Source organism: Xanthobacter versatilis (assembly GCF_043193975.1).
GTDB classification, from domain to species: Bacteria; Pseudomonadota; Alphaproteobacteria; order Rhizobiales; family Xanthobacteraceae; genus Xanthobacter; species Xanthobacter autotrophicus_E.
In genome coordinates, this window is sequence record NZ_JBAFVB010000002.1 from 511454 (window position 1) to 568180 (window position 56727).

51 protein-coding genes, 2 tRNA genes and 1 riboswitch (2 of these 54 only partly in view) are annotated in these 56727 nt (G+C 67.8%); of the genes, 35 read left to right on the forward strand and 18 right to left on the reverse strand.

The annotated features are described in order from the left end of the window. The 3 genes in view from V5F66_RS06005 to V5F66_RS06015 are tightly spaced (each overlapping or abutting the next) and all read left to right on the forward strand, a layout consistent with a single transcriptional unit that may run on beyond the window. Positions 1-1222: the 3' portion of a DUF6513 domain-containing protein gene (locus V5F66_RS06005; protein ID WP_394093459.1), read on the forward strand. 197 nt of this gene lie to the left of the window's left edge; only the last 1222 of its 1419 coding nucleotides appear in the window; its start codon lies beyond the left edge, outside the window; it ends in the stop codon at positions 1220-1222. After that, on the forward strand, positions 1219-1788 hold the full coding sequence (locus tag V5F66_RS06010; RefSeq protein WP_394002540.1) for a DUF447 domain-containing protein: 570 nt from the start codon (positions 1219-1221) through the stop codon (positions 1786-1788). The genes V5F66_RS06005 and V5F66_RS06010 overlap by 4 nt, the downstream gene beginning before the upstream one ends. After that, positions 1785-2525 carry a (5-formylfuran-3-yl)methyl phosphate synthase gene (locus V5F66_RS06015; RefSeq protein ID WP_394093460.1) on the forward strand — a complete coding sequence of 247 codons (741 nt, stop codon included), beginning with the start codon at positions 1785-1787 and terminating at the stop codon, positions 2523-2525. The genes V5F66_RS06010 and V5F66_RS06015 overlap by 4 nt, the downstream gene beginning before the upstream one ends. Before the next feature lie 219 nt (positions 2526-2744). Here the strand turns inward: V5F66_RS06015 and V5F66_RS06020 are convergent, their stop codons facing one another. Further along, complete coding sequence (locus tag V5F66_RS06020; protein ID WP_049776021.1) at positions 2745-3455, reverse strand: type 1 glutamine amidotransferase; 711 nt, start codon at positions 3453-3455, stop codon at positions 2745-2747. Between the two features lie 152 nt (positions 3456-3607). Beyond that, positions 3608-3703: riboswitch (yybP-ykoY riboswitch) on the forward strand. A gap of 77 nt (positions 3704-3780) precedes the next feature. Between V5F66_RS06020 and V5F66_RS06025 the strand changes: the two genes are divergently transcribed. Continuing rightward, positions 3781-4347, forward strand: a complete 567-nt coding sequence (locus tag V5F66_RS06025; RefSeq protein WP_012116064.1) for a manganese efflux pump MntP — start codon at positions 3781-3783, stop codon at positions 4345-4347. A 239-nt stretch (positions 4348-4586) separates the two neighbouring features. Next, the gene (gene rpsD, locus V5F66_RS06030) at positions 4587-5204 is read left to right on the forward strand and encodes a 30S ribosomal protein S4 (protein ID WP_012116063.1); all 618 of its coding nucleotides are present in this window, start codon (positions 4587-4589) and stop codon (positions 5202-5204) included. Between the two features lie 114 nt (positions 5205-5318). Here the strand turns inward: rpsD and V5F66_RS06035 are convergent, their stop codons facing one another. Then, positions 5319-5639 carry a DUF1476 domain-containing protein gene (locus tag V5F66_RS06035; protein ID WP_394093461.1) on the reverse strand — a complete coding sequence of 107 codons (321 nt, stop codon included), beginning with the start codon at positions 5637-5639 and terminating at the stop codon, positions 5319-5321. 357 nt (positions 5640-5996) lie between these two features. On the opposite strand from V5F66_RS06035, the gene purC reads away from it, so the two are divergent. The 7 genes from purC to V5F66_RS06070 all read left to right on the forward strand — a co-directional run bounded on the left by purC (position 5997) and on the right by V5F66_RS06070 (position 11336). Next, positions 5997-6791: a phosphoribosylaminoimidazolesuccinocarboxamide synthase gene (purC, locus tag V5F66_RS06040; RefSeq protein WP_012116061.1), complete on the forward strand. Its 795-nt coding sequence runs from the start codon at positions 5997-5999 to the stop codon at positions 6789-6791. Positions 6792-6954: 163 nt separating this feature from the next. Then, positions 6955-7197 carry a phosphoribosylformylglycinamidine synthase subunit PurS gene (purS, locus tag V5F66_RS06045; RefSeq protein WP_012116060.1) on the forward strand — a complete coding sequence of 81 codons (243 nt, stop codon included), beginning with the start codon at positions 6955-6957 and terminating at the stop codon, positions 7195-7197. Positions 7198-7310: 113 nt separating this feature from the next. Continuing rightward, positions 7311-8009, forward strand: coding sequence for a phosphoribosylformylglycinamidine synthase subunit PurQ (gene purQ, locus V5F66_RS06050; RefSeq protein ID WP_012116059.1), 699 nt, complete (start codon positions 7311-7313; stop codon positions 8007-8009). Next, positions 8006-10255 carry a phosphoribosylformylglycinamidine synthase subunit PurL gene (purL, locus tag V5F66_RS06055; RefSeq protein WP_394093462.1) on the forward strand — a complete coding sequence of 750 codons (2250 nt, stop codon included), beginning with the start codon at positions 8006-8008 and terminating at the stop codon, positions 10253-10255. Before purQ ends, purL begins: the two co-directional genes overlap by 4 nt. A 31-nt stretch (positions 10256-10286) precedes the next feature. Further along, positions 10287-10520, forward strand: coding sequence for a BolA family protein (locus V5F66_RS06060; protein WP_012116057.1), 234 nt, complete (start codon positions 10287-10289; stop codon positions 10518-10520). A 158-nt stretch (positions 10521-10678) separates the two neighbouring features. Continuing rightward, positions 10679-11017 (forward strand): Grx4 family monothiol glutaredoxin, encoded by a 339-nt coding sequence (gene grxD, locus V5F66_RS06065; RefSeq protein WP_041576024.1) that lies wholly within the window; start codon positions 10679-10681, stop codon positions 11015-11017. A gap of 13 nt (positions 11018-11030) precedes the next feature. Next, on the forward strand, positions 11031-11336 hold the full coding sequence (locus tag V5F66_RS06070; RefSeq protein WP_394005466.1) for a hypothetical protein: 306 nt from the start codon (positions 11031-11033) through the stop codon (positions 11334-11336). Between the two features lie 128 nt (positions 11337-11464). Here the strand turns inward: V5F66_RS06070 and folD are convergent, their stop codons facing one another. The 3 genes from folD to mgtE form a co-directional block, all read right to left on the reverse strand. Then, entirely contained in the window at positions 11465-12352 is an 888-nt protein-coding gene (gene folD, locus V5F66_RS06075; RefSeq protein WP_394005465.1) for a bifunctional methylenetetrahydrofolate dehydrogenase/methenyltetrahydrofolate cyclohydrolase FolD, read from the reverse strand. Between the two features lie 254 nt (positions 12353-12606). After that, complete coding sequence (locus V5F66_RS06080; RefSeq protein ID WP_394093463.1) at positions 12607-14739, reverse strand: putative bifunctional diguanylate cyclase/phosphodiesterase; 2133 nt, start codon at positions 14737-14739, stop codon at positions 12607-12609. A 282-nt stretch (positions 14740-15021) separates the two neighbouring features. Beyond that, positions 15022-16434, reverse strand: a complete 1413-nt coding sequence (gene mgtE, locus V5F66_RS06085) for a magnesium transporter (RefSeq protein ID WP_012116052.1) — start codon at positions 16432-16434, stop codon at positions 15022-15024. A gap of 394 nt (positions 16435-16828) precedes the next feature. On the opposite strand from mgtE, the gene V5F66_RS06090 reads away from it, so the two are divergent. Next, positions 16829-17641, forward strand: coding sequence for a polysaccharide deacetylase family protein (locus tag V5F66_RS06090; RefSeq protein WP_394051245.1), 813 nt, complete (start codon positions 16829-16831; stop codon positions 17639-17641). Between the two features lie 147 nt (positions 17642-17788). Here V5F66_RS06090 and V5F66_RS06095 read toward each other — a convergent pair. Then, positions 17789-17873: transfer RNA gene (locus V5F66_RS06095), tRNA-Leu, on the reverse strand. A 294-nt stretch (positions 17874-18167) separates the two neighbouring features. Between V5F66_RS06095 and lipB the strand changes: the two genes are divergently transcribed. Beyond that, a complete protein-coding gene (gene lipB / locus V5F66_RS06100) occupies positions 18168-18902 on the forward strand; it encodes a lipoyl(octanoyl) transferase LipB (protein WP_394051247.1) in 735 nt (244 codons plus the stop codon). A gap of 261 nt (positions 18903-19163) precedes the next feature. On the opposite strand, the gene alaS is transcribed toward lipB, so the two are convergent. Both alaS and recA read right to left on the reverse strand, forming a co-directional pair. Continuing rightward, positions 19164-21818: an alanine--tRNA ligase gene (gene alaS, locus V5F66_RS06105; RefSeq protein WP_394002560.1), complete on the reverse strand. Its 2655-nt coding sequence runs from the start codon at positions 21816-21818 to the stop codon at positions 19164-19166. 180 nt (positions 21819-21998) lie between these two features. Further along, positions 21999-23084 (reverse strand): recombinase RecA, encoded by a 1086-nt coding sequence (gene recA, locus V5F66_RS06110; protein WP_012116048.1) that lies wholly within the window; start codon positions 23082-23084, stop codon positions 21999-22001. A 271-nt stretch (positions 23085-23355) separates the two neighbouring features. Here recA and V5F66_RS06115 point away from each other — a divergent pair, with 271 nt between their 5' ends. From V5F66_RS06115 to V5F66_RS06185, 15 genes are all read left to right on the forward strand, one after another. Then, the gene (locus V5F66_RS06115; RefSeq protein WP_394093464.1) at positions 23356-24573 is read left to right on the forward strand and encodes an ABC transporter substrate-binding protein; all 1218 of its coding nucleotides are present in this window, start codon (positions 23356-23358) and stop codon (positions 24571-24573) included. A gap of 106 nt (positions 24574-24679) precedes the next feature. Continuing rightward, positions 24680-25756, forward strand: a complete 1077-nt coding sequence (locus tag V5F66_RS06120; RefSeq protein WP_394093465.1) for a phosphotransferase family protein — start codon at positions 24680-24682, stop codon at positions 25754-25756. 31 nt (positions 25757-25787) lie between these two features. After that, on the forward strand, positions 25788-27050 hold the full coding sequence (locus V5F66_RS06125; RefSeq protein ID WP_394005457.1) for an acyl-CoA dehydrogenase family protein: 1263 nt from the start codon (positions 25788-25790) through the stop codon (positions 27048-27050). A 19-nt stretch (positions 27051-27069) separates the two neighbouring features. After that, the gene (locus V5F66_RS06130; RefSeq protein ID WP_394093466.1) at positions 27070-28041 is read left to right on the forward strand and encodes an NADPH:quinone oxidoreductase family protein; all 972 of its coding nucleotides are present in this window, start codon (positions 27070-27072) and stop codon (positions 28039-28041) included. Between the two features lie 96 nt (positions 28042-28137). Beyond that, the gene (locus V5F66_RS06135) at positions 28138-29703 is read left to right on the forward strand and encodes a class I adenylate-forming enzyme family protein (RefSeq protein ID WP_394093467.1); all 1566 of its coding nucleotides are present in this window, start codon (positions 28138-28140) and stop codon (positions 29701-29703) included. Between the two features lie 135 nt (positions 29704-29838). Next, the gene (locus V5F66_RS06140) at positions 29839-30624 is read left to right on the forward strand and encodes a FadR/GntR family transcriptional regulator (RefSeq protein ID WP_394093468.1); all 786 of its coding nucleotides are present in this window, start codon (positions 29839-29841) and stop codon (positions 30622-30624) included. Between the two features lie 133 nt (positions 30625-30757). Beyond that, entirely contained in the window at positions 30758-31444 is a 687-nt protein-coding gene (locus tag V5F66_RS06145) for a TetR/AcrR family transcriptional regulator (protein WP_394093469.1), read from the forward strand. 26 nt (positions 31445-31470) lie between these two features. Beyond that, complete coding sequence (locus tag V5F66_RS06150) at positions 31471-32445, forward strand: NAD(P)H-dependent flavin oxidoreductase (RefSeq protein ID WP_394093470.1); 975 nt, start codon at positions 31471-31473, stop codon at positions 32443-32445. Between the two features lie 404 nt (positions 32446-32849). Beyond that, entirely contained in the window at positions 32850-34037 is a 1188-nt protein-coding gene (locus V5F66_RS06155) for a lipid-transfer protein (RefSeq protein ID WP_394093471.1), read from the forward strand. Further along, positions 34034-34477, forward strand: a complete 444-nt coding sequence (locus V5F66_RS06160; RefSeq protein ID WP_394005450.1) for a MaoC family dehydratase N-terminal domain-containing protein — start codon at positions 34034-34036, stop codon at positions 34475-34477. The genes V5F66_RS06155 and V5F66_RS06160 overlap by 4 nt, the downstream gene beginning before the upstream one ends. 12 nt (positions 34478-34489) lie before the next feature. Then, on the forward strand, positions 34490-34915 hold the full coding sequence (locus tag V5F66_RS06165; RefSeq protein WP_394005449.1) for a MaoC/PaaZ C-terminal domain-containing protein: 426 nt from the start codon (positions 34490-34492) through the stop codon (positions 34913-34915). Positions 34916-34926: 11 nt separating this feature from the next. Continuing rightward, on the forward strand, positions 34927-35751 hold the full coding sequence (locus tag V5F66_RS06170; protein ID WP_012116036.1) for an SDR family NAD(P)-dependent oxidoreductase: 825 nt from the start codon (positions 34927-34929) through the stop codon (positions 35749-35751). Between the two features lie 304 nt (positions 35752-36055). Continuing rightward, a complete protein-coding gene (locus tag V5F66_RS06175) occupies positions 36056-37015 on the forward strand; it encodes a PDR/VanB family oxidoreductase (RefSeq protein WP_394002585.1) in 960 nt (319 codons plus the stop codon). Positions 37016-37164: 149 nt separating this feature from the next. Beyond that, complete coding sequence (locus V5F66_RS06180) at positions 37165-37365, forward strand: hypothetical protein (RefSeq protein ID WP_012116034.1); 201 nt, start codon at positions 37165-37167, stop codon at positions 37363-37365. Between the two features lie 243 nt (positions 37366-37608). Then, positions 37609-37685 (forward strand) — tRNA-His (locus V5F66_RS06185). Between the two features lie 63 nt (positions 37686-37748). Here V5F66_RS06185 and V5F66_RS06190 read toward each other — a convergent pair. The 6 genes from V5F66_RS06190 to V5F66_RS06215 form a co-directional block, all read right to left on the reverse strand. Beyond that, complete coding sequence (locus tag V5F66_RS06190; RefSeq protein ID WP_394051269.1) at positions 37749-39155, reverse strand: amidase family protein; 1407 nt, start codon at positions 39153-39155, stop codon at positions 37749-37751. A 126-nt stretch (positions 39156-39281) separates the two neighbouring features. Continuing rightward, on the reverse strand, positions 39282-39977 hold the full coding sequence (locus V5F66_RS06195) for a cyclase family protein (RefSeq protein ID WP_012116032.1): 696 nt from the start codon (positions 39975-39977) through the stop codon (positions 39282-39284). A 40-nt stretch (positions 39978-40017) separates the two neighbouring features. After that, positions 40018-40788 carry an ABC transporter ATP-binding protein gene (locus V5F66_RS06200; RefSeq protein ID WP_394002587.1) on the reverse strand — a complete coding sequence of 257 codons (771 nt, stop codon included), beginning with the start codon at positions 40786-40788 and terminating at the stop codon, positions 40018-40020. Then, a complete protein-coding gene (locus V5F66_RS06205) occupies positions 40785-42593 on the reverse strand; it encodes a branched-chain amino acid ABC transporter ATP-binding protein/permease (RefSeq protein WP_394093472.1) in 1809 nt (602 codons plus the stop codon). Before V5F66_RS06205 ends, V5F66_RS06200 begins: the two co-directional genes overlap by 4 nt. Next, positions 42590-43465, reverse strand: a complete 876-nt coding sequence (locus V5F66_RS06210; RefSeq protein WP_012116029.1) for a branched-chain amino acid ABC transporter permease — start codon at positions 43463-43465, stop codon at positions 42590-42592. Before V5F66_RS06210 ends, V5F66_RS06205 begins: the two co-directional genes overlap by 4 nt. A 113-nt stretch (positions 43466-43578) precedes the next feature. Next, on the reverse strand, positions 43579-44781 hold the full coding sequence (locus V5F66_RS06215) for an ABC transporter substrate-binding protein (RefSeq protein WP_394093473.1): 1203 nt from the start codon (positions 44779-44781) through the stop codon (positions 43579-43581). A gap of 297 nt (positions 44782-45078) precedes the next feature. Between V5F66_RS06215 and V5F66_RS06220 the strand changes: the two genes are divergently transcribed. The 3 genes from V5F66_RS06220 to V5F66_RS06230 are packed head-to-tail and all read left to right on the forward strand — an operon-like array spanning position 45079 to position 48472. After that, positions 45079-46026: a LysR family transcriptional regulator gene (locus V5F66_RS06220; RefSeq protein WP_394093474.1), complete on the forward strand. Its 948-nt coding sequence runs from the start codon at positions 45079-45081 to the stop codon at positions 46024-46026. 26 nt (positions 46027-46052) lie between these two features. Continuing rightward, positions 46053-47294, forward strand: a complete 1242-nt coding sequence (locus tag V5F66_RS06225) for an amidohydrolase family protein (protein WP_394093475.1) — start codon at positions 46053-46055, stop codon at positions 47292-47294. Further along, on the forward strand, positions 47291-48472 hold the full coding sequence (locus V5F66_RS06230; RefSeq protein ID WP_394093476.1) for an amidase: 1182 nt from the start codon (positions 47291-47293) through the stop codon (positions 48470-48472). The genes V5F66_RS06225 and V5F66_RS06230 overlap by 4 nt, the downstream gene beginning before the upstream one ends. A 291-nt stretch (positions 48473-48763) precedes the next feature. Here V5F66_RS06230 and V5F66_RS06235 read toward each other — a convergent pair whose 3' ends face one another. The 4 genes from V5F66_RS06235 to V5F66_RS06250 all read right to left on the reverse strand — a co-directional run bounded on the left by V5F66_RS06235 (position 48764) and on the right by V5F66_RS06250 (position 53761). Further along, positions 48764-49486, reverse strand: a complete 723-nt coding sequence (locus tag V5F66_RS06235; protein WP_394093477.1) for an ABC transporter ATP-binding protein — start codon at positions 49484-49486, stop codon at positions 48764-48766. A gap of 9 nt (positions 49487-49495) precedes the next feature. After that, entirely contained in the window at positions 49496-51487 is a 1992-nt protein-coding gene (locus V5F66_RS06240) for a branched-chain amino acid ABC transporter ATP-binding protein/permease (RefSeq protein ID WP_012116023.1), read from the reverse strand. Positions 51488-51491: 4 nt separating this feature from the next. Then, positions 51492-52391, reverse strand: a complete 900-nt coding sequence (locus V5F66_RS06245; protein ID WP_012116022.1) for a branched-chain amino acid ABC transporter permease — start codon at positions 52389-52391, stop codon at positions 51492-51494. Positions 52392-52540: 149 nt separating this feature from the next. Beyond that, positions 52541-53761, reverse strand: coding sequence for an ABC transporter substrate-binding protein (locus V5F66_RS06250; protein ID WP_012116021.1), 1221 nt, complete (start codon positions 53759-53761; stop codon positions 52541-52543). 376 nt (positions 53762-54137) lie between these two features. Here V5F66_RS06250 and V5F66_RS06255 point away from each other — a divergent pair, with 376 nt between their 5' ends. The 3 genes in view from V5F66_RS06255 to V5F66_RS06265 are tightly spaced (at most 10 nt apart) and all read left to right on the forward strand, a layout consistent with a single transcriptional unit that may run on beyond the window. Continuing rightward, on the forward strand, positions 54138-55202 hold the full coding sequence (locus tag V5F66_RS06255; RefSeq protein WP_394032606.1) for an ABC transporter substrate-binding protein: 1065 nt from the start codon (positions 54138-54140) through the stop codon (positions 55200-55202). 10 nt (positions 55203-55212) lie between these two features. Then, positions 55213-56034: an ABC transporter permease gene (locus tag V5F66_RS06260; protein ID WP_012116019.1), complete on the forward strand. Its 822-nt coding sequence runs from the start codon at positions 55213-55215 to the stop codon at positions 56032-56034. Between the two features lie 8 nt (positions 56035-56042). Further along, a protein-coding gene (locus tag V5F66_RS06265) for an ABC transporter ATP-binding protein (protein ID WP_394093478.1) crosses the window boundary here: on the forward strand, positions 56043-56727 show its 5' portion. Its footprint extends 185 nt past the window's final position; only the first 685 of its 870 coding nucleotides appear in the window; the start codon lies at positions 56043-56045; the stop codon falls past the right edge of the window.

Here is a 56727-nt window from a genome sequence, read left to right on the forward strand (position 1 = left end):
CCGCTTTCGCGGCGATCTCGACCGCCTCGCCACCCGCTTCGGCCTGCCCTTCGCGCGCGGGCCGGAGGAGGCCGCAGACATTCCGGCCTATTTCGGCAAGGGTCGCGGCGGCGCCGTGAACCTCGACCGGCAGGACGTGCTGCTTTTCGCCGAGATCGTGGACGCCACCCGCCTCTCCATCGACGAGCTTCTCACCCGCGCCCGCGTCCTGCGCGGCGAGGGCGCGGACGTGATCGACCTCGGCGCCCTGCCCGACAACCCCTTCCCCCACCTGGAAGAAGCCATCGCCGCTCTGAAAGCGGACGGCTTCAGGGTCAGCGTGGACAGCTTCGACCCGCAGGAACTGGCGCGCGGCACCCGCGCCGGGGCCGATTATCTCCTCAGCCTCAACGAGCACACCCTCGTCATCGCCGAGGAAGGCCCGGCCGTTCCGGTGCTGGTGCCGGCGCAGGCGGGGGATCTGGCCTCCCTCATCCGCGCGGTGGAATTGTGCGAGGCCAGGGGCCGGCCGTTTCTGGCCGATCCCATCCTCGATCCCATCCATCTGGGCTTCACCGCGTCGCTGCTGCGCTACGCCGAGCTGCGGCGGCTGAAGCCGGACATTCCCATCCTCATGGGCATCGGCAATGTCACCGAGCTGACCGATGCCGACACCACGGGCATGAATGCCCTGCTCATGGGCATCATCTCCGAATTGAGGCTGAACGCGGTGCTGGCGGTGCAGGTGAGCCCCCATTGCCGCACCGCCATCCGCGAGTTCGACCGGGCGCGGCGGGAATTCTTCGCCGCGCGGGAGGCGGGCGCCCTGCCCCAGGGCTTCGGCGGCGGCCTGATGGCCCTGCGTGACCGTCGCCCCTTCACCACCACGCCCGAGGAGGTGGACCGCCTCGCCGGCACGGTGGCCGACCGCAACTTCCGCATCGAGGTGACGGACAGGGGCATCCACGCCTACAACCGCGACGGTCACCATGTGGCGCGCGACCCGTTCGACCTGTTCCCCCACCTCAAGGTGGAGGACGACGGCGCCCACGCCTTCTATCTCGGCGTGGAAACGGCGCGGGCGGAGATCGCCCTGAAGCTGGGCAAGCGCTACGCCCAGGACGAGCCGCTGAAATGGGGCGTGGTGGGCGAGACCTCGGCCAGCGCCGAGGACGCCCACCGGTTGACTTTCAAGGAAGCGGGCTCGACCCTTTCCGCAAAGAAGAAGGGCGACGCCACGTGATCCGGGAGACCATCGTCACCACCCAATCGACCGCGGGCGAGCCCCATGTGGCGCCCATGGGCGCGACCCTCGTGGAGGGTGGCTACCTGCTCCAGCCGTTCCGGCCGTCGCGGACCCTGGACAACATGGCGGCGCAGGGCGTGGCGGTGGTGAACTTCACCGACGATGCCCGCGTGTTCGCCGGCTGCATCACCGGCCGGCACCGCTCATGGCCGACCGTGCCCGCCACCCGGCTCGACGGCGCGGTGCGGCTCGACCTGTGCCTCGCCCATGACGAGGTGGAAGTGACGCGGATGGAGGACGACCCCACCCGCCCGCGCTTCTTCTGCCGCATCGTCCACCGCGAGCAGCATGCCCCCTTCCTCGGCCTCAACCGGGCGGTGGCGGCGGTGCTGGAAGGCGCCGTGCTGGTGTCGCGCCTGCACATGATGGACCCCGAGCGGGTGGACCGGGAGATGAACTATCTCTCCATCGCCATCGAGAAGACCGCCGGCCCCGCCGAGCGCGAGGCATGGGACTGGCTGTGCGAGACCATCGCCGACCACCGGGCGCGGGCGGCATCATGACCCTGCATGTGACCCTGCCCCCGGCATCGCGGCTGGGCCTGCTCGCCTCCGTGGCCGATCTTGCCGAGATGGAGGTGGCGCTCGGCGCCGGCGCCGACATCGTGGACCTGAAGAACCCGGCCGAGGGGGCGCTCGGCGCCTGGGCGGAGGCGCCGCTCAAGGCCGCCGTCGCCCGCTGGCGCGCGGCGGGCTGCGTCACCGGCCTCAGCGCCACCGTGGGCGACCAGCCCCTGGACGCCGCGACCATCCTTGCCGCCGCCCGGCGCACCGCCTCGACCGGCGTGCCGCTGGTGAAGATCGGCTTTCCCCTGCCCTTGGACGGTGCCGGGGCGGCGCTGGCCCCGGTCCTCGATGCCCTGCGGCCGCTGGCGCTGGGGACGCGGCTCATCGCGGTTCTGTTCGCCGACCAGGATCCGGACCTCTCCACCATCGCCCAATTCGCCGAAGCCGGCTTCCACGGGGTGATGCTGGATACGGCGGACAAGGCGGCCGGCGGCCTCCTCGCCCACCTCCCGGTGCCGCGCCTCGCCGGCTTTGTGGCAGAGGCCAGGGCGGCCGGCCTGCTCACCGGCCTTGCGGGCTCCCTGAAGCTTCAGGACATCGCGCCTCTGGCAACGCTCAAACCCCACTATCTCGGCTTCCGCGGCGCCCTGTGCGCGACCGGGCGCACCAGCGCCCTCGACCCGGCACGGCTCGCTCGGGTGCGGGAGGAACTGAAGGGGCGTGTGGCGGCCTGACGGGATGGGATGGCTCCGGCGCTGTCCGCTTTCGGGCAATCAAGGCGAGCCGACCCGCGATCACTCCATCATGCCCGGCCTTGTGCCGGGTATCCACGACGAGCCGCCAGGATTGACTTGCGAAAGCTCATCCCGGCCGCAGGGCGTTGATGGCCGGGACAAGCCCGGCCATGAGGGCGCGTTATGGGCGACGGCTGTCCTGATGGCTCAAATGCGCCTTCAGCCCCACGTCGCCCGGAAGTTCCGGTAAAGCTGCTCCGCCGCCTTGCGGAACACCGGCATCTTCTCTTCCACAGCCTTCACCAGCAAAGCGCCGCCGCCGGGGCCGGTGATGGCCTCCAGCGCGCAGCGATATTCGGTGATCTCGCCCCATTCGGGCACCGTGTCGTCGGTCAGCTCCACATGATACTGGATGCCGAAGGCCCGCGCCCCCACCTGCAGCGCCTGGATGGCGCAATGGTCGTTGTGGGCCAGCACCTTGGCGCCTTCCGGCTGCTTCAGCACGGCGGCGCCGTGCCATTGCAGGGTCGGGAAGGTCGGCGGCAGGCCGGTGAAGAACACGGAGGCCTGCCCGTCCGGCGTAAGGGACACGTCGGTCACCCCCACCTCGGGGCGCGGCATGAGGCCCACCTTGCCGCCCAGCGCATCGGCCAGCAGCTGGTGGCCGAGGCAGACGCCGAGATAGGGCTTGCCGGTGGCCACCCACGCCCGGATCGCCGCCTTCTCGGCCACGAGCCAGGGGTGCTCCTCCTCCTGCCACACATCCATGGGGCCGCCGAACACCATGAGGGCGTCATAACCCTCGAGCGCTGGAATGGCCTCGCCCTCGTCCAGCTCCACAGCGTCCCAGATCACGCCGTCGGCGCGCATGAAGTCGCGGAAGCTGCCGGGGTGCTCGGCGGCTACGTGCTGGAAAACGAGGACTTTCAAGGGATTCTCCCGGGGCGGGCGGAGCGGGGGCACCCCATACTGGCGCACCGTCCGCCAGGCCGGCAAGGGTGTCACCGGGACGCGGATGTCGCGAACCGGTATCATTATAAAGTGTGACGCGGGGTTTGACCCGCCCACCCCGGCCCGCTACTCCCCCTCTCATCGGGGAGTAGCCACCGCCCGCGGGCGGGGCCGTGCCAACAGGCTTGCGCAAGGCGCGCATGGCACGGCCAGCCGAATCATCGGCCCGGCGAGACCGTGCACCACCCGTCCCGCGCGGACGGACGGGTGAGGCCGGTCTCCCTGTGTCCGCCCGGAACATCAGATGTCGCCTGCCACGATTCTCGTGCTCGCCATGAGCATGTCCGTCGATGCCTTTGCCGTCAGCGTCGGCCGAGGCGCCGCCCTGGGCCGTCCCCGCCTGTCCGAGGCCCTGCGCACCGGCGCCGTCTTCGGCGCAGTGGAAGCGGCCACCCCGCTCATCGGCTGGGCCGCCGGCATGGTCGCCAGCAGCTATCTGGAGGCCATCGACCACTGGATCGCCTTCGGCCTGCTGGCGGGGGTGGGGCTGCACATGCTGGTCGCCGCCTTCTCCCGGCGGGATGAAGAGGCGGACGACACGCCGCGCGGGCGCTCCATCTGGGTGCTTCTCGCCACCGCTCTGGGCACCAGCATCGACGCCATGGCGGTGGGGGTGTCGCTCGCCTTCCTGAACGTCAACATCGTGGTGGTGGCGCTGGCCATCGGCGCCATGAGCTTCCTCATGTCGTCCGGCGGCATGCTGGTGGGGCGCATGGTGGGGCAGAAGTTCGGCCGCCTGGCCGAGGTGGTCGCAGGCGTGGCCCTGTGCGGCCTCGGCCTCGCCATCCTCATCGAGCACCTGAGCGCGTGAGGGCGCGCAAGGCCCTCCTCGTGCCGGCAAACATTGACTCGGGCACGGTTCGCGATTAAGAACCCGCCACCTTTCGGGCCTTCAGCGGCCCGTTTGGCGTTTCACGCACCCGTGGCATCGTTCGGCAGCGCGCTGGATGAGCCTGTCGGTGGAAGGGGTTCCGGCACTGTGCTGGAATCCAGTCCGCAGAGGAGGGGCGCGATCCCAATTCAACCAAGACCATCAAGGATCCGCGTTACATGAGCAAGCGCATTGCGGCCAAGCACAAGATCGATCGCCGTATGGGCGAGAACATCTGGGGCCGCTCCAAGAGCCCGGTGAATCGTCGTGAGTACGGTCCCGGCCAGCACGGCCAGCGCCGTAAGGGCAAGCTGTCCGACTTCGGCGTGCAGCTGCGCGCCAAGCAGAAGCTGAAGGGCTATTACGGCTCGATCGGCGAAAAGCAGTTCCACAAGGTGTATGTCGAGGCCTCGCGCCTCAAGGGCGACACGGGTGCCAACCTGATCGGCCTGCTGGAGCGCCGTCTCGACGCGGTGGTGTACCGCGCCAAGTTCGTGCCCACCATCTTCGCCGCCCGCCAGTTCGTCTCCCACGGTCACGTGAAGGTGAACGGCCAGCGCGTGAACATCCCGTCCTACCTGGTGAAGGTCGGTGACGTGGTTGAGGTGAAGGAAGCCTCCCGCCAGATGACCCTGGTGCTGGAAGCCCAGCAGCTCGGTGAGCGCGACGTGCCCGACTACATCGAGCTCGACGCCGGCAAGCTGGCGGCTCGCTTCGCCCGCATTCCGGAGCTGAACGAGGTGCCCTACCCGGTCCAGATGGAACCGAACCTCGTGGTCGAGTTCTATTCGCGCTGATCCATTCAGCGCCCGCCAAACGAAAAGGCCGCCCTCTCGGGCGGCCTTTTTGCTTTCGGGATCAAGGCAGCGGAGCCGGCCGCGATGCGGACGGCCACCTGCCGGGAGGGACGTTCAGCCCGCCTTCACCTCGGCCGCGGCCAGGGCGAGGAACTCGTCCATGTTGCGGCGGATCTGGTGGTCGGACACGTCCACGCTCTTGGCGTCGAAATCGCCCCGCAGCTTGCGGAACACGTCCTCGTCGCCGGCCTCCTGGAGATCGGCGACCACGACTTCCTTGGCATAGGCTTCAGCAGCCTCGCCGCTCAGGCCGAGGAGCTGGGCGGCCCACAGGCCGAGCTTCTTGTTGCGGCGGGCGACCGCCTTGAAGCGGGATTCCTCGTCGAGTGCGAAGCGCTTCTCGAACCCTTCCTCGCGCTTGTCGAACGTGGTCATGGCACCCCTCTTCCTGACGATTTGGCGGCACTGCCGGCCGGGATAGGATTGGCGGTCACACGACCGCGCGCGTGCCTTGAATATCTCTCACGTCACCCTAGATCAACGGCAGTGAAGCGCTGCCCCATGTCGCGTCCCGCCGCAGGCGGCGAAAACCGGTCCTGGCCGAGGGTGTGCAGGTGTTGGAAACACGAGCGGCGCGCACAAACCAGAGAGCAGGCATGCACAGGCGAACGTGGACGCGCGTTGTGTCGCGCCGCCTGATCGGCTAGTGTCCGAACGGGCTTGGTGTGAACTGGCAACATTCACCCCCGGTCCCGCCGAGGAGCGTCACCAGAACGGAGCCTTGGCAAACCCATGGATTTCCTCAATCAGCGGTATATTCCCATGAGCCGCCGCCGCCGAATCTACGAAGGCAAGGCGAAAGTCCTCTATGAAGGACCCGAGCCCGGCACACTCATCCAGCACTTCAAAGACGATGCCACCGCCTTCAATGCGAAGAAGCACGATGTCATCGACGGCAAAGGTGTGCTGAACAACCGGATCTCCGAGTACATCTTCTCGCGGCTGAACGACATCGGCGTGCCGACTCACTTCATCCGCCGGCTGAACATGCGCGAGCAGCTCATCCGCGAAGTGGAGATCATTCCGCTCGAGATCGTGGTGCGCAACGTCGCCGCCGGCTCCATCTCGACCCGTCTCGGGATCGAGGAAGGCACGCCGCTGCCGCGCTCCATCATCGAGTTCTATTACAAGAACGACGCGCTCAACGACCCAATGGTGTCGGAAGAGCACATCACCGCCTTCGGCTGGGCCACCACCCAGGAAATCGACGACATCATCGCGCTCGCGATCCGCGTCAACGACTTCCTGTCGGGCCTCTTCCTCGGCGCCGGCATTCGTCTTGTGGATTTCAAGATGGAATGCGGTCGCCTGTGGGAAAACGACATGATGCGGATCGTCGTGGCCGACGAGATCAGCCCCGATTCGTGCCGGCTGTGGGATATCAAGTCCAACGACAAGATGGACAAGGACCGCTTCCGCCGCGACATGGGCGGCCTCGTCGAGGCCTACAGCGAAGTGGCGCGCCGGCTCGGAATCCTCATGGAGAATGATCCGACCCAGGGCAAGGGCCCGGTTCTGGTCAAGTGAGCCAGGTGAAGTGAGGCGTTGAGCCTTGCTACCGAAAAATGCTAGGCGGGGGCCGGATAGGCCCCCGTTTGCATTACAGCACGGCCCCGCCGCCCTGCGTCGCGGGCCGATGACAGAACAACAGGTGCCATGAAGGCGAAGGTGTCATGAAGGCAAAGGTGTCATGAAGGCCCGCGTGATCGTCACCCTGAAGTCGGCGGTGCTGGATCCGCAGGGCAAGGCCATCGAGGGCGCGCTGCGCTCGCTCGGCGTCGCGGGCGTGCAGAGCGTGCGGCAGGGCAAGGTGTTCGACGTGGAGCTGGCCGGCAACGACCGGGCTTCCGCCGAGGGCGCCCTGAAGGATGCCTGCGACAAGCTCCTCGCCAATACCGTGATCGAGACCTACAAGGTCGAGTTCGCGGAGTGATGCGCCATGGGCGATGTGCTAGCATTTCGAATGCCGCATCGCCTGATCGAACGCCGGCTCGCCCTTGCCTGTGCCTTTGGCCGGTGCCACTGGCCTGCGCCCATTGAGAGATCATGAAACCAGCCGTCATCCTCTTCCCCGGCTCCAACCGTGAGCAGGACGCCGTGCGCGCGCTGCGCCTCGTCGCGGGCGCGAAGCCGCAGGTGGTCTGGCACGCCGAGCATGAGCTGCCTCCCGGCACCGACCTCGTCGTGCTGCCCGGCGGCTTCTCCTATGGCGATTATCTGAGGTGCGGCGCCATCGCGGCCCGCGCCAACATCATGGAGGCCGTGCGCGCCCATGCGGCCCGCGGTGGCCTGGTGCTGGGCATCTGCAACGGCTTCCAGATCCTGTGCGAGGCCGGCCTCTTGCCCGGCGTGCTGGTGCGCAACGCCCGCCTGCGCTTCGTCTGCCGCGAGGTGCTGCTGCGGGTGGAGCGGGCTGATACCGCCTTCACCAAGGCCTATCGCAAGAGCGACCTCATCCGCATTCCCGTCGCCCATGGCGAGGGCAACTACACGGCGGACGAGACCACCATCGCCCGGCTGGAGCACGACGGGCGCATCGCCTTCCGCTACGCCCGCCGCGACGGCCAGATCGACCAGACCGATGGTCCCAACGGTGCCATCAACGGCATCGCCGGCATCTATTCCGAGAAGTTCAACGTGCTTGGAATGATGCCGCATCCCGAAAATTACATCGAACCGGAAATCGGCCCCACCGACGGCCGCGGCCTGTTCGAAAGCCTCGCCGGAGCCCTGAAGGCGGCGTGACCACGCCCCTCAATTCGGATCGAACCGCTGTGAATTCCATTCCCAACACGTCCCGCATCACCCCGGAGCTGGTGGCCGAGCATGGCCTGAAGCCCGAGGAATACGAGCACTTCGTGAAGCTGATCGGCCGCGAGCCGTCGATCACGGAGCTTGGCATCGTCTCGGCCATGTGGAACGAGCACTGCTCCTACAAGTCGTCCAAGGTCTGGCTGCGCACCCTGCCCACCAAAAGCCCGCGGGTGATCCAGGGGCCGGGCGAGAATGCGGGCGTGGTGGACATCGGCAACGGCCTGGCGGTCGTCTTCAAGATGGAAAGCCACAACCACCCCTCCTTCATCGAGCCCTACCAGGGTGCGGGGACGGGCGTGGGCGGCATCCTGCGCGACGTGTTCACCATGGGCGCGCGGCCCATCGCAGCGCTCAATTTTCTGCGCTTCGGCGACTGCCACAATGTGAAGACCCGCCGGCTGTTGGCGGGCGTGGTGGCCGGCATCGGCGGCTATGGCAATTCCTTCGGCGTGCCCACGGTGGGTGGCTCGGTGGGCTTCCACAAGCGCTACAACGGCAACATCCTGGTCAATGCCATGGCAGTGGGCCTCGCCCGGGCGGACGAGATCTTCTACGCCGCCGCCACCGGTGTGGGCCGCGCCATCGTCTATCTGGGCTCCAAGACCGGCCGCGACGGCATCCACGGCGCCACCATGGCCTCGGCCGAGTTCGGCGCCGATGCCGAGGAGAAGCGCCCGACCGTGCAGGTGGGCGATCCCTTTGCCGAGAAGCTGCTGCTGGAAGCCTGCCTCGAAATCATGAAGGCGGGCTGCGTGGTGGCGATCCAGGACATGGGCGCCGCCGGCCTCACCAGCTCGGCTGTGGAGATGGGCGCCAAGGGCGGCCTCGGCGTGGAACTGAACCTCGACGCCGTGCCCTGCCGCGAAACCGGCATGACTGCCTACGAGATGATGCTGTCCGAGAGCCAGGAGCGCATGCTCATGGTGATCGCCGACGGCAAGGAAGACGAGGCCGAGGCCATCTTCCGCAAGTGGGGGCTGGACTTCGCCATCGTCGGCCGCACCACCGACACCCTGCGCTTCGTGGTGAAGCACAATGGCGTGGTGGAAGCCGACCTGCCCATCAAGGAACTGGGCGACCAGGCCCCCGAATACCGCCGCCCCTATGAGGAGCCGCTGCCGCGTCCGGTGGTGGCGCCCGAGGACGTGCGCACCAACGCCTCCGTGGCCGATGCCCTGGAGCGGCTCATCGCCTCGCCGGACCTGTGCTCCAAGCGCTGGGTGTGGGAGCAGTACGACCACCTCATCGGCGGCAATACCGTGCAGCGGCCGGGCGGCGACGCCGCCGTGGTGCGCATCGAGGACGGCCCCAAGGCCCTGGCCCTGACCACCGACGTGACGCCCCGCTATTGCGAGGCCGATCCCTTCGAGGGCGGCAAGCAGGCGGTGGCCGAAGCCTGGCGCAACCTGACCGCCGTGGGGGCGACCCCCATCGCCGTCACCGACAACCTCAATTTCGGCAATCCCGAGAAGCCGGAGATCATGGGCCAGTTCGTGGCCTGTGTGAAAGGCATCGGGGCGGCCTGCGAGGCGCTGGACTTCCCGGTCGTGTCCGGCAACGTCAGCCTCTACAACGAGACCAACGGCAAGGGCATCCTGCCGACCCCCGCCATCGGCGGCGTCGGCCTGATCGAGGACCTGCACAAGTCCATGACGCTCGCCTTCAAGGCCGCCGGCGAGCCGGTGCTGCTGGTGGGCAAGACCACGGGCTGGCTCGGGGCCTCCGCGTTCCTCAACACCGTGTGCGAGCGCGAGGACGGGGCGCCGCCCCCGGTGGACCTCATCGCCGAGAAGCGCAACGGCGACTTCGTGCGCGGCCTGATCCGCGACGGCATCGCCACCGCCGTGCATGATGTCTCCGACGGCGGACTGCTCATCGCCATCGCCGAGATGGCCATGGCCGGGCGCGTGGGCACCTCGCTCGAAGCCCCGCCGGCCGGCATGGACCCCTATGCCTGGTGGTTCGGCGAGGACCAGGCCCGCTACGTGATCACCGTCCCCTCGGGACAGGGCGCCGAAGTGATCCACAAAGCGGAAATGGCCGGCGTGCCCATGGTCAAGATCGGCAAGACCGGCGGCGACCGCTTGATCCTCCCCGACGACCGCTCGATAGTCGTGGAATCGCTGCGCGACCGGCACGAGACGTGGCTGCCCATCTATATGGGTGCCTCGTCCTGATCCTGTCCGCTGTTTTGAGGACCATGCGACCATGCCCATGAATGCCCGCGAGATCGAGCAGCTCATCAAGGATGCGCTGCCCGACGCGACGGTGGTGATCGAGGATCTGGCCGGCGACGGCGACCACTATGCCGCCCGCATCGTGTCCGCGGCGTTCCGCGGCAAGAGCCGGGTGCAGCAGCACCAGATGGTCTATGCCGCTCTCAAGGGGAACATGGGGGGCGTGCTCCACGCCCTCGCCCTCCAGACAGCCGCGCCGGACTGATCCGGGAACCGGACGGGCCCTCACCGGGCGTCGGTGTTCACGCGGCAGTGCACAACGCCACGGGCGGCGCCCCGTCGAACCCCTTGCGCTTTGCCGCCTGAGGGCCGATCTTGAAGCATGCTGGCCCTCATTCGGCCGATCAGAATGGATTTGAGACCATGGGTATTCGTGAAGACATCGACGCCATCGTGAAGTCTGGTGACGTGGTCCTGTTCATGAAGGGCACGCCCCAGTTTCCGCAGTGCGGCTTTTCCGGGCAGGTGGTGCAGATCCTCGATCACGTGGGCGTCCCGTTCAAGGGCGTGAACGTGCTTGAAAACGACGCCGTCCGGCAGGGTATCAAGGACTACGCCAACTGGCCGACCATCCCGCAGCTCTACATCAAGGGCGAGTTCGTGGGTGGCTGCGACATCGTGCGCGAGATGTTCCAGGCCGGCGAGCTGACCACCTTCCTTGAGGAAAAGGGCGTCGCCATCCGCGACCGCGCCATCGGCTGAGTGTTCGAGCGGCGTGACCACGCCTGATCCGGCGCCCGCCGCGCCGCTCGCTCTCAAGCTTGCCCTCAGCCTGGGGCTGCTGGCGAACGCTGGCCTTGCGATCCTGCTTATCGCCATTTCCGGCTTCGTCTTCGGCGCCCAGGAAGGCGCCAACGGCGAAGCCTCCGCCGTGGCCGGCTGGGGCTCGACCCTCGCCATCAGCGTGCTGGCCCCTGTCGTCGGCCTGATGGTGTGGCGCCGCGGCCGGCATCAGCTTGCCCTCGCCATGGTCTGGCTGCCGCCGCTGGCTCTAATGGTCGGTGCGCTGGTGGTGCTCTGAGGGCCAGACGGCGATCGTCGCGCAGCGCTGTCGAATTCCAGATAAATCAAAGGGCCGGCGCGCCAAGCTCACCGGCCCTTTGTTATTCCAGGCCCCCAGCCGGCTGCGCCGGGCTGACCGGCCCGGCGCTATTCCAGACCCGCCTGCCGCTTGGCGGCGGTGAGGGTGTTCTGGAGCAGGCAGGCGATGGTCATGGGGCCGACGCCGCCCGGAACCGGGGTGATCAGGCCGGCGATGCCCTGCGCTTCCTGATAGGCCACGTCGCCCACCAGGCGCGTCTTGCCGTCGGGCTTGGGAATGCGGTTGATGCCCACGTCGATCACGGTGGCGCCGGGCTTGATCCAGTCGCCGCGCACCATCTCCGGCCGGCCCACGGCGGCGACCAGGATGTCGGCGGTGCGGCACTCGCCGGGCAGGTCGCGGGTGCGCGAATGGGCGATGGTGACGGTGCAATCCTCTTTCAGCAGCAGCTGTGCCGCCGGCTTGCCAACGATGTTGGAGCGCCCCACCACCACTGCCTTGAGGCCGGAAAGGTTGCCCAGGTGGTGCTTCAGCAGCATCACGCAGCCGAGCGGCGTGCACGGCACCAGCGCGTCGAGGCCCACAGCGAGGCGGCCGGCATTCACCACATGGAAGCCGTCCACGTCCTTGGCCGGATCGATGGTGGAGAGCACCTTCATGGCATCGATCTGCGCCGGCAGCGGCAGCTGAACCAGAATGCCGTTCACTGCCGGATCGGCGTTGAGTCGGGCGATCAGCGCCAGCAGCTCGGTCTCGGGCGTGTCCACCGCGAGCTTGTGCTCGAAGGAGGTCATGCCGGCCTCAAGGGTCTGGGCAGCCTTGTTGCGCACATAAACCTGGCTGGCCGGGTCCTCGCCCACGAGGACCACGGCAAGGCCCGGCTTGATCCCGTGGGCGGCGCCGAGGCGGGCCACCTCCTCGGCAATGCGGGCCCGGAGCCCGGCTGCGAATGCCTTTCCGTCGATGGGCCTGGTCTCGATCACCACATCCCCCATATGCCTCGGTCCCGTCGGCAAGGGTGGACGGGCCGTCTGCCCGCCGGCCACGGCGCGCCTCATCCAGGGAAGGGCGGTGCCGCGCGCGGGCCTGATGCTCCCCGACCTTGTGTCCACCACGTGGGGCAAAGGCAAGGCCTGAACCACGCCTCATCGCCGCAGTGCAGGCAATGTCCCGCCACGCCGCAGATGCCCCAGGCCGGAGCACATCGCCTTATAGAGATAATAATTTTCTTGAAAAGAAAAAAGTTATCTCAGCTCGGGCCCGACACGGCGGCGCCGGTAGCTGCCACACCGGCAGCCGCGACACCGGCCTGCGCCACGGACTGCCGCTCCAGCATGGCAATGGCGGCCGCAAGCGGCAGCGGCGGCGCGAACAGATAGCCCTGCGCCTGCTGGGCGCCGAAGGCCCTGAGGAAGCGCAACTGCTCGCGCGTCTCCACCCCTTCCGCGGTCAGGGTGATGCCGAGGGAGCGGCCGAGCCGGATCACATATTCCACGATGGCCGACGCATCCCGGTCGGTGGCCATGTTGAGGATGAAGGACTTGTCGATCTTGATCTTGGTGATGGGGAAGCGCCGCAGGTGAACCAGAGAGGCATGGCCGGTGCCGAAATCATCGAGGGCGATCCGTACCCCCATGTCCCGCAGTTTCTGCAGTGCCTCCTGGCCGTCGCTCGCGGCGTCGAGGATGGCGCTTTCGGTGATCTCGATCTCCAGCCGTGCCGGATTGAACCCGGTTTCGGCCAGTGCCGTGACCACCATGCCGAAGATGGCCCCCTGCCGCAGGTTCAGCGCCGACATGTTCACCGACAGCGTCACCTCAGGCAGGGCCCGCGCTTCCATCAGGGCCGTGCGCAACACATAGGCATCGAACCGCCCCATGAGGCGTGAGGTCTCGGCCACAGCCAGAAAGGCGCCCGGCAGGAGCCGCCCCTGGGTGGGATGGTCCCAGCGGGCCAGCGCCTCGAAGCCGACGACGCGCTCGCTCTCCACATCCACCTGGGGCTGGTAGACCAGCGTGATTTCGCGCTTGTCCAGCGCCGCCGCCAGTTCCGTCTCGATGCGCCGATGCTCGATCCGCTCCGCGTCGAACCCCGGCTCGAACCGACGGTAGAGGCCGGTGCCGTCGGCCTTGGCCCGGTAGAGGGCGACATCAGCGAGCCGCATCAGCTCCGCGCCGGTGGCGGCGTCCCGGGGCAGGCGCGCCGCGCCCACGCAGGCGCTCAGGCTCAGGTCGCCGCCCTGCTCCAGCAGGACCGGCGGCGCCAGTTCCCTGAACAGCCGCTCCACGGCGTGATCAAGATCCGCGTCGTTCCGGCAGGGGACCATGGCCACGAACTCGTCGCCGCCAAAGCGCGCAACAACGCTCCCCTCCCCCAGCGACTCCTCGGTCCGCCGGGCGAAGGCGCGCAGCAGGTCGTCGCCGGCGGCATGGCCGGCGCTGTCATTGATGACCTTGAAGTCGTCGAGGTCGACGAACAGCAGCGCCAGCGTCTCCCCATTCCGGCGCCGGGCGATGGCGGCGTCCAGCGCCTCGATGAAGGCGCCCCGGTTCAGCAGGCCGGTCAGGTAGTCGCGCGCGGCCAGCTCCCGCGCCTTGGCCTCACTGGCGACAAGGTCAGCCGCCATCCGGCGGGCCCGGATCATAAGCACCAGGAACAGCACGGCGAGAAGGCTGGCGAGCACGGCGGCGGCCGGCATCAGCGTCCACAGCATCTTGCTGCCGGGATGCGCGCCCCGCCACACCAGCTCCGCCTCCGAGCCGTCGTAGAGGTTGGGGATGAAGACACCCGCTTCCCGGCCGCCATGGAGCGGCCGGTGGATCAGCTCCACCTCCTCAAGGCTCGCGGGAGCGCCCACCATCCGCAGGAACTCAGGGTCGATGATATCGACCGTGATGGCCACCAGCGGCTGGGCCAGGTCGAGCCCCTCGACCTTTTCGTCGAAGGGGCGGGCCACCATCAATCCGGCCGCGTCGTCCGTGGCCACCACGCCCGAGAGCGCTGCCTTCTGCCCGTCGGCCAGCGCCCGCTCGATGGCGGGGCGGATCCAGCTGTAGGCCCGCAGCTCATTCTGCTCGCCCCGCTCGGAGGAATAGACGACACGGCCCCTGGCGTCGGTGATGTAGACGAACTCGAAGCCGAATCCGTCATTGAGCTTCTGGCCGAAGTGCCGATGCAGGGGTGTCATGTCCCCCAGTACCAGTTGGCGCAGGGCTTGCCGCTCGTCGTTGGTAGCGACAAGCGCCTGCTCCATCACCGTTTCGCGGGCGCGCAGGGAGGAGAGAAGAGCGGCTCGCTCGCGGGTGCGCGCCTTGTCGTCCTGGCGCAGCCCCGCCAGCACGAAGACCGTGACCAGACCCGCGACCAAAAGCGCGAGCGCCATCAGTCCCGCCAGGAGGGAACGATAAGCGGGGCTACCCTGGCGACGGGGAATGATACCGCCCTCCTTCATGGGCTGCCGTGATGGGCTGGGACGTCATCAGCCGCGGATGGGGGCCGGGTGTGGGTGCGCGTCAAATCATCCACGCGGTACCGCGGATAGGCGATTTGTCCGATAGATTTCCCGACGGCGCAAGAGTTTCCGGCCCAACGGCCGCGCTCTGCCAACCCCCTGCAACCCAAAGGAGATCAGCCGCCGTCTCGGTTGAAGAGCGGTATCGGCCCCCTAGGCGCCGAACCACCAGGTGGCGAGACCGAGAAAGGCGAAGAAACCCACCGTATCCGTCACCGTGGTCACGAACACGCCCGACGCCACGGCCGGGTCGAGCTTCAGCCACGAGATGGCAAGCGGGATGAGGATGCCGAACAGGCCCGCCGCCATCATGTTCATCACCAGCGCGCTGGCGATGACGGCGCCGAGCTGGACGTTGGCGAACCACGCGCCGGCGATGAGACCAAGCATGCAGGCCAGCGCCAGCCCGTTGAACAGCCCCACCAGCACCTCGCGCGAGACGATGCGGCGAGCGTTGTGGCTGGACAATTCCTTGGTGGCGAGGGCGCGCACCGCCACTGTCATGGTCTGGGTGCCGGCATTGCCCCCCATGGAGGCGACGATGGGCATGAGCACCGCCAGCGCCACCATCTTCTCGATGGTGGCCTCGAACAGGCCGATGATGGAGGCGGAGATGAAAGCCGTGCCGAGATTGACCACCAGCCAGGGCAGGCGGCTTTTGGCGGTGTAGGCGACGCTATCGGACAGCTCCTCGTCGGAGCCGACGCCGGCGAGGGCGCGCAGGTCCTCGTCCGCCTCTTCCTGGATCACGTCCACCACGTCGTCGATGGTCATGACGCCCACGAGCCGGCCGGCATCGTCCACCACGGGTGCGGAGACAAGGTTGTAGCGCTCGAACAGGCGCGCCACGTCCTCCTGGTCGTCGGTGGCTTTCACCCCCTTCAGCTGCTCGGTCTTCACCTGGGTCACCAGCATGGTGCGCCTTGTGCGCAGCAGCCGGTCGAGGGAGACCGAGCCCACCAGCCGATAGGCCGGGTCCACCACGAACACCTCGTAGAAGGTCTCGGGCAGGTCCGGCGTCTCGCGCATGTAGTCGATGGTGCGGCCCACGGTCCAGAACGGCGGCACCGCGATGAACTCGGTCTGCATGCGCCGGCCGGCGCTGTCCTCGGGATAGTCGAGGGAGCGCCGCAGGGCCACCCGTTCGGGCGCCGGCAGGTGCTGAAGCACCGCCGCCATCTCTTCCTCGTCGAGATCCTCGAGGATGTAGACGGCATCGTCCGAATCGATGTCCCGCATGCCGCGCGCGACGGTGAGCGGCGACAGCCCGCGCAGGATGCCGACGCGAACCGTCTCGTCCAGCTCGGTCAGGGCGGTGAAATCGAAGGCCGGGCCCAGCATCTCGATGAGCCGGCGGCGCTCGTCGCCGTCCAGTTCCTCGATGAGATCGCCCATGTCGGCTTCGTGGAGGTCGCCCGTGAGCGCCCTCAGCCGGTCCACGTCGCGGGCGGCGATGGCCGCGCGGATGGCCTCCCGGAACCCGTCGGCCAGGTTGCCGTCGGAATCGCGCACCTGAGGCAGGGCATCCGCAGCTTCGGCGACAGGCGCGTCGGCATCCTCGCGCATGGGGTCCTCCCGGTCTTCGCGGCGGGGGTCGGGCACCCGCTCCGCTCAGGGGCTCGGGCACGGATCTGGGGGCAGGCCAGGCTTCCCGCCAAGGCCATGAGGCCGCGGTCGGGGAAGGATCGTACACCGTTCCCGGCCCGGGAGCCGGATCCGCCCCGATGATCAGGGCGAAACGTGAGAATGGTTGACCGATCGGAATGTGCTCTAGAGGCATGCCGGCCATTTGTGAAGCCTGCACGGGCACTTCTTTGAAAAAGCTGACAAAAGAGCCGAGATCCGCTGAAGCTGCCTTTCTTTCTCCCGACTGCGGACTTAAAGCGGAATATCATCAGCCTGCACTGCAGGAGTGTCGTGCAACTTATTGTTATAATTTAGTTTTTGTAGGATCTAGCGCATGGCGACGAATGCAGGGGAAATCGGCGGCATGGTCTCCTTCATACGGCGCGTGGCGGTGCTTCTCGGCCTGCTCCTCCCCCTTAGCGTCACGGGCGCGCACGCCGCCGACCCCTGCCCCGGGCGCGCCGACGCTCTCGGCACTGCGCGGGTCCTGGAGCTCGACCCCAAGGGCGTGCGGGTGGGAACCAAGTCGTTTCCCGCCACCCTGCCGCTGGCGCCCAAGGAAGTGGTGCTGACCTTCGATGACGGCCCCTGGCCCAGGACCACCGCCGCCGTCCTCGACGCCCTGAAGGCAGAGTGCGTCCACGCCACCTTCTTCCTCATCGGCGAGAATGCGAAGGCCCGTCCCGAGCTGGTGCGCCGCGCCCTGGCCGAGGGCCACACCATCGCCCACCACACCATGACGCACCCCGCCGCGACCCTGGCCAAGATCCCGTTCGCGGCCGCGGTGAAGGAGATCGAGAGCGGCATCGCCGCCGACGAAAAGGCTGCCTATGGCGCCAGCGGGCCGGCGCCCCGCGTGCCCTTCTTCCGCTTCCCCGGCTTTGCCTCGACGCCCGAGCTGCTGACCTATCTGGACAGCAAGGGCATCGCCGTGTTCGGCGCCGACTTCTGGGCCAGCGACTGGAACGTGATGACCCCCGAGGCGGAGCTGGACCTGGTGCTGAAGCGGCTTGACGCGGCGGGGGGTGGCATCGTGCTGTTCCACGACACAAAGAGCTACACTGCGGCCATGATTCCCGGCTTCCTGCGCGCCCTCGCCGAGCGCGGCTACAAGGTGGTGCACGTGGTGCCGAAAGCGCCCGGGTGAGCATTCAGAAACCCGAGGCGCTGAACGTCCGTCGATTTCCCGAAACAGGGAAGGCCTTACCCGGCCTTACCCACGAGGGTCGGGCCAAAAGAAAACGGCCCGTTCGGACATGCCGAAAACGGGCCGTTTTCTTTGAGCACCAATACCTGGTGCGGACGAGAGGACTCGAACCTCCACGGGTCTCCCCACTAGCACCTCAAGCTAGCGCGTCTACCAATTCCGCCACGACCGCAGTCAGGGATGGCTCCGTCGGGGGGATCCTGTGAGGACCGCTCCCAGCCGGGGGCCATCGTCTAACAGATCACATTGGCGGCTACAAGTGTCTCCCGTACCACCCCGGCCGATCCGCCCTGAGCCTGTGGACGACGCGGTCCGAAGCCCGCTGCGACGCGGGCGGGACTGCAAGATCAAGCAATGCCTCTCAGCGCCTCCGGCACTCTAGTATCCGTTCGGCCAGCCTGGCCAAGGCCCAATGGCACGTTTGGGGGGACTGGACCCCACGGCGCGATGGATTAAACCATCTCCCATGATTGCCTCCGCCCCCCGCGCCAGCCTCGAAACCCAGTTCCAGCCCACCGACCCCGAAGCCCCGCCGGTGGACTGGACCGTCAGCGATAGTCTCGTCCCCTACCCCGAAGCACTCGCCGCCATGGAGGCGCGCGTCGCCGCCATCGCCGAGGGCACGGCCCGCGAATGCGTCTGGCTGCTGGAACACCCGCCGCTCTACACCTCTGGCACCAGCGCCCGCCCCGAGGATCTCGTGGATGCGCGCTTTCCCGTCTACGAGACCGGGCGCGGCGGTCAGTTCACCTATCACGGCCCCGGCCAGCGCGTGGCCTATGTGATGCTCGACCTGAAGCGCCGCTCGCCGGACGTACGCCGCTATGTGAGCGCGCTGGAGGCGTGGATCATCGGCACCCTGTCGGCGTTCAACGTGACCGGCGAGCGGCGGGAGGACCGGGTCGGCGTCTGGGTGCGGCGGCGCGGCGGCGGCGAGGACAAGGTCGCCGCCATCGGCATCCGGGTGCGACGCTGGGTGACCTTCCACGGCATCTCGCTGAACGTGGAGCCGGACCTGTCCCATTTCGGCGGCATCGTGCCCTGCGGCGTGCGCGAGCACGGAGTGACGAGCCTCGCCGATCTTGGCCTGCCGGTCACTATGGGCGAGGTCGATTCGGTGCTGCGCGTGGCGTTCGAGACCGTGTTCGGCCCGACCGTTCCGGCAGAGGCGCCAACCGCCGGAGAGGCGGGCGAAGGCTGATCCGGATGGGCTTGAGGTGTGGGCCAAGGGTCAGCCCCGCGCGGTGTTTGACCTCGATCCGCCCGCCACCTGTCGATGACAAACGCCGGCGGCATAAGGCGCCCTCAGATCAGGGGGCACGCGACCTGACGATGCACGCCTGCCGTTCAATCGAACGCATTCCGCGAGCCGCTGCCCGCACAAAGCATATGCCGTTAGCGACGTGCCGGCCCCCCTGCCGCACCTCGGCAGGAGGATCGGTTCCCAAGAACCGACCGTGGCTCAGCCGGCCATCGCGGCTGCGATGGCGTCGAGGGCGGCTTCCGCCTTGGCACCGTCGGGACCGCCGGCCTGCGCCATGTCGGGACGGCCGCCACCGCCCTTTCCGCCCAGGGCTTCCGAACCCACGCGCACCAGCGCCACCGCATCGAAGCGGGCGGTGAGATCGGCGGTGACGCCGACCACGATGCCGGCCTTGCCGTCGGAGGTGACGCCAACGATGGCCACGACGCCGGACCCGATCTGCTTCTTGCCTTCGTCCACCAGGCCCTTGAGATCCTTGATCTCGATGCCTTCCACCCGCCGGGCGAGAAGCTTGATGTCGCCCACCGTGCGCACCGCGTCTCCCGACGCCTCGCCGCCGCCGCCCATGGCGAGCTTCTTGCGGGCCTCGGCCAGTTCGCGCTCAAGCCGGCGGCGCTCCTCCACCAGGGTCGCGACCCGCGCTTCCACCTCGGCCACCGGCGCCTTGAGCACCGCCGCGGTCCCCGCCAAGGCGGCGGAAGCGGCGTTGAGGTGCCGGCGCGCGGCATCGGCGGTCAGCGCCTCGATGCGCCGGACCCCGGACGCCACGGCGCTTTCCGACAGCACCGAGATGAGGCCGATGTCGCCGGTGCGCTTCACATGGGTGCCGCCGCACAGCTCCACCGAATAGGGCGCGCCATTGCCGTCATCGGTGCCCATGGACACCACGCGCACCTCGTCGCCGTACTTCTCGCCGAACAGCGCCCGCGCACCCGAGGTGATGGCGTCGTCGACAGCCATGATGCGGGTTTCCACCGGCTCGTTGCGCAGCACGAAACGGTTGGCAATGGTCTCCACCTCGGCAAGCTCGCCGCCGCTCAGGGGCTTGGGGTGGGAGAAGTCGAACCGCAGCCGGTCCGGCGCCACCAGCGACCCCTTCTGCGCCACGTGGTCACCGAGCACCCGCCGCAGCGCCTCGTGCAAAAGGTGGGTGGCGGAATGGTTGGCGCGCACGGCGGCGCGGCGGGCGTGGTCCACCTCCAGCACCAGCGCGGTGCCGCGCTTCAAGGTGCCGGTCTCGACCTTCACCTCGTGGACGAACAGGTCGCCGAGCTTCTTCTGGGTGGCCACCACCTGCGCGGCGACACCGCCCTCCCCGCTCACGCGGCCGATATCGCCCACCTGGCCGCCCGATTCGGCATAGAAGGGCGTCTGGTTGAGGATGACGAGGCCCTTCTCGCCAGCGGCGAGGCTGTCCACCACGGCGCCATCGCGCACCAGGGCCGCAACCACGCCCTCCGCCTTCTCGGTCTCGTAGCCGAGGAATTCGGTCGCACCCACCTCGTCGCGCACGGAGAACCACAGCGTATCAGTGGCCGCCTCGCCAGAGCCGGCCCAGCTCGCCCGGGCCTCCGCCTTCTGTCGCGCCATGGCGGCATCGAACGCCGTGGTGTCCACCGAGATGCCGCGGGCGCGCAGGGCGTCCTGCGTCAGGTCCAGGGGGAAGCCGTAGGTGTCGTAGAGCTTGAACGCCACCTCACCGGGAAACTGCCCGCCGGACGTCAGCCCCGTGCTTTCTTCTTCCAAGATGGAGAGGCCGCGCTCCAGGGTGCGGCGGAAGCGCGTCTCCTCCAGCAGCAACGTCTCTTCGGCGAGGGATTCGGCGCGAACGATCTCGGGATAGGCCCGGCCCATCTCGCGCACCAGCACCGGCACGAGACGGTGCATGAGCGGATCCTTGGCCCCCAGAAGCTGGGCGTGGCGCATGGCGCGACGCATGATCCGGCGCAGCACATAGCCGCGCCCCTCGTTGGAAGGCAGCACCCCGTCGGCGGTGAGGAAAACCGAGGCGCGCAAATGATCGGCGATGACGCGATGGCTCGCCTTCTGCGGGCCGTCGGGGTTCACTGAGGTCAGCTCGGCCACCTCGGCGATGAGGGCGCGCATGAGGTCGGTGTCGTAATTGTCGTGCACGCCCTGGAGCACGGCCGAGACCCGCTCGAGGCCCATGCCGGTGTCGATGGACGGCCGCGGCAGCGCCAAGCGCTCGCCCCCCGGCAGCTGCTCGAACTGCATGAAGACGAGATTCCAGATCTCGATGAAGCGGTCGCCATCCTGGTCCGGCGAACCGGGCGGGCCGCCGGGCACGTTCGGGCCGTGGTCGAAGAAGATCTCCGAGCAGGGGCCGCACGGGCCGGTGTCGCCCATGGACCAGAAGTTATCGGAGGTGGGGATGCGGATGATCTTGTCGTCGCTCAGGCCCGCGATCTTCTTCCACAGGCCATAGGCTTCCTCGTCCTCACTGAAGACGGTGACCACGAGGCGGTCGCGCGGCAGCTCAAAGGTGCGGGTGACGAGGTTCCATGCCAGCTCGATCGCCCGGTCCTTGAAATAATCGCCGAACGAGAAATTGCCGAGCATCTCGAAGAAGGTGTGGTGCCGCGCGGTGTAGCCCACATTGTCGAGGTCGTTGTGCTTGCCGCCGGCGCGCACGCATTTCTGCGAGGTGGCCGCGCGGGAATAGGGCCGCTTCTCGACGCCGGTGAAGACGTTCTTGAACTGCACCATGCCCGCATTGGTGAACATGAGCGTCGGGTCGTTCTGCGGCACGAGGGGCGAGGACGCGACCGCCTCATGGCCCTCTTTGACGAAGTAGTCGATGAAGCTCGACCGGATCTCGTTGACGCCGCTCATGTGCCGGCCACAATCCTTCGGTGCCGGTCCCAGCGCGGAATCCGGCTCTGGTGATCGCTTCGCGCCAGCGTCGCCCGAAGGCCCGCCGCGCGGTTCCGGCGAAGGCGCGATGACGCCTGCCGGAACCGGGTTCGTTTAGCGATGGGTGCGCCGCTTGTCCAGAAACGCCTCAGCGATCCATCAGGCGTCAGCCGGGTCGCCGTCGGCGTCATCCTCCGGCGTGCCGGCGAGGATCTTCTCGGCGATGAGGCCCGCATTCTGGCGGATCGCCGCCTCGATGCGGCCGGCAATCTCCTGATTCTGCTTCAGGAAGGTCTTGGCGTTCTCGCGGCCCTGGCCGAGGCGCTGGCTGTCGTGGGAGAACCAGGCGCCGGACTTCTCCACCACGCCGGCCTTGACCCCGAGATCCAGCAGCTCGCCGGTCTTGGAAATCCCCTCGCCGTACATGATGTCGAATTCCACCTGCTTGAAGGGCGGCGCCAGCTTGTTCTTCACCACCTTCACGCGGGTCTGGTTGCCCACCACCTCGTCGCGCTCCTTGATCATGCCGATACGGCGGATGTCGAGCCGCACCGAGGCGTAGAACTTGAGCGCATTGCCGCCGGTGGTGGTCTCCGGCGAGCCGTACATGACGCCGATCTTCATCCGGATCTGGTTGATGAAGATGACCATGGTGTTGGACTTGGAGATGGAGGCCGTGAGCTTGCGCAGCGCCTGGCTCATGAGGCGCGCCTGCATGCCGGGCTGGCTGTCGCCCATCTCGCCATCCAGTTCGGCGCGCGGGGTGAGCGCGGCCACCGAATCAACCACCAGCACGTCGATGGCGCCCGAGCGCACCAGCGTGTCGGCGATTTCCAGCGCCTGCTCGCCCGCGTCGGGCTGGGAGATGAGCAGGTCGTCGAGATTGACGCCCAGCTTGCGCGCATAGATGGGGTCGAGCGCGTGCTCGGCATCGATGAAGGCGCAGGTGCCGCCCCGCTTCTGCGCTTCCGCGACCGTGTGCAGCGCCAGGGTGGTCTTGCCGGAGGATTCCGGCCCGAAGATCTCCACGACGCGGCCCTTGGGCAGGCCGCCGATGCCGATGGCGATGTCGAGCCCGAGCGAGCCGGTGGGAACGCTCTCGATTTCCAAGGCTTTGCCGCCCTTGCCGAGCCGCATGATCGAGCCCTTGCCGAAGTGCCGCTCGATCTGGGAGAGAGCGGCATCCAGCGCCTTGGTCTTATCCATGGAAGAACCTTCGACGAGTCTGAGTGTCGACTGAGTCATCGCCGCGCTCCGGTGCTGGTGCAAGGGGAAATGAGAACACTGCACATGTACATGTTTTGTTCTCAGTTCGCAATATGTTCTCATCTGGGCCGTCCAGACATTTCCCCGCTCCGGCCGCCAGAGCCCTTTTTGACAGCACGGCCCTAAAAGCACGTCCGTCATCCCGCCTCCCCGCTTGACACCCCGGAATCATCGTTAATAATCAGATTGTCGGACAAACAGAATAACGACGCCCGGAGAGGCGCCGGACGCGTCCGCCGGGAGGAAAAGCATGGCTGTAAAGGGTTTTTGCGCGGGCCTCATCGGCGCCGCGCTGCTGGCGGCCGCCGGCACGGCGCTGGCTGAGGTGCCGGCGCGGGGCATCAAGGTGGGCGTGCTCACCGACCTCAGCGGCGTCTACACCGACCTCGTGGGGCAAGGCTCCATCGAGGCCGCGAAGATGGCGCTGGAGGATTTCGGCGGCTCCATCGACGGCAAGCCCATCACCATCGTCTCCGCCGACGGGCAGAACAAGGCGGACGTGGGCGCCTCCATCGCCCGGCGCTGGATCGACGAAGACAATGTGGACGTGATCGTGGACGTGCCCAACACCGCCATCGCCCTCGCGGTGCAGGAGATCACCCGCGCCAAGAACAAGGTGCTGCTGAACACCGGCGCCGGCTCCACGGTCTTCACCAACAAGGCCTGCTCGCCCACCTCGTTCCACTGGGTCTATGATTCCTACGCCATGGCCAACGGCACCGCTCGCTCGGTGGTCGCCGAGGGCGGCGACAGCTGGTACTTCCTGACGGCGGACTACACCTTCGGCCAGTCGCTGGAGCGCGACGCCTCCGAGGTCGTCCGCGCCAACGGGGGCAAGGTGCTCGGCTCGGTGCGCCATCCGCTGGGCAGCTCGGATTTCTCGTCCTTCCTGCTGCAGGCGCAGGCCTCCGGTGCCAAGGTGATCGCATTCGCCAATGGCGGGGCGGACCTCATCAATTCCATCAAGCAGGCCCATGAATTCGGCATCGGCGGCGACAAGCAGCGCCTCGCCGCCATGGTCATCTTCATCACCGACATCCACGCTCTCGGCCTCACCCAGGCGCAGGGCCTGCTGCTGACCTCCGGCTTCTACTGGGACATGGATGCGCAGAACCGCGCCTGGTCGGAGCGCTGGGCCAGGCGCATGGGCGGCCGCAAGCCCACCATGCTGCATGCCGGCGTCTATTCGGCGGTGCTGCACTTCCTGCGCGCGGCCAAGGCGGCCAATTCGGTGGAGGGCAATGTGGTGGCCGACAAGATGCGCGAACTGCCCATCGACGACTTTTTCGCCCGCAACGGCTCCATCCGCCCCGACGGCCGGATGATCCACGACATGTATCTGGCGCAGGTGAAAACCCCGGCCGAATCCAAGGGACCGTGGGACTATCTGAAGATCGTCCGCACCATTCCGGCGGCCGAGGCCTTCCAGCCCCTGTCGCGCAGCGAATGCTCGCTGGTGAAGAAATGAGCCCGCGGCCGGGGGCGTCCGCGTGCCCCGGCGCCCGCCCGCGCAACGCCATCGTCTTCCCGATCCGCATGGGATGCGCTCCCGGCCGCCTTTGACGCGAGGATCCATGTCACCTGTCACACCCACGTCTGTCGCAGCCCCACCGGCCGCAGCCCCACCGGCGCCGGCCACCGCAGGCTTCGATGCCGAAGCGCTGGCGGGCCATCTCGCCGCGGTCGTGCCCGGCTTCCACGGGCCGGTGGCGGTGGCGCCCATCTCCGGCGGGCAGTCCAATCCCACCTTCTTCGTGGACAGCCCCAGCCATCGGCTGGTGCTGCGCAAGCAGCCGGGCGGGCAGGTTCTGCCCTCGGCACATGCGGTGGACCGCGAGCACCGCATCCAGCACGCCCTCGCCGACAGCGCCGTGCCGGTGCCGCGCATGGTGCACTTCTGCGCTGACCCGGCGGTCATCGGCACGCCCTTCTATGTGATGGAGCGCCTCGACGGCCGGGTGTTCGGCGATTGTGGCCTCGCCGCCGCGCCGGTGGGCGAGCGCAAGGCCATGTATCGCAGCGCCGCCGACATGCTGGCGCGGCTCCATGGGGTGGACTGGCGCGCCGTGGGGCTCGGCGATTATGGCCGGCCGGATGGCTATTTCGAGCGGCAGGTGGCGCGCTGGACCCGCCAGTGGCAGCAATCGCGCACCCGCGAGCTGGCGGAGGTGGACGCCCTCATCGACTGGCTGCCACGCCACTTCCCCGCCTCCGGCGCGGCCACCATCGCGCACGGGGATTTTCGCATCGGCAACCTCATGTTCCATCCCGTCGAGCCGCGGGTGATCGCGGTGCTGGACTGGGAACTCTCCACCATCGGCGATCCCATGGCCGACGTGGCCCATTTCGCCGTCACCTGGGACACGCGGCCGGAGGAATATGGCGGCCTCAGGGGCACCGACATTGCCGCGCAGGGCCTGCCGGAGCGCGCGGATTTCCTCAACTGGTACGGCGCCGCCGGCGGCCGGGCACAGGACTTTTCGCCCTTCCACCGGGTGTTCGCCCTGTTCCGCTTCGCCGTGATCTTCGAGGGCATCGCCGCCCGCGCGAAGAACGGCAATGCCGCTTCTGAAGGCGCCGAACGCGTCGGCCGCCTGTCCGAGAACTACGCGCGCCGCGCCATCGAACTCATCACCACGGGCACCGCCTGAGGCCCGCCTGCGGGAACAAGGAAGACAAGAGATGGATTTCGCCTATTCCGACAAGGTCGAGGGCCTGCGCGAGCGCGTCAGCGCTTTCATGGCGGCGCACGTCCTGCCCGCCAACACCCAGTGGCACCGCGAGGTGGAGGCCGGCCGCTATCCCCTGGACCTGATCGAGCGGCTGAAGGCGAAGGCCTATTCCGAGGGCCTGTGGAACCTGTTCCTGCCCGCCCTGAAGGATGACGAGCCGGGCACGCGCCTCACCAATCTGGAATATGCCCCGCTGGCGGAAATCATGGGCCGCATTCCATGGGCGGCGGAAGTGTTCAACTGCAACGCGCCGGACACCGGGAACATGGAGATCCTCCACATGTTCGCGACGCCCGCCCAGCGCGCGCAATGGCTCGCACCGCTGCTGGAGGGGCGCATCCGCTCCTGCGTCGGCATCACCGAGCCGGACACCGCCTCCTCCGACCCCACCAATTTGCAGACCACCATCCTGCGCGACGGTTCCGACTACGTCATCAATGGCCGCAAGTGGTTCACCACCGGCGCCAAGCACCCCAACAACCGCTTCGTGATCGTGATGGGCCTCTCCGATCCCCGGCCGGAAGCCGATCCCCACGCCCGCCATTCCATGGTCATCGTGCCGTTCGATGCCCCCGGCGTGCGGCTGGTGCGGGATGTGCCCATCATGCACCACCATGCGCCGGAGGGGCATTGCGAGGTGCTGTTCCGCGACGTGCGGGTGCCGGCGGAGAACCTGCTCGGACAGGAGGGACAGGGCTTCGCGCTGGCCCAGGCGCGGCTCGGGCCCGGGCGGGTGCATCACTGCATGCGCACCATCGGCCAGTGCGAGCTGGCGCTGGAGCTGCTGATGGAACGCGCGCTGGAGCGCCGCACCTTCGGCCGCCACCTCGCCGACTATGCCAATATCCAGGACTGGATCGCCCAGTCCCGCATCGAGATCGACCAGTTGCGCCTGCATGTGCTGCGCGCCGCATGGCTCATGGACAAGGCCGGCAACCAGGCCGCGCGCATCGAGGTGTCGGCCATCAAGGTGGCGGCGGCGCGGGTGCAGACGCAGGTGGTGGACCGCGCCATCCAGGTGTTCGGTGCCATGGGCCTGACGCCGGACACGCCGCTCTCCTACCTGTGGACCTGGGGGCGGGCCATGCGCTTCATCGACGGGCCAGACGAGGTGCACCTGCGCACCATCGCCCGCGACGAGCTTAAAAAAGCCAAGGCCCGGCGCGGCAGCACCGCCGCCTATCTCGTCACCCCCAGCGCCCATCAGGCGTGATCGCGGAAAGGCATCCCCCATGCGTGGCTGGCGCGTCCATGAGATCACCGAAGACGGCGCCATGGTGTTCGGCGACTGCCCCGATCCGCGCCCGGCCCACGACGGCTGCGTGGTGAAGGTGGCGGCGGCGGGGGTCAACTTCCTCGACACGCTGATGATCCGCGGCCGCTACCAGGTGAAGCCGCCCCTGCCCTTCACTCCCGGCATCGAGGTGGCCGGCACGGTGATGGAGGCCGGGCCAGACAGCCCGTTCCGCTCTGGCGACCGCCTGTGCGCGCTGATGGACCACGGCGGCTTCGCCGAGCATGCGGCAGTGCCGGCGCTGGGCGCACAGAAGCTGCCCGACGACTTCCCCCTGCGCGAGGCCGTGGCCCTGCCGGTGATCTATCCCACCGCCCACCTCGCCCTGCGCCACCGCGCCGGCCTGAAGGCGGGGGAGACCGTGCTGGTGCATGCGGGCGCCGGCGGTGTCGGCTCCGCCGCGATCCAGCTGGCACGGCACTGGGGGGCGCGGGTGATCGCCACCGCCGGCGGGCCGCAGAAGACCGCCTTGTGCCGCGAGCTCGGCGCCGACGAGACCATCGACTATGCCGCCGAACCCCTGGTGGAGCGGGTGAAGGAGATCACCCACGGCCAAGGCGTGGATGTCATCGTCGATCCGGTGGGCGGCAAGGTGGCGGTGGACAGCCTGAGGTGCCTCGCCTGGGGCGGCCGCCTCGTCATCGTCGGCTTTGCCGGCGGGGCGGTGGCGGACCTGCCCTCCAACCGGCTGCTGCTGAAGAACGCCGCCGCCATGGGCGTCTATTGGGGCGCCTATCGCCAGCACCATCCCGAGCTGGTGAGCGCCATGTTCGACGACTTGTTCGCCCTGCGCCGGAGCGGAGCCATCGTCCCGCTCATCCGCGACGTCTTCCCGTTGGCACAGGCGCCGGCGGCGCTGGAGGCGCTGGCCGGCCGGCGCACCGTGGGCAAGGTGGTGCTTGAGCCGTGAGCGGGGCACGCCCCTCGCATAAAGTGACTTGAACGCCAGCGGACGGGTCCCGCGAAGCGGCCGCAAGTGCCGCGCCGGGCCTGCCGGGAGGAAGCCATGATCAGACACGAAGTGCATTTCGGCCGCGTCGTGCCGTGCTTCATCGACCGCCCGCCCAGCGTCGATGCCCTGTTCCGGTCCTGGGCGACACGCACGCCGGATGCCCTCGCCGTGGTGGATGGCGCGCGGCGCGTCACCTATGGCGCGCTCGACGCGGCGGTGGAGCGTCTGGCTGACGGGCTCTGGGCCCATGGGGTGCGCAAGGGCGCGCGCGTCGCCACGCTGGTGGGCAACCATCTGGCGGTGGTGGAACTGTCGCTGGCCTGTGCCCGCATCGGCGCCATCCATGTCACCCTCGACATCCGCCAGCGGCGGCCGGAAATCGCCTATATCCTCGCCCAGAGCGGGACCATGCTGCTGGTCCACGATGCCGCCTGCGCCGGCGAGCTGCCGGAGGCCGCCGAGGTGCCCGAGCTGCGCCACCGCTTCGCCGCCGGTGGCCGCGCGACGGGTTCCGAGCCCTACGAGGAGCTGTTCGCGCAGCCGGCGCCCGAACGTGCAGCAGACGTTTCGGAAGAAGATCCCTTCTGCATCCTCTACACCTCCGGCACCACGGGAAAGCCCAAGGGCGCCGTGCTCACCAACCTCGGCGTCATCCATTCCTGCCTGCACTATCGCTACGCGCTGGGGCTGGAGCCGGGCGACCGCACCGTGCTGGCGGTGCCGAACGCCCACATGACCGGGCTCGTGGGGGTCATCCACGGCACGCTGGCGGCGGGGGCGTGCCTCATCCTCATGGGCCAGTTCAAGGCCCGGCTGTTCCTGGAGCTGGCGGCGCGGGAAAGGCTGACGGCAGCGCTGATGGTGCCGGCCATGTACAACCTCTGCCTGCTCGATCCGCAGTTCGAGCAACTGGATCTCTCCAGCTGGCGCATCGCGGCCTTCGGCGGCGCCCCCATGCCGGAAGCCAGCGCCCGCCGGCTGAAGGAGAAAAGCCCCAAGCTCACCCTGTTCAACGTCTACGGCGCCACCGAGACCAGCTCTCCCGTCGCCATCCTTCCGCGCGACGCCCCGCCCGAGCGGCTCGACAGTGTCGGCCGGGTGATGCCCTGCATCGACCTTAAGGTCATGGACGAGGACGGCCGCGAGGTGCCCCCCGGAACGGCGGGCGAATTGTGGATCGCCGGCGCCTCGGTCGTGCCCGGCTACTGGCGCAATCCCGAGGCCGACGCCACCGCCTTCGTCGGCGGCTACTGGCGCTCGGGCGACGTGGGCTCCATCGACGCCGAGGGCTATCTCAAGGTGTTCGACCGCAAGAAGGACATGATCAACCGCGCCGGCTACAAGGTCTATTCGGCCGAGGTGGAGAGCGTGCTGGTGTTCCATCCGGACGTGAGCGAGGCCGCCGTGGTGGGCTATCCCGATCCGGTGCTGGGCGAACGGGTCGAGGCGTTCGTGGTGGCAGGTCCCGACCTCTCCGTGGACGACCTGCGCCGCTTCTGTGCCGCGCGGCTCTCCGACTACAAGGTGCCGGACCGCGTCACCATCCTGCCGGAGGGCCTGCCCCGCAATCCCAACGGCAAGGTGATGAAGAACGTGCTGCGCGAACGCGCGGCGGGCTGAGGGAGACCGGCACGCCCTCCCCCGCCCGGAGGCGGGGGTTCCCACGGCTGGCCGGCGCCTCGACAGGATTTGCCGGGCAGCCTATGTGAGGATGAGGCCCCGAGGGCCGCCAATGCGGGACGAGAGCGAGGACAGATGGCGCAGACCAAGGAGGCGCGCGAGGCCGGGACGGCAGAACCGTCTTCCGTGTTCGCACCCATCACCCCCGCACCGGCCTACAAGTTGGTGGCGGATGCCATCGAGCGGCAGATCGTCTCCGGCCGGGTGCGGGCGGGCGACGCCCTGGGCACGGAGGCGGAGCTGGTGCGCCAGTTCGGCGTCAACCGCTCCACCGTGCGCGAGGGCATCCGGCTTCTGGAGCAGAGCGGCCTGATCCGGCGCGATTCCAGCCGCCGGCTGTTTGCCGCCGTGCCCCATTACGACCGGTTCGCCGGGGGCATCAGCCGCGCCTTCGTGCTCAACGAGATCACCTTCCGCGAGCTGTGGGAATCGACCCTGGCCATCGAGACCGCGGTGGCGGAGCTGGCGGCGGAGCGGATCACGGACGCGATCCTGGCCGAGCTGGAAGACAACATGAGGAAATCGGAGAAGGCGATGAAAAAGCCCTCCGAACTGGCGCTGCTCGACATCGAGTTCCACGATATCCTTGCGCGCGCCTCCGGCAACCGCGTGCTCCAGTTCGCGCGCGAGCCGGAAAACAAGCTGTTCTTCCCCACCACCGAAATGCTGTTCCGGCGCAATGCCCACGCCGCCGAACGCAACAAGGCGGCCCATGCCGCCATCATCGAGGCCCTGCGCGCGCACGACAAGGCGCAGGCGGTGTTGTGGATGCGCCGGCACATCAACGACTGGAAGCGCGGCTTCGAGCTGATCGGCAAGTCCATCGACCAGGCCATCGACCGCACCTACGCCGAGGATTGAGACCCGCTGCGCCCGGATGCGGGCTGCCGGCGTGCATTCCCTTGACCGTAAAGTTACTCATGAGTAACTTTACGTCCCACAGGTCGGACGGCTTCCCGCGAAGTCGCCTTCCCCCTCCCGGCCGGACCTTGCGATGGCGCCCCCGAAACCCACCGCCGCCGCGATGGCGGATCCCTCGCCCTCAGCCTCCTCACCCTGGCGCTTCCCCGCCCAGCGCGGGCGCGACCGGGCGTTGAAGCGCGAGGCAGTGCTGAAGGCGGCGGCGCGGCTGTTCAACGAGAAGGGCTTTCACGCCACCTCGCTGGATGACGTGGCGCGGCAGCTGAACGTCACCAAGCCGACGCTCTATCATTACTTCCGCAGCAAGGACGACGTGCTGTTCGAATGCTGCCGCATGGGCCTGGAGATGATCGAGGCGGCGGCGGCAACCGTGCCGGGCTCTCAGGCCAGCGGCCTTGAGCGGCTGCGCGCGCTGATGGAGCAGTATGCCGAGGCCATGACCATGGATTTCGGCATGAGCATCAGCCGCACCCCGGACACCGCCCTGTCGCCCGAGAACCGCGCCGAGCTGCGGCGCCTGAAAGCGCAGATCGACCGGGCCCTGCGCGGCGTGATCCAGAGCGGCATCGAGGACGGCTCCATCGCCCCCTGCGATGTGCGCACCGCCGCCTTCGCCATCGCCGGCGCGCTGAACGCCATCGCCCATTGGTACAAGCCCGACGGCCCCCTCGCGCCGGCCGAGATCGCCCGGCAGACCGCCGATTTTCTCATCCAGGGCCTTGCGCCCCGCACCTCAGAACGACGCCAGCCCAAGCGCTGAGCCTCGCCCTTAACGGAGGACACCCCATGGCCCTGCACGCCGCGTTCCGCGATCTTGCCATCCCGGCCATCGCCTCGCCCATGTTCCTCGCCTCCGGCCCCGATCTGGTGGTGGAGGTGTGCCGCAGCGGGCTGGTGGGCACCTTCCCGGCCCTCAATGCGCGCACCAACGATGCCTATGCGGCCTGGCTCGGCGAGATTGAGGACCGGCTCGCCGCGGCGGCGCAGGCCGGCCCGCGCCCGGCGCCCTATGGGGTGAACCTCATCGTCCACAAGTCCAACCCGCGCCTGGCCGCCGACATCGAGCTGACGGTGAAGCACAAGGTGCCCCTCGTCATCACCTCCCTCGGCGCGGTGCGCGAGGTGGTGGATGCGGTGCACAGCTATGGCGGCGCCATCTTCCACGACGTGGTCAACATGCGCCATGCCCGCAAGGCGGCGGAAGCCGGCGTGGACGGCATCATCGCCGTGTGCGCGGGGGCCGGCGGACACGCGGGCACCCTGAGCCCGTTCGCCCTTATTCCCGAGATCGCCAGCTTCTTCACCGGCACCATCGTTTTGTCCGGGGCCATGAGCACCGGCCGCCACATCGCCGCCGCCCGCATGCTCGGCGCCGACATGGCGTATCTCGGCACCCGCTTCCTCGCGACGCGGGAATGCATGGTGCCCGACGCGCAGAAGGAGATGGTGGTGGCGGCGAATGCCGACGACATCGTCTACACTCCCAAGGTCAGCGGCGTGCCGGCGAATTTCCTGCGCCAGAGCCTTGCCGCCGCGGGCATCGACCTCGACCAGCCGAAGCACGAGGGTGGGCTGGACATGGCCAGCGAGGCCAAGGCCTGGAAGAACGTGTGGTCGGCTGGACAGGGCGTCGGCTCGGTGCGCGAGGTGCTGCCCGCCGCCGAGCTGTGCCGCCAGCTCATCGCCGAATATCACGCCGCCCGCCGCGAGACCGCGCAGGAGGAGGCCGCGTCCTCCACCGCCTTCACGCCTGCCGCCTGACAGGGCTCGAAGCCCCCTCTTCCGCCTGCGGGTGCGGGGCAGCGCATTCACCCCCCACGCACCGTCGCCGTCCGGCTTGACCGGACGGCCCATGGCCCGGCCGGGACAAGGCGGCGGAGGCTGGGAGAGCGGCGCGATGGACCCTCCGCTCAAGCCGGAGGGCGACGATGGGGAGAAGCGGGTGGACAAGCGCCGGGCCTCACTCTCTCCGGGATCGGGTTCCGGGGGGCAATCGTAGCAGCTCGTGTTCAGACGGAAGCCGCTTCCCGCGTGTTGACAAGACCGGAACCGGCTGAAATAGTTTGTCCGACAAACCGATAAACTGATTAACGATGGGCACCCTCCGGCGCAGTCACCCTGCCGGCGCGCTCCACCATCGGCACAATCAAATTCAGGGGAAACGCATGGCACAGGTGGTGGTGGGCGGGGTGGGCATGACCCGCTTCGTGAAGCCGAGCGAAAGCCCGAGCTACGTGGCGCTGGCGGGCGAGGCGGTGCGCAGCGCGCTGGTGGATGCCGGCATCGACTATGCCAAGGTCCAACAGGCCTATGTGGGCTACGTCTATGGCGATTCCACCAGCGGCCAGAAGGCGCTCTACGGCGTGGGCCTAACCGGCATCCCGGTGGTGAACGTGAACAACAATTGCGCCACCGGCTCCACCGCCTTGTGGCTGGCCCGCAACGCGATCCTGTCGGGACAGGCCGAGTGCGTGCTGGCGCTCGGCTTCGAGCAGATGCTGCCGGGCGCCCTGGTGGAGCACTGGAAGGACCGGCCGGGGCCGCTGGAAGACTTCATCAAGGTCACCACCGACGTGGCCTATGACGGCGACGTACCCATGGCGCCGAAGATGTTCGGCGGCGCCGGCATCGCACACCAGAACAAGTATGGCACCAGGGACACCACCTTCGCCGCCATCCGCGCCAAGGCGAGCCGCCATGCGGTCCACAATGCCCGCGCCATCTTCCGCAAGGAGGTGACGGTCGAGGAAGTGATGGCCTCGCCGCCGGTGACGCGCCTGCTCACCCGCCTGCAATGCTGCCCGCCCACCTGCGGTGCGGCGGCCGCCATCCTGTGCACGCCGGAGTTCGCGCGGCGCCACGGCATCGACACCACCGTGACCATCGCCGCCCAGGCCATGACCACGGACTTTCCCTCCAGCTTCGAGCCGGACCTGATGCGGGTGGTGGGCTACGACATGACCGCCGCGGCGGCGGCCTCGGTGTGGGCGCAGGCAGGCCTCGGCCCCGACGAGGTGGACGTGGCCGAGCTGCACGACTGCTTCACCGCCAACGAGCTGATCACCTATGAGGGCCTCGGCTTCTGCCCTGAGGGCGGGGCGGAGAAGTTCATCCTCGACGGCGACAACACCTATGGCGGCAAGGTGGTCACCAATCCCTCGGGCGGGCTGCTCTCCAAGGGCCATCCGCTGGGCGCTACCGGCCTTGCGCAATGCTTCGAGCTGACCGGCCAGCTGCGCGGCACCATGGAGGCGCGGCAGGTGGAGGGGGCGCGGGTGGCGCTCCAGCACAATCTCGGCCTCGGCGGCGCCTGCGTGGTCACCCTCTACACCGCGGACCGGGGCACACGATGATCGACCGCAGCTTCATCGGCCACGTGTTCGATCCGTTCACGGTGGAGGTGGAGAAGGGGCGCATCCGCTTCTTCGCCCGCACCATCGGCGAGACCAATCCCGTCTTCACCGACGAAGAGGCCGCCCGCGCGGCGGGCTATGCCTCGCTGCCCCTCCCGCCGACGCAATTGTTCTGCCTGGAGATGGACGGGCCGGACCCGTTCCTGTTCTTCAACCGCCTGGGCCTCGACTTCGCGCGGCTGCTGCACGGCGAGCAATCCTTCGCCTATCAGCGGGTGGTATGCGCCGGCGAGCGACTCTCCTTCACCCAGACGGTGGCGGACATCTACGACAAGAAGAACGGCGCGCTGGAATTCGTGCTGCGCGAGACCGCCGTGGACGATGAGGCCGGCCGCCGCGTCGCCGACCTGAAATCCACCCTCGTGATCCGCAACGGCTAGGGGCACGCAACCATGACGCACGCCCCTGCCCTTTCGGTCGGCGACACCTTCGCCACGCTGGACCTGCCCCCGGTCACCCGCACCCAGCTGGCGCTCTATGCCGGCGCCTCGGGCGACCACAACCCGATCCACATCGACATCGATTTCGCCCACGCCGCCGGGGAAAAGGACGTGTTCGCCCAGGGCATGTTCGTGATGGCCTCCCTCGGCCGCCTGCTGACGGCCAACGTGCCGCTCACCGCCTTGCGCGCCTTCTCGACGCGGTTCCTCGCCATGACCCGCCTCGGCGACCGTCTCACCCTCACTGCCACGGTGGCGGAGCTGTTCGAGGCGGAGGGGGAGCAGCGGGCGCGCCTCGACCTTGCCGTCCGCGACCAGAACGGCGAACAGAAACTGTCCGGCGCGGCGATCCTCGCGCTCACCTCCCAGAATTGCTGAAAGGCGCAGTCATGACGAAGCTTACGGGCAAGGTCGCCTATGTGACCGGGGCCGGCCGCGGCATCGGCCGGGCCATCGCCCTGAAACTGGCGGGCGAAGGCGCGCGCCTCGTCCTCAACGATCTGGACGCCGAGCCGGTGGAGGCCGTCCGCGCCGAGATCCTGGCGCTGGGCGGCGAGGCCATCGCCGTTCCCGGATCGGTGACGGCAGAGGGCTTCGCCCAGAGCTTCATCGATCACGGCATCGCCGCGTTCGATGGCATCGACATCATCGTCAACAATGCCGGCTACACCTGGGACAGCCTGATCGGCAAGATGAGCGACGCGCAGTTCGACGCCATCCTCGACGTGCATCTGAAGGCGCCGTTCCAGATCCTGCGCGCCGCCGCCGAGCCGATCCGCATCCGCGCGGCGCAGGAGGCCGCCGAAGGCCGCGAGGTGTTCCGCAAGGTGGTGAACATCTCCTCCATCGCCGGCACCGGCGGCAACATGGGCCAGGCCAACTACGCCTCCGCCAAGGCCGGAATCATCGGCCTCACCAAGACGCTGTCGAAGGAATGGGGGCGCTTCAAGGTGAACGTGAACTGCGTCGCCTTCGGTCTCATCGAGACCCGCATGACGGCGGCCTCCGAGACCAAGGCCTCCATCACCGTGGAGGGCAACCAGGTGGCCATCGGCCTGCCGCCCAAGGTGCTGGACGGCTTCCGAAGCCTCATCCCGCTGGGTCGCGCCGGCACGCCACAGGAAGCCGCCGACGGCGTCTATCTCTTCTGCGCGCCGGAATCCAACTATGTGAGCGGGCAGGTGCTGGTGGTCGGCGGCGGTATTTCTTTCTGAACGCCTGTTTGGAAATTCGCTCGGATGGGCGCTCGTAGCCGTCGCAGCCGCCTTTCCGTCGTCATGGCCGGGCTTAACCCGGCCATCCACGTGGCCGGGCTGGGAACGACTTTCGCACGCTTTTCCAAAACTGATCGGCGTGGATGCCCGGGTCAAGCCCGGGCATGACGGCGTGATTGCGGGGCCGACTGTTTAAATTTCCAAACGGGATCTGAGCGCCGCGCACCATCGCACCTGCGGGAAGTTGGCCCCAAGTTTGCGTGTTGCTCTTCACCAGCGTTCCGCGCGGATGAAGAGGTCAGCAATGTCGGACGAAGCCCTGCAGTCGGTGGTCGTGGCCAAGAAGACGGTCGAGGCCGAGAACATGGTCTCCTTCGAGCTCGTCCCCGCCGAGGGCGGCGAGCTCGCGCCCTTTACGCCGGGCGCGCATGTGGACGTGACCATTCCCGGCGGCCTCATGCGCCAGTATTCGCTCTGCAACAGCGCCAGCGAGCGGCACCGCTATGTGATCGGCGTGTGGAAGGATGCCAACAGCCGCGGCGGCTCCAAGGCCTTGTTCCAGCAGGTGAACGAGGGCGACCGCCTGCAGGTGGGCGAGCCGCGCAACCGCTTCGCGGTGCCGCGCGACGTGAAACGTGCCCTGCTGTTCGCCCGCGGCATCGGCGCCACCCCCATCCTCTCCATCGCCGACCACCTGAAGGCGAAGAACATCCCGTTCGAGTTCCACTATCTGTTCGCCGGCGGCTCGCCTGGGTCGTTCCGCTCGATCATCGAGGCCTCGACCTTCGCCGAGAACACCAGCTTCTATTTCGAGGCCGCCGAGCCGCGCCTCAACCCGGCGGCCCTGCTCGCCGACCGGCCGGACGACACCCACCTGTTCCTGTGCGGCGTGGACTGGTGGCTTGATCCGGTCATCGCCAACGCCCAGCAGAAGGGCTACGGCGTCAACCGCATCCATGTGGAGCGCTTCACCGCCAAGGCGCCCCCGCCGCTGCTGGACAAGGTGTTCGACGTAAAGATCGCCAGCTCCGGCAAGGTCATCAAGATCCCCGGCGACCGCTCGGTCACCGCCGCGCTGGAGGAAGCCGGCGTGAAGGTGCCCACCTCCTGCGAGCAGGGCGCCTGCGGCACCTGCAAGGTGAAGGTGCTGGAAGGCGAGATCGACCACCGCGACAAGCGCCTGAAGCCCGAGGAGAAGGAACAGGGCTATTTCCTGGCCTGCGTGTCGCGTGCCAAAGGCGACCTGCTGGTGTTGGATTTGTGACAATTCCACTTCGGGCGGCTTCGCGTTTCATGAACCCGCGAAGCCGCTCTCGAAGTCGAGTTCGTGCGTTTTCTTCAGGCGAGCAGGTCTCCATTTCGCCTGAAGACGCTTCAGGCCCCGGTTGCGGTCACAGCGCAAGGAATGACCCCATGGTTTCCGAAGAAGACGTCTGGCGGACCGCCTTCATCATCGCCGACCAGTACGGCCCCGAGGGCGTGGACTTCGCCGCGCGGATGGCCCAGAGCTTCGAGATCGGCGGCAAGATGGAAGAGCACCGCGCATGGGCCTCCATCACCGCCAAGGTGGCGACGCTCACCGCCGAGGACGGCGAGTTCCACCGCCCGAACTGACGGCGCCGGGAAGCCTCGGCTCTCGTCGTCACGGTCCTGTCGGCCGTCTATTGCCGCTTGTCCGGACCGCCCCGGCCCGCCCGCGCCCTGCGGCTCTGGCGCGCAGGGCGGTTCGGCATGGGCGAAGGTGCAGCAGCGGTGGGGAAAATCCCCTGTGATTTGCGCGCATCCGGCCCCTTGAAATTGCCGGGTCGTGCGCGTAGGTTCCGCGCTCTCCGCCGAGGCCCCACGCATCGGCGGTGTGCAGGTGTAGCTCAGTTGGTTAGAGCGCCGGTCTGTGGAACCGGAGGTCGGTGGTTCGAGCCCACCCACCTGTACCACAACAAGCCCCTCAGATTTTCAGCTTTGGCAACGTCCGCCTTGAACGCGGCGGCGCGGCCGCTTCAAGCCCCCACCGGCGGGCGGTTGTAGCCAGGGGACTGGGCGCGCTCGAAGGCGGCTGCCGCGCGCACCACGTCGTCCTCGCAATGGGAGCGGCCGACGATCTGCAGGCCGATGGGCATGCCCTCCGGCGACAGGCCGGCGCACACCGCCCCGGCGGGCTGGCCGGTAAGGTTGAAGGGATAGGTGTAGAACACCCAGGACACGAGGTTGCGGTCCTCCAACCCCTCCGGCAGGTTCCGGCCAGCTTCGAGCGCGCTCACCGGCAGCACCGGGGAGATGAGGAGATCATAGCGCTCGAAGAACAGGCGCATCTTCTCGCGCAGGGCGTAGCGGGCGAAGACGCTGGCATAATAGCTCTTCATCTCCTGGCCGAGGGCCGGCATCAGGATGTCCGCCACTGCCGGGTCCAGAAGCTCGCGGCGGTTTTCCAGCACGTCGCGCAGGCGGGTGCCGACGCCGGCATAGAATTCCGCCGTCCACAGGTCGGCGGGATCGGTGTCGAACACCTGCTCCACCTGCTCCACATGGCAGCCCAAAGCCTCGAAGGTGCGGGCGGCGCGGTCGGTGGCCGCGATCACCTCGGGCGCGGGGCGGGCATAGCCGAAGGTGGGGCTGTAGGCGACGCGCAGGCCGGCCACCGAGGCCAGCGCCGCGCCCATCACGTCCGGAACCGGACCGGCGACGGCGAAGGGATCGCGCCGGTCGTGGCCGGCCACGGCCGAAAACAATAGCGCCGCATCCGCCATGGAGCGGGCGATGGGTCCCACATGGGCCAGCGTCGGCGTCGCCGAGGTGGGCCACACCGGCACCCGGCCGAACTGGCCCTTGAGGCCCGACAGCCCGCTGAAGGCGCAGGGAATGCGGATGGAGCCGCCGCCATCGGTGCCCAGCGCAAACGGGGTGATGCCCGCCGCCACCGAGGCCGCCGCCCCGGCGCTGGACCCGCCCGGCGTCATAGCGAGGTTCCACGGGTTGCGGGTGATGCCGGTGAGCGGGCTGTCCCCGATGGGCTTGCAGCCGAATTCGCTGGTGGTGGTCTTGCCGATGAGGATGCCGCCCTGGGCCTTCGCCCGCTCCACGGCGGGGGCGTCCACCTCGGCGATGTTGTGGGCCATGGCGCGCGAGCCGGAGGCATAGGGCGCGCCCTTCACCGCCATCAGGTCCTTGGCGGAAAACGGCAGGCCGTGGATGAGGCCGAGCGGCGCGCCCGCCATCAACGCATCCTCGGCGACGCGGGCGGCGGCCATGGCCTCCTCCTCGAAGATGACAAAGAAGGCGTTGAGGGTCGGCTGGGTGGCGATGGCGCGATCCAGGGCGCGGCGCGTCAGCTCCACCGGCGAGACCTCGCGCCGGGCCACCAGAGCGCGCAGGGCGAGGGCGCTCATCGAGTCGAACTCGGCGGACATAAGGCTGCTCCGGCGCGTGTTTTGTCTTGGCGTTGAACCACAAGAAGAGTGCTGCTGGATGGCCGACAGTGACCATCCAGCAGACCCATACGTCTCGATCAGGGCAGATGAGACGTATTGGTGAAATCAATTGAGGACGGCGAAGGCACGGACTGGCGATCCTGAGCCGCCCTTGAACTTCAGCGGCACGCCGAAGAACTGGAATTCGCCCTTGCCCACCAGCTCTTCCAGGTTCACCAGCCACTCCCAGTGGCTCATCCCGAGCTCGCGGCACAGGCGGTGCTGGGCGAAGATGTTGTCGGTGGGCTTGTCGGTGGAGGGGCCTTCCACGCCCTGCATCATCGAGCCGCGCGCGTACAGCCACTTGGTGGCTTCGACCGTCAGCAGCGGGTTCTTCCAAACGCTGTCGAGGCTCGGATAATTGCGGGCGTGGAAGCCGGTGCACAGCAGCACGATGTGGCCGTCCACCTTCACGCCGGCGGCCGCCTCGGCCTTCTCCAGGTCCTCGTCGGTGATGTCGCCTAGGTCGGGGATGTGGCGCAGGTCGAAGCACACCGCCTTGCCCATGAACATGTCGAGGGGCATCTCGTCGATGGAGGCGCCGTCCGGCTTCACATGGCGGTAAGCGTCCACATGGGTGCCCACATGGTCCAGCATGGCGATGAAATTGGTCTGGAAGGTCATGGCGTCGCCGGGCACGCCGAGGCCGAACGCCTTGGAGCTTTCGTGGCTGAGGTGGGTGGTGATCACCGGCCGCTGGAACAGCTTGTGGGCGGGCATGTTGTCTTCGATGAGCAGGCTGAGGTCGACAATTCTGGACATGGGGGCTCCTTGGACTGGATCGACTTGCAAAAAGATGAGCTCAGGCCGCCGGTTTCTTGCGGCCGAGGAAGGCCTCCATCACCTCGGGATCGCGGGCGAGCACCTGGCTCGGCCCTTCCCGCGCGACACGGCCGTTGGCGATGACATAGGCGTGGTCGGCGATGGCGAGCGCATAGGAGGCGAGCTGCTCCACCAGAAGGATGGTGAGGCCGTCGTTGTTGAGGGCGCAAAGCACGCCCATCAGCTGGTCGACGATCTTGGGCGCCAGGCCCAGAGACAGCTCGTCGATGATGAGCAGCTCCGGCTCCGCCATCAGCCCGCGGGCGATGGCCAGCATCTGCTGCTCGCCGCCGGACATGGAGCCGGCCTGCTGGGCGAGGCGCTCCTTCAGGCGCGGGAACAGCTCCAGAACCTTTTCCCGCGTCGCCTTGGCCTTGGCGCTCTTCAAGCCGCCATGGACGTAGGCGCCGAGGATGAGATTGTCCTCCACGCTCTGGTCGGGGAAGATCAGCCGGCCTTCCGGCACCATGACGAGGCCCTGCCCCACCTTGGCATTGGCGCTCATGCGGGTGGTGTCGGCGCCGCGAAACAACACCTTGCCGCCGGAGGGGGCGACGAGGCCGGTGGCGCCCTTCACCATGGAGGACTTGCCGGCGCCGTTGTTGCCGATGACCGCCACCAATTGGCCGCGCTTCACCTTCAGCGAGATGTCGCGCACCGCGACCGCCGCGCCGTAGCGCAGTTCCATGGACTGGATGTCGAGCAGCACGTCCGCGTCGTCGGTATCGGGGCTGATCTCTTGGGTGGTCATGCCGTCACCTCCGCAGGGGTGGCGTGGTCGAGGGAGGTGCCGAAATAGGCCTCGATGACGCGCGGGTTCTCCTGCACCACGGCGGGCGCATCGCTGGCGATCACCTGGCCGTAGTCGAGCACGGTCACCGTGTCGGCCACCGCCATGATCAGCTCCACATGGTGCTCGATGAGCAGCACCGAGACCCCCAGCGCCGCGATGCGCCGGATCATGGCTTCCAGCTCGTCGATCTCCTGGGTGGTGAGGCCGGCGGCGGGCTCGTCCAGCAGCAGCAGGCGCGGACGGGCCGCCAGCGCCCGGGCGATCTCCAGGCGCCTTTGAAGGCCGAAGGGCAGGAAGCGGGCCTCCTCGTTGGCATAGTCCTGAAGCCCCACGAACACGAGCAGGCCAATGGCGGCGCGCCGGCATTCGGCATCATCCCGCCGCATGGCGCCGGTGCGCAGCAGCGCGGCGAAGAGCCCGTAGCCAAGGCGCTGCTGGTAGCCCACCATCACGTTTTCCAGCACCGTCATCTCGCCGAACAGCTCGGTGTTCTGGAAGGTGCGGGAGAGGCCGGCGCGGGCGATCTCGTGGGAGGGCTTGCCGGCAAGCTGGATGCCGTCCAGCTCGAAGTCACCCTCGCTCGGCTGGTAGAAGCCGGAGATGGTGTTGACGAAGGTGGACTTGCCGGCGCCGTTGGGCCCGATGAGGGCATGCACCTCGCCCGGCTTCACCCGCAGCGAGGCTTTCGCCAGCGCGGTGAGCCCGCCGAACCGCACCGTGAGGTCGCGCGCCACCAGCTCGGATTTCTGCGCCCGGGGATCAAGCCGCAGGGTCTCCTCGGCCGGCAGGCCTTCGGATGCGGCAACCGCGCGGGGCACCGGCACCAGCCGCTTCAGGCCGGCGGCGAGCGAGCCCATGATGCCGCGCGGCATGACGAACATGACCACCAGCAGCAGCGCGCCATAGGCGAACTTCTGCCACACAGCGAAGTCCTGCAGGTATTCCGGCAGATAGGTGAGGATATAGGCGCCCAGCACCGGCCCGAACGTGGAGGCCGCCCCGCCCAGGATCACCATGAGCAGGAAGCGCACGCTGTCCGAAAAGGTGAAGATGTCTGGGGAGATGTAGGAATTGAGGAAGGCGTAGAAGGTGCCGGCAAGGCCCGCCGTCACCGCCGCCGCCACGAAGGCGAGCGTGCGCATGGCTGTGGCATCCACGCCCAGCGCCCGCGCCGCGATCTCGCTCTGGGACACCGCCAGCATGGCGCGGCCATAGCGCGAGACCTTGAGGTTGTGCGCGGCGGCGGTGGCGAGGAACAGCAGCACCGCCAGCACCCCGTAGAAGGCGTAGCCCGAGAGCCGCACCCCGAACGCATTGGGCGAAGGGATGGAGGTGAGGCCCGTGGTGCCGCCCGTGAGCGACTGCCACTCGATGGCGACATTCTCCACGATGAGGCCGAAGGCGATGGTGACCACCGCGAGATAGACACCGCGAACCCGCACCGTGGGATAGGCGAGGAGCACGCCGAAGCCGGCCGCCACCAGCGCGGCGATGAGGCTCGACGAGATCATGTCGAAGCCGAGCCGCGTCGCCACGATGGCGCCGGTGTAGGAGCCGAGCGCGAACAGGCCCGCCTGTCCGAGGGAGACGAGGCCCGTGAGCCCCACCAGCACGTTCAGGCCGACGGCGATGATGCCGTAGATCAGGAACAGCATGAACAGGCGCAGCTCATACTCGTTGCCGGAGGTGAGCGGCACGATCACCAGGATGGCGGCGAGCGCCGCGAAGCCGAGAAGGGTGAGATGGCGGGTCAGGTGTCTCATACCTTCATCACCTCCCGCTTGCCGAACAGGCCCTGGGGGAACACCAGCAAGGTGAGGATCATGAGGGAGAAGCCGATGATCTCGCGGGCGGCGGTGGAGATGTAGCCCTCGACGAACTTCTCCATCACCCCGTAGACGAGGCCGGTGATGACCACCCCCGGCGCCGAGGTGATGCCGCCGATGATGGCCACGGCGAAGCCCTTCAGCCCCGGCAGCACGCCCATGGCGGCGGAGGCCTGCACCACCGGGGCCACCAGCACCCCGGCCGCCGCGCCGAGCAGCCCGGCGAGGGCGAAGGAGAAGGCGACCACCGCATTCACGTTGATGCCCATGAGGGCGGCGGCATTCTTGTTGTGGGCCACCGCGCGCATGGCGCGGCCCACCAGGGTGTGGCGTTGCAGCGCCCGCAGGCCCAGCATGGCAACCACCGCCACCAGCGGGATCACCAGCTCCTGCGGATAGATGCCGGCGCCGAGGATGTGCACCGAGGAGGCCACCCCCGGCGAGGGCAGCGGCCGGGCATAGCCCTGGGTCTGGATGGTGGCGAAGCTCTCCACCATGATGCCCACCGCGATGGTTGTGAGCATCCAGCCCACCGAGCCCTGCTGGGACAAAAAGGGGCGCACCGCGATGCGCTCCAGCACCAGCCCGAACAGGCCGCCGGCCACCACCGCCGCGAGGCAGGCAAGCCCCAGCGGCAGGCCCGCGGCCAAGAGGTAGACCGCAAGCAGGCCGCCGATCATCAGCGTATCGCCATGGGCGAAATTCACGGCCTTGGCCGACGACCACATGATGTGGAAGCCGAGGGCCACCAAGGCGTAGATGCCGCCGATGGCAAGGCCGGACAGGATGTATTGCACCACTGTGGTCATTGCGGGCGACCTGTCGGAGGGAGGGGGCCCGGCCGTGGCCGGTCGAGGCGAGTGGTGGCAGCGTGGGCGAGAAAAAGCGGGAGGCGGCGAGGGAAACCGCCTCCCGCGCGGGCTCACTTGTCGTAGGGCGAGCCCTTGAGGGGGATCAGCTTGCCGTCGTGCCAGACGGTCAGCAGGTAGTATTGCGGCAGGATGGCGTCCTGGCGCTCGGGATCGGCCTTGTCGAAGGCCGGCTTGTAGGGGGCGACGAGGCCGTCGCGGCTGACCTGGTAGAGGGCCTGCTGCACCTTCTTCCAGTCAAACGAGCCGGCGATCTTGATGGCGTCGGCCAGCACGTAGACCGCGTCATAGGAATTGGCGATGCCCGAGGGCGCCTTGATGTCCTTGGGGTCCTTGATGCCGGTCTTGGCCTCGACGGCGGCCAGCAGCTTCTTGCCGGCCTCGCTCTGGGGGGTCAGGAAGGAATAGGTCTGCATCACCCGCACCCCGTTGGCGAGGGGGCCGGCCAGCTCGCCGAGATTGCCGGAGATGCCCCAGGCGCCGACGATGGCCGGCTTCCAGCTCGCCTTGTCCATGGAGCGCAGGATCTGGTTGGCCTCGCGGTCCAGCGACCAGATGATGGCCACGTCGGCCCCGGCATCGCGGGCGCGGATCACCTGGGGCGACATGTCCTGGTCGTTCCAGTTGAAGGTTTCCGCGGCCACCAGCTCCTTGCCCTTGGCGGCGAGCGCGGCCTTCACGTCCGGCAGCGCGCCGTTGCCCCAGCCGGTGTTCTCGTAGAAGAACGCCACCTTGCCGGTCTTGGACACCTTGAGCGCTTCGTCCACCAGGAAGCGGGCCACCCACTTGTCCTTGGCGGAGACGCGGAACATGAAGTTGGGATCGCGACCGTTCTCGATGGCCTTGGTGTTGGCCGCCCACACGCCCATGTAGGGAATGCCGATCTCGTGCACCGGGTCCACCTGCGCCAAGGCGACGGTGGAATGGAAGCCGCCGAGCACGGCGATGCACTTGTCCGCCAGCGCGATGCGGCGGGTGTTGTCGACGCCGCGCGGCGGAGCGCCGGCATCGTCATACTGCACCAGCCGCAGCTTCTTGCCGAGCACGCCGCCGGCCGCGTTGATCTCCTCGATGGCGATCTCCGCGCCCATCTTGATGGCCTGGCCGGAGAACGCCGCCGGGCCGGTCACGGCTGCGGAATTGCCGATGCAGGGTTCCTGATCGGCCAGCGCCGCGGGGATTGAAAGGCCGGTGGAAAGGCCGAGCGCCACCGCCGCGGCCAGAAGCTGGCTGCGCAAAATGCTCTGTGGAGGCATGTCTGTTTCTCCTGCCGTGTACAGGACGTGCCGGGCATGTCCGCCCGAAAATCATCTGCGAGATAAGGCTGATATAGGCGCAGCCTCAGGACAAAGATTATTTTCCGATCATATATATAGGAACAGACTATAGGGTTATATAATAGGCTGAGTTACACTCCGAATGACTCACATAAATCATTGATTATCAATAATATTTGTGATTTTAACGCTCATAGTTTGGGCATATGACTATATATCATGCAATTTGACAATCACTTTTGAGCAATGCCATTTCAGCTGGTGCAAAGGTGATCCATGGATCTTCGTCAGCTCAAATACTTCGTCCAGATTGCGGAAAGCGGGAATTTCTCGCGCGCTGCGGAAGTGTTGCGCATTGCCCAGCCCTCGCTTAGCCAGCAGATGAAGAATCTGGAGGAAGAGCTGGGCGTCGAGCTGCTCATGCGCCACGCCCGGGGCGTCACCCCCTCCCAGCTCGGCCAGCAATTCTACGACCATGCCCGCCGCATCCTGGAGGAGGTGGACCGGGTGAAGGACCAGGTCCGCTCCAAGTCGCTCAATCCCTCCGGGCGGGTGTCGGTGGGGCTGCCCACCTCGGCCTGCCGGGGCCTCGGCCTGCCGCTGATCTCGGCCATGGCCGAGCACCAGCCCAACATCGCCCTCCATGTGGTGGAGGCCATGACCGGCTATCTCGATGATTTCCTCCAGGCCGGCCGGCTGGACGTGGCCCTGCTCTACGACCACAAGGCATTCGAGCATGTGGCCTGGACCGAGATGATGGTCGAGGAGCTGATGCTGTTCGTGGCGCCGGACCACCCGCTGGCGGCGCAGGGCAGCGTCTCCTTCCGCGACATGTTCGCGTGGCCCATCGTGCTGCCCGGCGCGCCCAACGTGATGCGCACCGTGATCGAGCAGTTCGCCGCCCGCAACGATGTGGAGCCGGTCGCCATGGCCTGCGACAGCCTGCCCACCATCGCCCGCCTGGTGCGCTCCGGCCGGGCGCTGGGGGTGATGCCCCACTTCGCCTTCATGGACGAGATGGCGCGCGGCGAGATGGTGGCCGTCTCCATCCTCGACCCGACGCCGTCGTGGCGGCTGTCCGTCGTCGTCTCCCAGCGCAGCATGAACCCGCGCGGCTCCGAGGCGGTGGCCAAGGTGATGGCCAACGTCATCGCCGAGATGGTCGAGACCGGAACCTGGCGCGCCAAGCTCAAGGCCGAGAAGGCCCGCGCCACCGTGAAGTGAACCCCGCCAGCCCGTCGAGATGCCCCATGGACCTCATCGTCAAGAACGCTCGCCTGCCGGACGCGCCGGACCGTATCGTCAATATCGCCATCGCGGCTGGCCGCATTGAAGCCGTCGCACCCGACATCACTGCCGACGCCGAGGTGGTGGATGCCGGCGGCTGTCTGGTCGCCCCCGGCTTCGTGGAAACCCACATCCACCTGGACAAATCCTGCATCCTCGATCGCTGCGCGTCACGCCGGGGCGACCTGGAGGAGGCCATCGCCGAGGTGGCCCGCGCCAAGAAGGACTTCACCCCGCAGGATGTGTACGCCCGTGGCCGGCGCACCATCGAGAAGGCCATCGCCCAGGGCACCACCCACATGCGCACCCATCTGGAGGTGGACCCCGGTATCGGCCTGCGCGGGTTCGAGGGGGTGATGCAGCTGGTGGAGGATTATCGCTGGGCCATGGACATCGAGGTCTGCGTGTTCCCGCAGGAGGGCCTCACCAACAATCCCGGCACCGATGAATTGATGGTGGAAGCGCTACGGCGCGGGGCGAAGGCGGTGGGCGCGGCGCCCTATACCGACACCGACCCCCAAGGCCAGATCGACCGGGTGTTCGAGATGGCCCGCGACTTCGACGTGGACATCGATATGCATCTGGATTTCGGCGCCGATCCCACGGCGCTCGATCTTGACCATGTCTGCGCGCTCACCGAGCGGTTCGGCTGGGGCGGGCGGGTGGCCATCGGCCATGTCACCAAGCTCGCCTATGTGGAACCCGAACGCCTGGCGGAGATCGCCACGCGCATGCGGGACGCCGGTGTCGCGCTCACGGTGCTGCCCTCCACCGACCTGTTCCTGATGGGACGGGACCGCACCTCCGCCAAGACACGGGGCGTCACCCCGGCGCACCAGATGCTGAAGCACGGGGTGAACTGCTCGCTGTCCACCAACAATGTGCTGAACCCCTTCACCCCGTTCGGCGACTGCTCGCAATTGCGGATGGCGAACCTCAACGCCAACATCTGCCATGTGGGCTCGGCCCACGACATGGCCGAGTGCTTCCACATGGTGACGAGCCGCCCCGCACGCCTGATGAATCTCGCCGACTACGGGCTGGAAGTCGGCAAGGCGGCGGATTTCGTCATCATCGACAGCCCCTCCCCGCGCGATGCGGTGGCCGAGCTGTCGCCCGTGCTCGCCGCCTTCAAGGGTGGCCGGCGCACCCTGACGCGAGAGCGGGCCAAACTGCACTTTCCCGGCTGCGGGTGCGCCCAATGAGCGCCGCCGATGCGCTCGGCGCCTTCATTCCCGGCCCGCGCCTCGCCCGGCCGGGCGCGCCCGCCGGGCCGCTCGCCGGCCTCACCTTCGCCGTGAAGGACGTGATGGACGTGGCCGGCACCTCCACCGGTAACGGCCATCCCGACTGGCTCACCACCCACCCGCCCGCCGCGCGCTCCGCCGTGGCGGTGGATCGCCTGCTGGATGCGGGGGCAAGCCTTGCCGGCAAGACTATCGCCGACGAGCTGTGCTACTCGCTCACCGGCGAGAACGTGCATTACGGCACGCCGCTCAACCCGGCCGCGCCGGACCGGGTGCCCGGCGGCTCCTCCAGCGGCTCGGCCTCGGCCACGGCCGGGGGCGTGGTGGATTTCGCCCTCGGCACCGATTGCGGCGGCTCCGTGCGGGTGCCGTCGAGCTATTGCGGCCTGTTCGGCATGCGTCCCACCCATGGGCGGATCCCGCTCGAGGGCGTGGCCCCGTTCGCGCCCAGCTTCGATTGCGTGGGCTGGTTCGCCCGCGAAGCCGGGCTTCTGGAACGCGTCGGCCGCGTGCTTCTGGCCGATGCCGCGCCCGCGCCGCCCCTCACCCGCCTGCTCGCCCCCCGCGAGGCGTTTGCCCTGCTCTCGCCGGAGGCAGCCGCCACCCTCGCGTCTGCGCTTCGGCTGGCGCAGGAGACAATCGCGCCCGGCGCGGAAATCACCCTGGCACCCGATGGGCTCGACGCCTGGTCCGCCACCTTCCGCACCTTGCAGGCGGCCGAGATCTGGGCCTCGGTGGGGCCGTGGATCGAGGCGGTGCGCCCCGCCTTCGGACCGGGGGTGAAGGAGCGGTTCGACGCCGCCCGCATCATCTCGCCTTCAGCGGTGGAGGCCGCCTGCGCCCATCGGGCTGCGATCCGCGCCCGGCTCGGCGACCTGCTGCAACCGGGCACGGCATTCCTGATGCCCACGGTGCCGCGCCCTGCCCCGCTGCGCGGCATGGCCACCGCCGAGGTGGAGGTGGTGACCCGGCATCTGGCCATGAACCTCTTGTGCATCGCCGGCCTCGGCGGCCTGCCCCAGGTCTCCCTGCCGCTGGCCCGGCTGGAGGGGGTACCGTTCGGCCTCTCGCTGGTGGGACCGGCAGGCAGCGACACCGCCCTGCTGCGCGCGGCGGTGGCGCTGGCCGGAAGCTGATCGGACGCCGTGGTTTAAGAGCCCGTTTGAAAATTCGCTCAGATGGGCGCTTGCAGCCCTCTCAAACGCATGATCACCGTCATGGCCGGGCTTGTCCCGGAAGTCGGCTGTTGCCGACTTCCGCCTCTGAGAGCGGAACCCGCAAACATGCGGGTTCCGGCCATCCACGCGGGAAGGCTGGAAACGATTTTCGGATGCTGGCCCAAGCGGCTCGACGTGGATGCCCGGGACACGCCCGGGCATGACAGAAGTGATTGCTGTTATGCCCGTTTGATTTCTTCGGTCACGCCCTCAATGCGCGTGACCGAGATAGGCGGCGCGCACCGCCGGGTCGTTCTTCAGCATGGCGGCGGGGCCGTGGGCGGCGAGGCGGCCGTTTTCCATCACATAGCCGAAGTCGGCCACCTCGAGCGCGGCGGCGGCGAACTGCTCCACCAGCAGCATGGTGATCTTCTCTTCCTTCAGCCGGGCGATGGTTGCGAACACCTCCGCCACCAGGCGCGGGGCAAGGCCCATGGAGGGCTCGTCGAGCAGCAGCACGCGCGGGTTCAGCATCAGCGCGCGGGCCATGGCCAGCATCTGCTGCTCGCCGCCGGAAAGCGTGCCGGCGAGCTGGGTGCGCCGCTCGGCGAGGCGCGGGAACAGCGCGAACATCCGGTCAAGGTCCGCTTCCACATCGCCGCGCGGCCGCGCCCCGGTGAGGCGTGGGAAGGCGCCCAGCAGCAAGTTGTCGAGCACGCTCTGGGTGGGGAACACCCGCCGTCCTTCAGGCGAGTGGGCAAGGCCCTTCTTGGTGATCTTGAAGGCCGGCAGGCCGGTGAGGTCCTCGCCATCCAGGCGCACCGAGCCGGATTCCGGCACGATCATGCCGGAGACGGCGCGCAGCGTCGTGGTCTTGCCGGCACCGTTGGAGCCGATGAGGGTGACGAGCTGGCCTTCCTGAACCGTGAGGCTGAGGCCGTGCAGCACCTTCACCTTGCCATAGCCGGCGACGAGATCGGTGACTTCCAGCATGGCGCCCTCCTATTCCGCCGCGACGGCGGCGCCGCCGAGATAGGCCTCGATCACCCGCGGGTCGGCCTGCACCGTGGCCGGCTTGCCCTCCGCGATCTTCTGGCCGAAATCCAGCACCGTGACCGTGTCGCACAGGCCCATGACCACATCCATGTGGTGCTCGATGAGCACGAGCGTGACGCCGGCGTCGCGCACCTTGCGGATGATCTCCACCAGATGCTTGATGTCCGGCGCCGTGAGGCCCGCCGCCGGCTCGTCGAGCAGCAGCAGGTCAGGGTCGAGGGCCAGCGCGCGGGCGATCTCCAAGAGGCGCTGCTTGCCGTAGGGCAGGTTGCGCGCCTCCTCGTTGGCAAGGTCGGCAAGGCCGACGAAGGCGAGCAGGCTCATGGCCCGCTCGCGCGCCGCCTTCTCTTCCCGCCGGATGCGCGGCAGGCCCAGCGCCACCTCGGCGAAGGTGGCGCGATAGGTGTGGTGGAGGCCCACCAGCACGTTCTCGATGAGCGTCAGCTCGGCGAACAGCTGCACGTTCTGGAAGGTGCGGGCGATGCCCTGCGCCGCGATATCGGAGGAGGTGCGCCCGGCGATGTCCTGATCCTTGAAGCGGATGGAGCCCGCCGTGGGCACATAGATGCCGGTGAGCACGTTCATCATGGTGCTCTTGCCGGATCCGTTGGGGCCGATGAGACCATGGATGGTGCCCGGCTTTACCTCGATGCTCACGGTGTCGAGGGCTTTGAGGCCGCCGAACTGCATCACCACCCCGTCCACGTGGAGCAGCACGCCCTCGCGGGCGGCGGCGGTGGCGGTGACCGGCCGCGCGGTCGCCTCCGCCTCGATCACCGCATGGGTCTTTACGAGGTTCGGCCAGAGCTGGGCGGCGGCCTTCTTGAGGAAGCCGACGATGCCGTCCGGCAGGTAATAGACCACGAACAGGATCATCACGCCGAAGATGGCGAGCTTGTAGTCGGTGATCTTCTCCAGCAGCAGCGAGAAGGCGAAGAAGGCGAGGCACAGCACCACCGGGATGGCGGTCTGCACCCGGTGCTCCGGAGTGCGGATGAAGCTGCGCGCCCCCGCGATCAGCGCGATCACCGCGATGGTGCCGGCGATGTAGCGGAACAGCACGATGTCGGAGAGCAGGTTCGGCAGGAAGACGATGATCACCGCGCCGATGATGGGGCCAAGGCGCGACTTGCGCCCACCCACCGTCACCGCCAGCAGGAACTGCACGGAAAGCTCGAAGCCGAAATTGTTCGGCGCGATATATTGCTCCGAATAGGCAAACAGCGCCCCGGCGAGCCCGGCGAAGCCCGCCGACACCACGAAGGCGATCACCTTGTGCTTGTAGACGCTGACGCCCATGCAGTCGGAGGCAATGGGGCTGTCGCGCAGCGCCTCGAAGGCCCGGCCCAGATGCGAGGCGAGGATGCGGTTGATCACCAGAAGGGTGAGCACCAGCGCCACCGCGGCGATGTAGAAATACTCCACCTCCTTCATGCGCTTCAGCGACATGTCGAACAGCGGGATGGTGTCGCCGAGCCACCTGAGGTCGAGGAACAGCGGCGTGGTCAGCTTGATGCCGAGGGGGCCGTTGGTGAGGTCCGTCATCTCGTTGATGAGGATCTGCACGATGGTGCCGAAGGCCAGCGTCACCATGGCGAGGTACGGTCCGGTGACCCTGAGCGCCGGCAGCGCCAGCACGATGCCGAACAGGGCCGTGACGATGATGGCGAGCGGCAGCGCCGGCCAGAAGCCGATGCCGAAGTGCATGGCCAGGCAGCCGGCCGTATAGGCGCCGATGCCGAACAGCGCGGCATGGCCGATGGACACCTCGCCCGTATAGCCGAACACCACGTCCAGCCCCAGCAAGAGGATGGCGTAGATGGCGATGGTGATGGTGAGGTGCAGGTAATAGGGGCTCGTCACCACGAACGGCAGCACCGCCAGCGCGGCGAGGCCGAGGATCGGGAAGCCGGTAGAGAGGATGCGTCGCGCCAGCATGGCCTCACACCTTCTTGATGGTGGCGCGGCCGAACAGGCCCGAGGGTTTCAGCGACAGCACGAGCAGCAGGAGCACGAGGCCCGGCACGTCCTTGTAGCCGGTGGAGATGTAGTAGCCGGTGAGGGTCTCGGTGATGCCGAGGATGAGCCCGCCCACGATCACGCCCATGCCGCTCGACAGGCCGCCGATGATGGCCACCGCGAAGGCTTTCAGCCCCAGCACCGCGCCCATGGTGGCGCCGGTGAGGGTGACCGGGGCGATGAGCACGCCGGCGAAGGCCGCCGTCATGGAGGACAGGGCGTAGGAGAAGGTAATCACGCGCCGCGTGTCGATGCCCATCAGGCCGGCGGCGTCGCGGTCGTTGGCGGTGGCCACCACCGCCTTGCCGAAGATGGAGCGGCGGTTGAACACCTCCACCGCCAGCATGATCACCAGCGCGCCCACCACGATGGCGATCTCCATGGGCTGGATGCGCACCCCGAGGATGTTGAGGGAGGCTTCCGGCAGGGGCGAGGGAAAGCGCAGGGCGTCACGGCCCCAGATATTTTCCGCCAGATTGCGGAAGATGATGCCGAGCGCGATCGTGGCCATGATCCAGCCGGCCTCGGAATTGGCCTTCACCGCCGGGCGCACGCCGAGCCATTCCACCACCGCCCCCTGGGCGAGGCCGAAGGCGAACACGATGGGCAGCATCAGAAGATAGGCGAGCGGGGTGCCCAGCGCCTGGCCGATGAGGAAGTTCACCGTGGTGAGCCCCACCAGCGCGCCCAACATCAGGGCTTCGCCCTGGCCGAAGTTCAGCGTCTTGGAGGTGGCGAAGGTGAGCTGGTAGCTGAAGGCGATGACGCCATAGATCATGCCAACGGCGATGCCGCTGACGATGAGCTGCGAGAGGATGTTCATCAAGGGTCTCCGAAGCGCAAATCCCCGACCGCAAGCCCCGCGTCCCGCGCGGGAAAGGCCGCCACCCGGCACGCGCAAGCGCACCGGGCGGGCTTCTCGTCGCCGGCCGGCGAAAAGGCTGCCGGCCGATCAGTTGCGACCGATCGCGCTCAGTTCTTGGGCTTCACCCGGACCGCCTTGTCGCCGGCGATGTCCTCGGGATGGGCGGCGACCACGCGGCCGCCCTTCACCAGGCCGAACACCGGGATGTTGCCGGTGATGGCCTCATGGTCAGTGGCGCTGAAGGGGCGGTCGTAGACGGTGACCACGCCTTCCACCTTGGTGTTCAGGTTTTCCAGCGCTTCGCGGATCTTGCGGCCGTCGGTGGAGCCGGCCTGGGTGATGGCTGCGGCGAGCAGGAACACTGAGTCATAGCCCTGCGCGGCCGACACCGGGGACGGCATGCGGTCGATCTTGTAGGCCGCCTGATAGGCCTCGATGAAGGCCTTGCGCTTGGGGGTATCGGGGAGCTGGATGAAGGTCTGGGGCATCAGCGCGCCATCGCCGTTGGGGCCGGCGGTGTCGATGAAGCTGGCCATGGACAGGGTCCAGGAGCCGATCATGGGCACCTTCCAGCCCAGCTTGGCCATGCCGTTGGCGATCTGCGCCAGCTCGGGGCCGATGGCGTAGGTGAGGATCACATCGGCGCCGGCTTCCTTGGCGCGCAGCAGCTGCGCGGTCATGTCGGTGTCGCCGATGTTGAACTTCTCGGTCACCACCGGCTTCACGTTCAGGACCGCCAGCGCCTTCTCGAGGTCGGCGCGGCCGAGCTGGCCGTAATTGGTCGAGTCCGCGAGGATGGCCGGCTTCTTGAAGCCCTGCCGCTTCACCGCCTCATCCGCGATCATGACGCTCTGGATCGCGTCGTTGGCGGAGGTGCGGAAGATGTAGTTGGACTTGTTGTCCGGCGGCAGGAACTGCTTGGAAATCAGCGTGCCGGTGGCCACGTTGTTGATCACCGGGATTTCCGCTTCCTGGTAGAAGCGCTGCGAGGCGAGAGCCACGCCGGTGTTGATATAGCCGAGGGTGGCGACCACCCCTTCCTTGTTGATGAGCTCCTGGGCGATCTGCACGCCCACCTCGTTCTTGGCCTCGTCGTCACGCTCGACCAGCACCAGCTGGCGGCCGAGCACGCCGCCGTTCTTGTTGATTTCCGTCACCGCGAGCTTCACGCCGTCGCGCATGCTCACGCCCATGGAGGACGAACCGCCGGTGAAGGGGCCGCTGAGGCCAATCTTGATGGGTTCCGCGGCCACGGCGACGCCTGCGATGGAGACGCCAGCCATAGCGATGCTTGCGGCGACCGCCGCAATCATTCCGCTCACTCGCATGATTCACTCCCTGGTTGCCCGATTCTGAGGCTTTATTGGTTCGATCCGGCTTCTTCGCCGGTTAGGCCTGAATCGTTTAAGCCAATTGGCGACGATAGACCAGTGCAACATCCGTCTCTTCACGTAGCAGTGCGACTGGTATCGCAGTGCGGGATGTCCGCAAGGGAAGATGGCGGGCTCCCACACGCCCCCTACCCGGCCGCCCCGATGCGCCCCTCGCCCCGGCGAGAAACCGCCGGCCCACCCCGGCAAGCGGCGGAAATCCGCCGCACTGGCCCGGTGGCACGACCCGCTGTCTTCAAAAAATATAATTATTTCCAATGATTTATACAAAGAGGCGCGCCTTGCGCATGGCTGGCATGCGTGGTGCAATGGGATGGGACCATTCATCCAACCGGCCATGAGAGCCGGCCCTCCCGGGAGAAGCGCCTTGCACACATCTCTTCGCACCTCCGCACCCTCGCGCCGTGTCGCCCGCCGTGGCGTCCGCCTTGCGACCCTCCTCGCCGCCTCGGCGGTGCTGGCGTTCGGCGCCCTGCCCGCCTCGGCGCAGGAGGTGATCCGCGTCGGCAACCTCAAGCTTGCCCATTTCGCCGGCGTCTCCTACATCAAGGAGATTGCCTCCAGCTGCGGCATCACGGTCGACCTGAAGATCTTCGCCAAGGGCCCGGACGTGATGCAGGCCATCCTCGCCGGCGAGCTGGACGTGGGCGCCACCGCCTCCGAGGCCGCCATTTCCGGCCGCGGCAATGGCGCACCCATCTACATCGTCGGCGGCTTCGCCAGCGGCGGCGCGCGCCTGCTGGCGGTGCCCGACAGCGGCATCAAGACGGTCGCGGACCTGAAGGGCAAGAAGGTGGGCGTCACCCGCGGCTCCATCCAGGAAGTGCTGCTGGCCGCCGAGATGGGCAAGGTCGGCCTCACGCCCAAGGACCTGACCATCATCTATCTGGGCTATCCGGACCTCAACCAAGCGCTGCTGCAGAAGCAGGTGGACGCCATCATGCAGACCGAGCCGCAATCGGCCCAGGCCATCGCCCGCGGCTTCGGCACCGAGATGCTGAAGCCCTACGACACCCCCATCGGCGCGCCGGTGCGCACCCTGGTGATGAGCGAGAAGTTCTACAACGGCAGCCCGGAAGCCGCGAAGAAGTTCATGGCCTGCTTCGTGAAGGCGCAGAAGACCTTCATGGACGATCCCAAGGCGGCCGAGAAGTTCGTGACCCAGGACGTGTTCAAGGGCCAGCTCACGGCCGAGGAATTCCAGGAAGCCCTCGCCAATTCGCCCTACACCCTGTCGATCACCGCCGACCACATCCAGAAGACCACGGACGTGATGGCCAAGTACGGCATCGGCAAGATGTCGACCCCCGCCAAGGCCGCGGACTGGGTGAAGCTCGACCTGCTCGACGCCGCCAAGGCCTCCGCCGGCATCAACTGAGGGCATCGCCATGCACACGTCCCGCCTGAAATCCGTGGCGGAGGGCCTTGCCGTGCCCGTCGCCGCCCTCGTACTGTGGCAGCTTGCCTGCTCGCTGGGGCTGGTGAACCCCATGGTCCTGCCCTCCCCGGCCGCGGTGGCCGTGCGCTGGTGGGCCTATCTCGCCCCCATGGAAGCCTATGACCCGGCCGCCGGCTCCTATCTCGCCTGGCTGTTCTCCGGCGAGATGATCCATGATGCCATCGGCTCCCTCACCCGCGTCGCCCTCGGCTTCTTCGTGGGGGCGGGCCTCGCCCTGCCGCTCGGCCTGTTCATGGGATCGAGCGACACCATCTACCGCCACATCAACCCCCTGATGCAGGTGCTGCGGCCCATCCCGCCCATCGCCTACATCCCGCTCTCCATCCTGTGGTTCGGCCTCGGCAATGCGCCGGCGGTGTTCCTCATCGCCATCGGCGCCTTCTTCCCGGTGCTGATGAACACCATCGCCGGCGTGCGGCACGTGGACGGCATCTATATCCGCGCCGCCCGGAGCCTGGGGGCGAGCCGCCTCACCATCTTCCGGCGGGTGATCCTGCCGGCGGCGACGCCCTATATCCTGTCGGGCGCGCGCATCGGCATCGGCACCGCCTTCATCGTGGTGATCGTGGCCGAGATGATCGCGGTCAACAACGGCCTCGGCTTCCGCATCCTGGAGGCGCGCGAATACTTCTGGTCCGACAAGATCATCGCCGGAATGTTCACCATCGGCCTCCTCGGCCTTGCCATCGACATGGCGGTGAGCCGCCTCAACAACCATCTGCTCCGCTGGCATCGCGGTCTGGAATCGTGAGGAACGCCATGTCCCTGCAGCCTGCCTCCGTCGAAGCCCTCACCGAGCGCGCCATGCCAGTCATCGAGCCCATCCTCGCGCCTGCTTCGCCCCACATCGTCGTCGAAGGCGTGGACAAGCGCTTCGTCGTCCCCGGCGGCGAGATCGTTGCCCTGAAAGACATCGACCTCACCATCAACCGCGGCGAGTTCGTGTGCCTGCTCGGCCCGTCGGGTTGCGGCAAGTCCACCCTGCTCAACGCCATCGCCGGCTTCTCCGCCCCCACCAGGGGCACCATTGAGGTGGATAAGCTCAAGGTGACCGCCCCCGGCCCCGACCGGGGCATGGTGTTCCAGGAATACGCGCTGTTTCCGTGGATGAGCGTGGCCGCGAACATCGGCTTCGGCCTCGAAATCAAGGGCATGAAGCGCGCCGACATCGACGCCCGCGTGGCCGAGCTGCTCGCCATGCTGAAGCTCACCGAGTTCCGCGACCGCTTCCCGAAGGACCTGTCCGGCGGCATGCGTCAGCGCGTGGCCATCGCCCGCGTGCTGGCGCTGGACAGCCCGGTGATGCTGATGGACGAGCCGTTCGGCGCGCTCGATGCCCTCACCCGCCGCTCACTTCAGGACGAACTCATCCGGATCTGGTCGGCCACGGGCAAGACCATCGTGTTCGTCACCCATTCCATCGAGGAATCCATCTACCTCGCGG

Excerpts from the sequence above, each read along its gene's own strand:
- V5F66_RS06015 (WP_394093460.1), top strand. The coding sequence starts at position 1,785 with ATGACCCTGCATGTGACCCTGCCCCCGGCATCGCGGCTGGGCCTGCTC.
- V5F66_RS06025 (WP_012116064.1), top strand. The coding sequence starts at position 3,781 with ATGTCGCCTGCCACGATTCTCGTGCTCGCCATGAGCATGTCCGTCGAT.
- rpsD (WP_012116063.1), top strand. The coding sequence starts at position 4,587 with ATGAGCAAGCGCATTGCGGCCAAGCACAAGATCGATCGCCGTATGGGC.
- V5F66_RS06035 (WP_394093461.1), bottom strand. The coding sequence starts at position 5,639 with ATGACCACGTTCGACAAGCGCGAGGAAGGGTTCGAGAAGCGCTTCGCA.
- purC (WP_012116061.1), top strand. The coding sequence starts at position 5,997 with ATGGATTTCCTCAATCAGCGGTATATTCCCATGAGCCGCCGCCGCCGA.
- purS (WP_012116060.1), top strand. The coding sequence starts at position 6,955 with ATGAAGGCCCGCGTGATCGTCACCCTGAAGTCGGCGGTGCTGGATCCG.
- purQ (WP_012116059.1), top strand. The coding sequence starts at position 7,311 with ATGAAACCAGCCGTCATCCTCTTCCCCGGCTCCAACCGTGAGCAGGAC.
- V5F66_RS06060 (WP_012116057.1), top strand. The coding sequence starts at position 10,287 with ATGCCCATGAATGCCCGCGAGATCGAGCAGCTCATCAAGGATGCGCTG.
- grxD (WP_041576024.1), top strand. The coding sequence starts at position 10,679 with ATGGGTATTCGTGAAGACATCGACGCCATCGTGAAGTCTGGTGACGTG.
- folD (WP_394005465.1), bottom strand. The coding sequence starts at position 12,352 with ATGGGGGATGTGGTGATCGAGACCAGGCCCATCGACGGAAAGGCATTC.
- V5F66_RS06080 (WP_394093463.1), bottom strand. The coding sequence starts at position 14,739 with ATGGCGCTCGCGCTTTTGGTCGCGGGTCTGGTCACGGTCTTCGTGCTG.
- mgtE (WP_012116052.1), bottom strand. The coding sequence starts at position 16,434 with ATGCGCGAGGATGCCGACGCGCCTGTCGCCGAAGCTGCGGATGCCCTG.
- V5F66_RS06090 (WP_394051245.1), top strand. The coding sequence starts at position 16,829 with ATGGCGACGAATGCAGGGGAAATCGGCGGCATGGTCTCCTTCATACGG.
- lipB (WP_394051247.1), top strand. The coding sequence starts at position 18,168 with ATGATTGCCTCCGCCCCCCGCGCCAGCCTCGAAACCCAGTTCCAGCCC.
- alaS (WP_394002560.1), bottom strand. The coding sequence starts at position 21,818 with ATGAGCGGCGTCAACGAGATCCGGTCGAGCTTCATCGACTACTTCGTC.
- recA (WP_012116048.1), bottom strand. The coding sequence starts at position 23,084 with ATGACTCAGTCGACACTCAGACTCGTCGAAGGTTCTTCCATGGATAAG.
- V5F66_RS06115 (WP_394093464.1), top strand. The coding sequence starts at position 23,356 with ATGGCTGTAAAGGGTTTTTGCGCGGGCCTCATCGGCGCCGCGCTGCTG.
- V5F66_RS06120 (WP_394093465.1), top strand. The coding sequence starts at position 24,680 with ATGTCACCTGTCACACCCACGTCTGTCGCAGCCCCACCGGCCGCAGCC.
- V5F66_RS06125 (WP_394005457.1), top strand. The coding sequence starts at position 25,788 with ATGGATTTCGCCTATTCCGACAAGGTCGAGGGCCTGCGCGAGCGCGTC.
- V5F66_RS06130 (WP_394093466.1), top strand. The coding sequence starts at position 27,070 with ATGCGTGGCTGGCGCGTCCATGAGATCACCGAAGACGGCGCCATGGTG.
- V5F66_RS06135 (WP_394093467.1), top strand. The coding sequence starts at position 28,138 with ATGATCAGACACGAAGTGCATTTCGGCCGCGTCGTGCCGTGCTTCATC.
- V5F66_RS06140 (WP_394093468.1), top strand. The coding sequence starts at position 29,839 with ATGGCGCAGACCAAGGAGGCGCGCGAGGCCGGGACGGCAGAACCGTCT.
- V5F66_RS06145 (WP_394093469.1), top strand. The coding sequence starts at position 30,758 with ATGGCGCCCCCGAAACCCACCGCCGCCGCGATGGCGGATCCCTCGCCC.
- V5F66_RS06150 (WP_394093470.1), top strand. The coding sequence starts at position 31,471 with ATGGCCCTGCACGCCGCGTTCCGCGATCTTGCCATCCCGGCCATCGCC.
- V5F66_RS06155 (WP_394093471.1), top strand. The coding sequence starts at position 32,850 with ATGGCACAGGTGGTGGTGGGCGGGGTGGGCATGACCCGCTTCGTGAAG.
- V5F66_RS06160 (WP_394005450.1), top strand. The coding sequence starts at position 34,034 with ATGATCGACCGCAGCTTCATCGGCCACGTGTTCGATCCGTTCACGGTG.
- V5F66_RS06165 (WP_394005449.1), top strand. The coding sequence starts at position 34,490 with ATGACGCACGCCCCTGCCCTTTCGGTCGGCGACACCTTCGCCACGCTG.
- V5F66_RS06170 (WP_012116036.1), top strand. The coding sequence starts at position 34,927 with ATGACGAAGCTTACGGGCAAGGTCGCCTATGTGACCGGGGCCGGCCGC.
- V5F66_RS06175 (WP_394002585.1), top strand. The coding sequence starts at position 36,056 with ATGTCGGACGAAGCCCTGCAGTCGGTGGTCGTGGCCAAGAAGACGGTC.
- V5F66_RS06180 (WP_012116034.1), top strand. The coding sequence starts at position 37,165 with ATGGTTTCCGAAGAAGACGTCTGGCGGACCGCCTTCATCATCGCCGAC.
- V5F66_RS06190 (WP_394051269.1), bottom strand. The coding sequence starts at position 39,155 with ATGTCCGCCGAGTTCGACTCGATGAGCGCCCTCGCCCTGCGCGCTCTG.
- V5F66_RS06195 (WP_012116032.1), bottom strand. The coding sequence starts at position 39,977 with ATGTCCAGAATTGTCGACCTCAGCCTGCTCATCGAAGACAACATGCCC.
- V5F66_RS06200 (WP_394002587.1), bottom strand. The coding sequence starts at position 40,788 with ATGACCACCCAAGAGATCAGCCCCGATACCGACGACGCGGACGTGCTG.
- V5F66_RS06205 (WP_394093472.1), bottom strand. The coding sequence starts at position 42,593 with ATGAGACACCTGACCCGCCATCTCACCCTTCTCGGCTTCGCGGCGCTC.
- V5F66_RS06210 (WP_012116029.1), bottom strand. The coding sequence starts at position 43,465 with ATGACCACAGTGGTGCAATACATCCTGTCCGGCCTTGCCATCGGCGGC.
- V5F66_RS06215 (WP_394093473.1), bottom strand. The coding sequence starts at position 44,781 with ATGCCTCCACAGAGCATTTTGCGCAGCCAGCTTCTGGCCGCGGCGGTG.
- V5F66_RS06220 (WP_394093474.1), top strand. The coding sequence starts at position 45,079 with ATGGATCTTCGTCAGCTCAAATACTTCGTCCAGATTGCGGAAAGCGGG.
- V5F66_RS06225 (WP_394093475.1), top strand. The coding sequence starts at position 46,053 with ATGGACCTCATCGTCAAGAACGCTCGCCTGCCGGACGCGCCGGACCGT.
- V5F66_RS06230 (WP_394093476.1), top strand. The coding sequence starts at position 47,291 with ATGAGCGCCGCCGATGCGCTCGGCGCCTTCATTCCCGGCCCGCGCCTC.
- V5F66_RS06235 (WP_394093477.1), bottom strand. The coding sequence starts at position 49,486 with ATGCTGGAAGTCACCGATCTCGTCGCCGGCTATGGCAAGGTGAAGGTG.
- V5F66_RS06240 (WP_012116023.1), bottom strand. The coding sequence starts at position 51,487 with ATGCTGGCGCGACGCATCCTCTCTACCGGCTTCCCGATCCTCGGCCTC.
- V5F66_RS06245 (WP_012116022.1), bottom strand. The coding sequence starts at position 52,391 with ATGAACATCCTCTCGCAGCTCATCGTCAGCGGCATCGCCGTTGGCATG.
- V5F66_RS06250 (WP_012116021.1), bottom strand. The coding sequence starts at position 53,761 with ATGCGAGTGAGCGGAATGATTGCGGCGGTCGCCGCAAGCATCGCTATG.
- V5F66_RS06255 (WP_394032606.1), top strand. The coding sequence starts at position 54,138 with ATGGGACCATTCATCCAACCGGCCATGAGAGCCGGCCCTCCCGGGAGA.
- V5F66_RS06260 (WP_012116019.1), top strand. The coding sequence starts at position 55,213 with ATGCACACGTCCCGCCTGAAATCCGTGGCGGAGGGCCTTGCCGTGCCC.